Consider the following 49,788-nt stretch of genomic DNA (forward strand, 5'->3'; position numbering starts at 1 on the left):
GATCGCTACAGCAAAAGTGACGATAAAGCCAGCTGTTGGGTACGTGTTGCGCAAGGCTGGGCAGGCAGCCAATACGGCATGATGGCGCTGCCGCGTATTGGCCATGAAGTGATTGTGAGCTTTTTAGAAGGCGATCCAGACCAGCCCATCATCACTGGGCGAACGTTTAACGCGCTGAACGTACCGCCGTATAAATTGCCGGATAATAAAACCCGGACGGTATTTAGAACAGACACCCACCAAGGTGAAGGTTTTAATGAACTCCGTTTTGAAGACCAAAATGACAAGCAAGAGGTATTTTTGCGTGCGCAGAAAAACCTTGCAATCAATGTGCTTAACTCGAAAAATGAACGCGTAGAGTATAACAGCTCAAGAAGCATTGGTAATGATGACCAGCACGCTATTGCGAGGAACCAGCAGGTTACCATTCAGGGGCAGCAGGACATCTACATAAAAGGTAACCAGTTAATTAAAACTGATGCTGATCAGAATGAGAACGTTGCTGGGGACTGGCTTAAGAAAATAAATGGGACCATAGGAGTGAACGCTGATGGTTCGATTTCCATTAAAAGTGGGAAAAAAATTACTTTTCAAGTCGGAGAGAGTATTGTCGCCCTGCATAAGGGTGGAGTAGATATTAGGGGCAAAAGTATCAACCTTAATTCAGGTGGCTCCGCTAATGATATACCTCTTCCTCAGTCGCCCACTATGCTAAAAACGGCCGCAGGTAAGGGGTCGCTTTTTGTTGCGAACTGTAAGTTAGAGCAAAGCAATGACAAGTAAAAAATTCGCTGTATTAGATGGCGCGAGAATTGAAGAGTTGATCCAGAAACTTGGGGAACGCGCCGAGACGTTTTCACTCATACCTCCTGAGCCTTTAGAGGATGATATGAAGCCTTATCTACCTTGTTTGGTTGAGTGCTCAGACGAGGTAGAAGCATGGATTAGTAAAGAGCAAGTTGATTCCGTGATCTACTTTATTGGAAACATCAGTTTTGTTAACGCTCGTCAACACCTTAGAGACATGTTGAGTATTAACCTCGATGGTGAACTAAGTTATTTTCGATACTACGATCCGCGTTGTTTTTCAATGATATGGCAAGTTCTCAATGCGTGGCAGAAAAGGACTCTCATAGGACCATTTGAAAAAGTAGTGATACCACCTGAAGCAGTGTTTCAAGCAGGAAAGGAAGAGCAGTATGCACCAATAATCAATTTGTCTGCCGGGGTTATTGACGAATTGAACCAGATGCAAAGAGACTTACTCTACGATGATGTTACAGGTTATCTAAATCAAAAAGCAATTGAAAATTCCTTGGAGTCAACTCAGCAAATCGTGGACTTCTTGTTGGATATCAACGTTGATGACCACGATCTATTAAAAAAAGCAGTTCAGTTTAGCTATGAGCAAAACGTTGTCAGTAATGAAAGATATCAGTCAATTTTTACAGCCAGTGAGAATGAAACAGGCAATTACCTGATTGAGTGTGTATTAATGACATATAGAAATAAGGATGAGTAATGCCGAGTACTGAAACAAAAACATGCTCTTGTGACCACAGTACGAATTGTGTCTATACAGTACAAATCAGTAGTAAGGATTTTTGTGGTCCGTATCAAGACTACTATTTCAAGCAAGATCACTTTGTACCTAGCATTGACGCTGTGGATAAAAATGGTACTGGTGTGAATATGACAGTGACTATAGGACAGAAATCCACTGGCTGTGTTACCAAGAATCCGTATTGCGGTGGGGGCAGAGTTTTATGCGTTGAGGGAGATGGCTACCATAAATCATTGAAGCTAGGCGTCAATAATGTATTCCTAAAGAGCCCCAAGAATAGTTATAAACTAGGGCCTATTAAGTTATTGCAAAGTGCTGTTTTCGGTGAGTTGGACTGCTTTAAACCTCATGATTTCCGAATCTTAATCGGAGAATGTGGTCATGAAGATATTACGCAACAATGGGTCTTTAGTGATTCAGGGAAAGGTTACACTGATTTTTTGCCTTCGACGACGCTAATCGATACAGCTGTCCATGTTTATCCAAAAGTTACTTTTAAATGTGGAGTTAAAATAAACTTTGATGGTGGAATAGAAGAGCGTACTGATAAAGAACGAAGAGATGAACAAATAGAAAACTATAAAGCACAGGATAAGACTAAGGAGCGTTCTACTAAGAAAATGCGTAAAGGATGGAGAAATGGCACAAAAGAGTTGACAACAAACAAAAGTATCAGCTGGAATGCTACGTCCACACTCGAAGTAAGTGGTCAATCTCCTATAGAATTCCAGTCCAGGGATTTTAAGAAGGATTTTATTAGTAAAAAGAATAAAAGTGAACTTACTCTTCTTGATAAACCATTAAAAGTTATTGATAGCATTAAAAGTCTTTTGAAAACTGGTGATGATCCAAGAGATAAATTTCCATTGCTTGAAATAAAAACTCTACTTCCATCAATTTCTATCGATGGAAAGAGGGAGTTACAACCATATAAAGATAGTTATTATCTAAATAAGCAATTTAGTTTGGGGTTTTCTCCTCTGATAGGAGCAAGTATTACTCTAGACTTGTTGAGCGCGTTGGCTGACTATTTGCACGCAGGTGATTTGGTTAGCGCTGCGCGTGAAAGTATTAGTTGCGAAACGAACGCAACAAATTGCGCGGATATAAAATGCATTCTATTGGCGAGCTTCGTGTTGAACTTTAAAATAGATATTGATAACAAAAACAATCCAAGTGAAAATGCATTTAACTACAACCTTAATCCTGATTTGAAAATAAATCTAGCACTAGAGTCTAACTTATCAGCGAAGTATAAATATTGGATTGCCTCTGGCGTTTTTACCGCCAATGCGAATGTTGAAGCATGCGGTCACTTTAATATAGAAAAGAATCATGATCATTTAACTCTTGTCTTATCCCGCGATGCTGTAACAGCAAAAATTAGCGAAAAGTACAAACAATACGTGGGTAAGAGCAACACTGATAAAAAAGAGAGAACGCATGCGGAAAAAACTGAAAAGTATTTATACTCACAATCGAAAAGTTATAACTGGACGTTGCTAGATGCTCTTCCTGAAGAACAATCTGATTATAGAGTAAATTTTTACATTTGATGTCATTTAACTAAGTCACATAAAGTGACTAAATAGAGTGAAAAGTGAAATACACGCATTACTATTTTGAACTAAGAACAAAAAAAGTATACTGTTATTTATATATTAATGGAATTCCTATAGCGGATAGCCTTGCACCAATGGGGACTGTATCTGTTGGTTATGATATAACGACGTGTTTACAGAATGGTATAAATAATATTGAAATTCTTTTTTCTGGTATTGATAAAAGTGACTTTTTAAAGGTAGATAATGGGGGATTTTGCACTATTTTAGTTAAGGCAATAACCCCAGATAAAACATTTAATGTTGCTTCTCTTGTTGGTGATTCACTAGAAGGGAGTCCGACTGGTAGAAACTCCCCGCATTACGAAGGGCTTGGCCAAGCCGGGAGAGTAGTGGAAGGCATGTCAGATGATCCTAATTTATATAGAATACAACGGACATTGACGGTCTCAAACCTCCCTGTATGGCACTGGACGAAAGCAACAGAGTTTGAAAACTCAATAACAAATAATAAGAAATTATTAAACATTTATCATAACATTAATATGGCCATCAGAAAAAAAGACTACGATAAGCTGAAAACGATTTATCAAATATCATTGTTAGAAAACTCAATTAATGATGAGTCAACTATTGATGATGAATGGGGTTCACTTGATATAGAGCGATATTTAAATGAAGGATATAATATAAAGGATACCTTAATGGATTCCTTTAAAATAGATTTCTATGCCAATGGAAAACTATTTAGATTAATAGATGATTATGGGAATTCACCAATAATGTTGAATAATGAGAAAGGTGAGATTTTTACGTATACTCCTTACTTTTCTTATGTAAATAATGATATTTTATTGGTTAAATAGCTGTTTGGTTATTATTGGACACTAAATGTGAAATTAATTATATGGTAAGGGTAATATGGGATTGTTGACTAAGCGTTGGGGTTTTCTGATTGTTATAATAATTTTCATGGTTATTGGTATCTATATTTCGAAAAGGGAAGGCACCAATTCAACAGTATACTGTGGAAATAAAACTGTTGGGAGTAAGTTTCTTTACAATGGAAAAAAATATATAGTAGTAGATAATAATATGATTTTTGACAAAAATCTTCGCGATAGTTTGTATTCTGGAAAAATTAGATTCTGTACCTCACATGTTACTAACTTAGCCTATATGTTTAACAACCAAAAGAAGTTTAACCAACCTATTGGAGATTGGGATACTTCAAATGTCACGAATATGAATCGAATGTTCTTTGGAGACTATGCCTTTAATCAAGATATAGGTCAATGGAATACATCCAAGGTTACTAATATGGCTAATATGTTTGGCTTTGCATTCTCATTCAATCAAAACATCGAACACTGGGATACTTCCAATGTCACCAACATGGCTAACATGTTTGGTGCTGCAGAAGCGTTTAATAAAAATGTTGATGAGTGGAATACTTCTCGCGTTACCAATATGGCGGGTATGTTTTGGGATGCTAAAGCATTTAATCAAAATTTAAACCACTGGGATACACATGATGTGAAAGATATGCATGCTATGTTTAAGCAAACTGCTAACTTCGACCAAGATTTAAGCAGTTGGGATGTTAACAGTGTTTTGAATCATGATGAATTTGCACAAAGTAGTGCTTTATCTATTAAACATTATCCGCATTTTTCTCATTAGGCGGTCATTTTTCTTCAAAATTAACTGTTTATTGGAACGAAAGTGTAATGTCAAAACTAGAAAAATTAGGTAGCTGAAAAGCTGTGATAGGAAGGCTCTCAGTAATGATTAGCTAATATCTAACCCCCTTGTTACCCCTTTTCAAGGGGGACTTCTCTATTTGCTTTTAGTCAGCTATGTTTATAAGCCGTGTACAAGGATTTTTATGTCCAAAGTTAACAAATTACCATTGATATCGATAATTGTGATTATATTCTTTATAGTCTCATGGTTTGCGATAGGTCACTGGCAAAAACCTCCCTCGCTTTCCCACATGAAAGAGAAAGTGGTTAACAAGCACTATACACACTATTTATTTAACTTCACAACTCATTCAACATTTTGTTATGCCAGTGTGAATGGAGTCCCTATCATCGACAGTATGATGGAAGGTGGAAGTGTTTCAGGTGGTTATGATATAACTCCGCTGTTAGAGAAGGGGGGAAATAATATTGAAATTCAGTATTCTGGAATAGATACTAAGAATCTACTGAAATTGAACCAAGGCGATTACTGTTCGCTCAAAGTATTTAAAATAGTAAATAATAAATCTATCTCTGTTGCATCCATCAAAGGTGGAGAAGTGAATGGTCGAGCATCTGCAAAACAGTCTCTGAATTATAATGGTGGTGACAACCTCGGGAAAATAGACGAGGGAATCACACAAGATCCCAATTTATACGGTGTAAAGAGAACCTTTGTAATATCCCATATCCCGGCCTGGGAATGGTCTAAAGCAACAAAACTTCAAGATACCAAAGCAAGCCAGACATTGGTGATGAAGGCTTATAGAAACATTTATCAGGTACTTAAAGATCGAGATATCAATGAGCTCAAAAAATACTATCAAATCTCTTTAGCAGAGAACGCACTTAATGATGGTAGCACTATCCTTGAAGAGTGGTATTCACTCGGTATAAAAGATCGAATAGGTCAAGGGTTCAAGCCCGAAGACAACTTTGGAGATCATTACGAATTGAAATACTATGGCAATGGTAAAATGTTTCGGTTAGTTAATAAATATGGTAATTCACCGATTGTACTGCGTGGTCCTGGTGGGCACCGTTTTTCCTATACTCCTTATTTTTCTTACATTGATGGCAAAGTAGTTATTGTGCGTTAATAAAATAGAGCTTCGCTTTAGAGTTTTACTCCATAGGTTTATTGTTCAAACAAAGTAGCTAGGTACAATAATTAATGTCTAAGAAAAAAGAAGGGCTCTTCCCAGAAATTGAGCCATAAGAAAAGCTCAGTTAAGTGTGTAAGTTCAACACTAAAATATTAGGTCTAATTAGGAAAAAATATGCCAAAAGCAGCAAAACTAGGCGACATAGGAACCGGACACGGTGCATGCTCAATGACGCCAATTATTTTAGGTTCCGACAGTGTCAATATTGATGGCCAACCTGCGGCAAGAATGGGCGATCCGCTCTTTCCTCATGCTGCACCAGATAGCCCGCCGCATCCCCGTTTTATTGTCACTGGCTCCACGTCGGTAAAAATCAATGGCCAACCCGCCGCACGCTTAGGGGACTTGATTAGCTGCGGCGGAGTCGTGATTGGTACAGGGTCGGTGAATATCGGATAAGTTCGCCTGTTAGCCTTTAGGCAGTGCTTAAATCGAAAAGTCAGTTTCCACAACAATAAAAAACCTTGGCTATACAAATCAATATAGCCAAGGGCAAGGTGAACAAAGTCCAAAAATCACTTCATTATTTCAATAGGAGAAGTTGGTTAGCCTTTATACAACCAACGAGGGAATTATGACATTGTTAGTTTTAGATTGGCATGGGGGTTTTTGCTTATAAGAGACTTTTACCGAACACCATAGTCTTTACCTATTGAATCTATAGATAACTCCCATTCAACAAGTTTTAGTGAAATCGATATAGTTTTATCAACTTAAAGGAAACGTTGATGGCCTTACTTTCAACTTGGCAAGTGAGGCATACATAGGGAGATAAAACATGAAATTGGCAAAAACGCTATTCGCCTTATCAATCGGAATCACCGGCTCGTCGGTTCAAGCTGAAGTTCTCACTCGTGACAATGGTGCCCCGGTCGGGGATAACCAAAATTCTATAACCGCGGGCGAAAATGGTAGTGTACTTCTGCAAGATGTGCATTTAATTCAGAAGTTACAGCGGTTTGCTCGCGAGCGCATTCCCGAACGTGTAGTTCACGCTAGAGGTACTGGAGCCCATGGAGAGTTTATCGCGGCGGGCGACTTTAGCAATTTAACTATCGCCGCGCCATTTGCTGAAAAAGGCAAGGTTACACCAGTATTTGTTCGATTCTCTACCGTTGTGCATTCAAAAGGATCACCAGAAACACTTCGTGACCCACGCGGCTTTGCGACCAAGTTTTATACTGAACAAGGGAATTGGGATCTGGTCGGAAACAACCTCCCGGTATTCTTCATCCGTGATTCCATCAAATTTCCAGATATGGTTCATTCTTTAAAGCCTTCGCCTGTTACGAATACCCAAGATCCTAATCGTTTTTTTGACTTCTTTAGCCATGAGCCGAGTGCGACGCATATGCTGACCTGGGTGTATACCAACCTTGGTACGCCAGCCAGCTATCGAACTATGGACGGCTTTGGAGTCCATGCGTATAAATGGATCAATGATCAAGGTGAAGTCAATTACGTTAAGTTTCATTGGCAGAGCAAGCAAGGCGTTAAAAGTCTTCGGCCGAGTGAGGTGAAGAAGGTCCAGAGTGAAGATTTTAATCACTTAACAAACGACTTGTACTCGCAGATTAACAAGGGCAACCATCCGCAATGGGATCTGTACGTGAAAGTACTGTCACCGAAAGCATTAGCCGCGCTTGATTACAATGGGCTTGATGCGACAAAAGTATGGTTAGACGTACCAGAAACCAAAGTTGGGACGATGACGCTAAACCGTGTTCCGGACAATTTCTTTTTGGAAAGCGAGCAATCAGCGTTTGCGCCTTCCAATTTAATCCCCGGGGTGGAACCTTCTGAGGACAGACTACTGCAAGGACGTTTGTTTGCCTACGCAGATACTCAGCTGTATCGCTTGGGGGCCAATCTATTCCAGTTACCCGTTAATCGACCACTCGCTACGGTGAACAACTACAATCAAAATGGTTTCAGCAACAACACAAAAGCAGCAGGCAAAGCTCTGGATGTTAATTACGAGCCAAGTCGACAGGTTGTGGTGACTGAAGATCGTAGTTCTAGAGCGGTGAATACTGCTTTAAGTGGCACGGTCCAGCAGCAAGCTATCACTAACCCTAGGGATTTTTATCAGGCGGGAGAGTTGTATCGCAATTTAACTGAGCAAGACAAACAAGATCTAATTAGCAACTTAGCTGGGGATCTGAATCAAGTCTCAAACCCAGATGTTAAGGCTATCATGGTGAGTTACTTCTATCGCGCAGATAAAGACTATGGTACGCGTTTAGCCAACGCAACCCAAGTAGAGTTATCGCAAGTAAAAAGCAAAGCAATGATGTAAATCGAAGTAGGCGGCTTATCAAAGGCGATAGGCCGCAAACAACAAGGAAATTAAGGAGCTCAGATGAAAACATTGGCTTTTGTTTGCTTATCTGTGATGTCGCTATTCACTTCATTCTTATCATCTGCGGCGTCAAAGAGTCACGAGGCTGAATATCAATCTCTGGTATCGTTATTTTTTGATGCTGTGAGAACGGGCAATAGCGAGGTAATGACAACCTTTTTGCAAGCGGGCTTTCCTGTGGATCAACGAAATACAAAGAGTTATACGCCACTCATGGTAGCTGCGTATCAAGGGCAAGCCTCTGCGGTAGCGCTTCTACTAGAGCATGGTGCGAATGCTTGTATACGAGACAAGCGGGGAAATACAGCCTTGATGGGAGCATTGATTAAAGGTGAAGTTCGCATCGCAAAGCGTTTATACCAGGCGAACTGTTCACCAGAAGCGCGTAATAAAGCCGGTTTAAATCTGCAAGAGTTTGCGCGTTTATACGGACAAGCGCGCGTTTTGCAATCGTTCGAAGACAACTCTGGCAGTGCACCTTAAGCCATGCCAGTTGGTCATTAATCTTGGCCGTATCATTAGAACATTAACAAAAATTGAAGGTTTTAATGCCCATTTAATCCGCATATCTTCTCAGATCAGTTACAGAATATCGCAAAGTATCAATGCTTATCTACTCGCCCTTTGGGAGCGGTGTGAGTGGCCCACTTTCGCGTCAAAGGCTTTTGAAATGGATGGCCATTCCTGCAAACCTTTTCCTTAAATTGGGTCACTCACATCGCTCTGAATCCTGCATCTTGAGGTAACTTGGGTATAAACAAAAGCAGCAACTATAGCTTTGAAATCTAGGTACCGATACTTTGTACATATATCCAACAAAATAAATGTTAATTTTCATACAATTAACTATTTACATAATATAAACAATCGAGCAAGTTTTTGCTCGCTGGGCAATTTATTGCTCGGTATGGGCAACTTCTTGCTCGATTAATTCATTCAACCTTGTATCCAAACTTAAAAATCACACTAATAAACAATTAGTTATAGTTATTCTTATCCAGGGTAGTATTGGCACATCACTTGCACATAAATTTGAGTAATTTGGTGAATTTTAACATTTACCTTAATTTGTTTTAGTCAAGGAAAATTATTAAACACAGAAGAAAACTTAAGAACCGGTCGATATTGCATAAAAAATGCTTAATCAATCCTATTTGAGTTAGCTTGACTAAAAATGAATGGATCACATTCAACACGGGTGGGGTTCAATCTGATTCAGTTGTACACGTGAGAAACATGATTAAGACATTTAGAAATGAAAATGTAGAGCAATCGGACAGGTCCGCCCATGAAACAGGCAACAACACTGTGAAGCGGCGTGCAGTAAAAGTGTTTGATCATATGTCGTCTTCACAAAAGCCGAACCGTCAAACAGGCAAAGTGATTTCACCTATAGAGGAGAGCAGTGTTAAGCATGGCCCCTCTGTGTTGTTTCGCAACAAAATAAAATCAATTAAAAGCGATGTACTAACAATAGATGCTGACCTAAAAAAGGCGATTGATGATATTTGCAATCGAGAGTACCAAGAGCTTCAGCTGAGCAATGGCGATTACTTATTAATCAGCAATATTCACTCTGCTATTGAGTTTTATGAGCCAACCTGTCAGATAGAATTTGGTAGTCAGCTTTCAAAGCAATTTCAAGATATTCAAGGTTATTTATCGGACTACGCTAAGGTCGGTAAGGTGGATCGCATCCTAGACCTTGGTAGAGTGATTATTGAGCTTGCTAAGGGTATTAACATCAATATCTTCAATCCAAACAAACTAGGCACCAAAATATCCAAGTTGTTAGGAAATCGGCAGCAAAAAATTCGCAAGATTAAATATGACTTTGACAATATCAGTGATCGAATTGATGCAAAAATAAACCGGGTTTTCGATAACTTAAAAGAGACTCATGCAACACTGGATGAATTTGGTGACTGGATACAAAAACTAACAGACTTGCACCATGAGCTACAAATGAGTTTAGTGGCGCTTAAGCTTCGAATTGAACGTGAAAAGCAAGCGCACAATGATGGTGTTAGTCAGTCCGGTTCTTCCAATGCTTTTGCCCAAACTAATCAGGATTTGTTCGAGCGCTGGGAGCGGAAGGTCCATATCTTGTCTGCACTTAATCAATCGATCAGCTTAACGTTTCCTCAGGTGAATCTGTACCGCTCTAATCTACTCACCAGCTTTGAGCGGCTTGAAGAAATTAAAGTCAACATTATTCAAGTTTGGAAGCAACAATTTCTCACTGTTATTGCTGTCGACGAGTCTAGCGATGCCACTATGTACTACGAGCTGAATGATGTCCAAGAGCAACTTATCCGAAATATAGAGGAACTGAAATAAATGGTCTTCCAACCGAAAACGTTTAAGCCTAAAAGTGTTCAACCAACGGCATCTACTGGCTTTACTCCTGTTGCGGTAAATCCAGTAGCCTCAACTCCAGCAGTCACTGACTGTATCAGTGTAGAAAGCCAAGTGCGCGCTGCAATAGAGACTTACCAACTTGAAATTAGGGAGTCAGGTCTAGAACCTGAAGTAGTTTGTAAAGAGGCCACTGCGCAACTACAACAAGGTGACGTGTATTCGTCGCACGGAATTTCAAACCTGGGGCAAGATTCGGCGGAGAAAATTGGTGAATACTCGGACTCCATGCTGAAACATGTTCGAACGAGTGATCTTGATGAGATGGGCAAAAACCTCAATCAAGTGATTGGTGTTGCTAAACAGGTCGATATCACTGGATTAGTGGGTAAGGGGAGTATGTTTGGCAAGCTTGTTTCCAAATTCAGAAATACAAAAGAAGCCATTTTGTCCCAATTTAATTCAGTGAGCGTGCAATTGGATCGAGTTGTGAAGGAAATCGATTCGCAAAGATCGCGCTTGCAGGAGCGAGCTAACCAGTTAGATACGGTATTCGCGCACAATCTTGAACATTACAAATCTTTGTCTTTAGTACTTGTATACAGTGAAGCGCGCAAGCGATTAATCCAAGACAAAATCGCGCTATTGTCTTCAGCGACTGAATCGCAAAACTCCGCCCTTGTCGCACAGGAGATCAGTGATCTGCAGACCAATGCGGAAAGGATTGAAAAACGAATTCACGACCTTAAAACCCTGCAAATGCTCGCGTTGCAAACTGCGCCTATGATCCGCATGGTACAGACTAACAACATCACTTTGATTGAGAAATTCGACAATATCAAAATGCTGACGATCCCATCGTGGAAAAAGCAGTTCACTTTGGCGATCTCGCTGCTAGAGCAGAAGAAATCGGTCGAGCTTGCCAACAAAATTGATGATGCGACCAATAACTTAATCAAAAGCAATGCGGACTTATTAAGACAAAACTCATTGCAAACCGCGCAAGCAAACCAACGCTCAGTCGTGGATATCGAAACGCTGGAGCACGTGCAAAGCACGCTGATTACGACCTTACAAGATGTGGTTAACATCGAACGTGAGGGTGCGAACAACCGTCGCAGCGCCGACGAAAAAATGGTTCATATGAAAAATGAACTATCTAACTTCTTAAACAACAAGAGAGGAAACCATTAATGGCGATCAATCTAGAAAAAGGAAACACCATTAATCTAAATAAAACAGAACCGTCGCTAGTTAAGCTTCGTTTAGGACTAGGCTGGGATCTGTTGTCTACAGAGCCTCCAATTGATATCGACTGTAGCTTATTCATTTGTAAGCATGATGCCCAGCAGCAACCAAAACTGATCACCGATCAGCATTTTGTGTTCTATAACAATTTGCAGTGTCCGCAAGGGGCTGTGGTACACCAAGGTGATAACCGCACGGGTGCTGGAGATGGTGATGACGAAGTCATTAATATTGACCTGAATCAAGTCGATCCAAATGCATCAGAGCTTTCAATTTTCGTAACGATACACAATGATTCTCGTGGCTTCAGCTGTGTCAATACCAGCTATATTCGCCTATACAATGAGGTCAATGACAAGATGATTGCAGAGTATAAGCTTGGTAAAGAATTTGCTAATGAAAGCTCGGTTCAAGTCGGTTCTTTGGTTAAAGAAGGAAGCGATTGGACATTCCATGCTGTGGGTGCTGGTTACCAACTTGGTCTAGGTGACATCGTTGCTGGTTACCAATAAGGAAGCACAATATGGCAATCAACTTATCTAAAAATTCAACCATTTGCTTGACGAAAGAAGTACCAAAACTGTCACAAATTACTGTCGGTTTGGGCTGGGATGTCGCTAAGTCAAAAGGGTTTCTTGCCTCTATATTCCAGTCACGATCTGACAGCATCGATTTGGATGCATCGTGCATCTTGATGGACCACAGACGCAACGTGATTGATAGGGTATGGTACAGCAAGCTTACTTCTTCATGTGACTCCGTACACCATCAAGGTGATAACCTGACAGGTAAAGGCGATGGAGATGACGAGCAGATTAATATTTCCCTGCCTAACCTGGAAAAAAACGTTAAATATATCGCGGTGACAGTGAACAGCTTCACGGGGCAAACTTTTGAAAATATTGACAATGCATTTTGTCGTATTGTCGATCAAGGCTCGAAAGAAATCTGTCGTTATACGCTAACGGAACAAGGTAGCCATACAGGGTTATTTATTGGTCTACTGACTTGCGATAACAATGAATGGCATTTTACTTCTAAGGGCATCCCGATTAATGGCCGAACAGTAAAAGACATCAGCAAGAAGTTGCTTAAGCATATCTAAGCTGGTATTACTGTGACAATAGAGCCCTAGCTATGCTAGAGCTCTATTATTAACGTAGGCTTAAGCCGTTAGGCCGACTTACTTTTTAAGCTGCTGTTTTGCTGCTTCTACTTTTGAAAAGTCCAATCCAAGCTCTTCCACCGCTTCTTTTATCAGTGCCGGGTTTTGCATGACCTGTCCCATCAACGCTTGAAGCTTATCTTGTGGCAAACCAAGTTGACTGATCGTTGCCATGGCTGCTAACGGGTTTTCCGTCAGTGCTTGAAACAGTTCGGCGATTTGCTCATCACCAATATTATTTTCTTTTAACAATGCAAGGATGGGGTTCATCACACTACCTTTGAGTCCAAAATAAAATAGGTAGCTAGTCTAACATTTGCGTTGCTTTGGTTGAACTAGAATGCGCGTTTTCTCATTGACGCTGCAACATGACGTTTTATTGGAGTCGAGCAAACAACTATATGGAATGGTAGTTGTGACCAAAAATATTCTGTGAGCATTGTCGGATAGATGAAGCTTATTTCTAATAAATTTATCGATAGAGTTAGACGCTGGCGGCATTAACTGCTGGCTTAAGTTCTAATTATCTATTTCCAGTGTTTCGGTATAATGACATTTCACTAAAATGATAGTAAATCTGTAGTTTTATCCAATTAATTCAACATGTTGAGAATTTTATTTCCAGAAATATAATCGGAAAAAATTTATTTCAGTCAAGTTGTTATGGATATTATCAGACGTATTAAGCCATGGATAGGCTCCCTGTTATTGGCCATTTTAGTGGTGTCTTGTGGTGGTGGGGACAGCGGAGATTCATCTCCACAAACGCGAGCAACAGGCACGATTAGCGGCAATGTATATGATGCTCCCATCGCAGGTTCTACGGTGTATATTTGGGAGTTTCAAAACGGCAAGTTAGGTCGATTGCTTGCCACCACAAAAACCGATGCCTTTGGCAATTACTCTACTTCTATCGAATCTGCCTCGATGCCGCTATTTATCAGTGCACAAGGTGGTGCTTATATTGATCCTGTTTCTCAATCGACAGTATCAGACAATAATGGCAAAACGATTCGTATGGATAGTGTGATCAACTATTCGGAAGGGGTGAATCAGAACTTAATGGTTACACCGCTCACCAATATGGTTGCGGGCTTAACTGAGTTTAAAATTGCCAATCAAGGTGCGAACGCAGAATCGGCGATCAGTGAGTCATTATCGACCATCGATGAAATGTATGGATTTGATGTCAACTCCGTTTTACCTGTGGATATCACTAAAGGTGGCCAAAGTAGCTACGCAACTGACGGGCATAAGTACGGTGCGTTATTAACCGCGTATTCATCTATTGCTGACGATTTTAAATCGGACTGCTCTGCTTCCGATTGTGAGCAGTTATATACCTCCATTAACCTTGCTGACATCCAGTATCGGGATATTTCCTCTACCGGGCAGTTAGATGGTTATGAGGCAGACTTAGCTCGTGGGGGAACCAAACGTCTGTCTTATGGGACACAGGAAGTCACCAGCGATTTGTATACCAATACCATGTCTCAGCATGTGTTGATTGTGGTCAATGATCCTTCTTTGAATCTCTCTGGAACAAAAGCGGCCGATTACGATGATTTTAGCACCAAGATTAACCAGCAAGGAACTCCAGGACATGAGGGGGGAGGGGCTATCCCTCCAAGAGATGAAAAACCCATGTCTACGGAAGCGCCAAAAGTCAAAAGACTTGATAGCGATGTTCTGGCGGGGGCCTACGACCAGTTGGAACTAGAGCTCGACGATGATATTGGCGTTGAATCTGTGACGGTAGATTTACAGTTTACAAGAGATGGGTTTGCGCAAACAGTGCCTTGCTCAACGAATGGAATTGGTGATGGTTATTGTGAACTCAGTTTGGAGAAATTTGAAAAAGGTAAGCGCATCACAAAAGCCGATGTTTATATAAACACCTTAAAGCTTGACGGCTCAGAAGGACAGAGCCGAGCAACGAACACCAAACTCGTGGTGTACACGAGTGATGTGGTGGGAAACCAGCGCACTGCCAATCAAGGCAATGGAATGAGCATTGAATTTGAGTGGGACAATGACGCCCCCGTTATTGAATTCTCCTCTCCGACGACCATCAGCAGCGCAACTTCTAGCTATCTTTTAAGTGGATTGGTAAAAGATAGCACGCAAGGCATCAAGTCGGTGTCTATCCAATTCGAGAATCAAGCTGCAGATGATTACGAATGTATTGATGTAACTGGCCCTAAAGATGTTGGCTATCATTGTCAGTTTAGTGAGATTCCCCGCGATATAAGTCAATTTGTCAGTGAGGCGATGCACTTTTACGTGACTGCTATAGATGCCCATGGGAATAAGACAACTGAGACACGTACTGTCACACGAGACAACACCCCCCCAACGCAACAATTCTCTTACCCTACCCAAGAAGTCACATTTGTCGACGCGCAAGGTAATGAAAGTCCGGGCTATTTCAACGATAGCACCTTTACCGAGCAAGACGTACAAAGCGCGGATCGGTATTTGAAAATCAACTATGCATACGCCAAATATAACCTGATAGAGAGCTTTCCAGAGGTTGATTTTGAACACTTTACATCATCTGTATTGGAAGAAAATCACATCCCTTATATTAAAGTTGTGGTCAGCGATCCAGATGGCGGGACGTTATCGGGTTCTTCTGCTAACAGTATCAACCTAAAGGTCAACTACTTTGTCAAAGGCAGTGAAAGCAGCAGTTACAGCGAGAAAAATCGTTTAGAGAGTATGCCGCTGGGGAGAACGACTATTGGCGACGAGATTCCACATGAAACCATCGTTTTAGAAAACGACCGTGCCGATCAGCTTGTGTACTATATTCCCCTTACGCGAGATATTTTGGGTAGCAGCTTTTCCAACGTTAGCCGAAACGCCATTCAAAAGCTGGCCATTCAAACCGTAGATGAATCTGGTAACAAGAGTGAAGTAAAGGAAATCTTTTTTAAAACCAGCTTTGATCTGCCAACGATTAAAGTTGTGACCCCGTTTATCGGCGTTACTGCTCAGTTAGAGGGTCTTGCAGATAACAACCAATTTGTTCATGTTAAAAGTTGTACTACCACCCAGCAACAAGAGCTGAGCACGAACAACCCTGCCCGAGATGTTGCTTCATGTGATCTCTTTGTTGATAACACCAACTACACCTTCATTAGGGTAAGGCTAGCCACTAATGATCAGAGTAATGCTTACTATTATCAGTGGAAAGACGATGAAAGTAGCCGAGTTAACGTAAACTTAAGCTCAGCGTCAATGGACTTGGGTGCCTATTTTGAATTGTCTGGATCAACGCCCCTCTACATCACCGAACTGTCGAGTTATCAAACTGGTTTATTTGATTATTATTGGAATAATACGTCAAACAAGAGTCTTAGCACCGCAAAAGTGATATTAGGTAAAGTGAATGATGCGTTGGCGTCAGGCTCTAGCTCGTTTTTTGGCTTTAATCCGATTGAAACCAAGTATGCGACCAATGAAATGCTCAGGTTAGATAGCGATCATACGGCTATGATCTCTGATCCTGTCTATCGACATCGCTATCTCGTAGAGGGACTGTCTGATCTTGCCACAGATAAAACACTCTCTAGTGCTTCAGTTGATTTTGCACAGGCCTTCTACAATGATTTTTCTGCTGACGGCAAGCCAGATGGCGTGGGAAGTGGAGGCGAAAGTGTTTCTTCCTCAATGCTGGGATACACCATTACCCCTGAGACATATAGAAAAGATTTGGCGAGCTATTTTTACGATTTAGTGACCAAGGAATACAATGTTCAAGCGCCGATTGCAATGAGCTATGCGGACAGGTACGCCGAAGCGGCTCCTACCATCGATGGGAAAAAAGTGTTTGACCAAGATGCGGTCAGTATTGATAACTCACCTCCTACGTTTACGCCCATCATACTAGATGGAAAATACTACTATAAAGGTAACGCGCTATATGTTGCTGGTGCCATCAGCTCTCAGGTGACCATTGATGACCCATCGGGTCTTGCGGAGCAGCCAAGTCTAACGCCTTACTATTTCACCAAAGAAGCCCCCAATACTAAGAACGACATCGATTTAGGGTTGGAGTTAATTAGCGAAAATGGCTATGAATACCGCTACCAATTTACCCTCGACACTCAAAGCGAAAGTTACTCAAATATGATGGAGTTAGCATTAGATGTGCTTGCTCAAGACGACAGCAAAAATAAAAACTCCCTCAATGCAATATTCAGCTATAACGTGGACAACGACTACCCCGTTATCGAATATCAACAACCTAAAGGAGTCAGTGACCCAGAAACGGATTATTTGAACGGTAATATCGAGAACGAACTGACCTTTAATGTAAAAGACTCCGTTGGTGATGACGCCGATAAACGTAAGCTCATATTTACTAACTCAGATCAAGAAAGTGAAACGTTCTCGTTAGAGACATTTGCAACCAGTTCCCCTGACTCATTTAGCGTTAAGCTATGTAAAGACTGCTCTGGTATTTACCCTAAAGGAGGCGATGGCAACTGGACGGTGCGTGTTGAAGCTGAGGATCACCTTGGTAACAAAGTCACTGCTTCCACTCCTGATGCACCTGTGTTTATGGTCAACCTAGATTCCCAAGCTCCTGAATTTAATATGCCTGAAACCGTGACTTGGTTAGGGGGTAACAGTGAATGGAAACTCAGTAATATCCTTGACTGGGGCAGACTCAGCCCTGCTGGCAGTGTTGCTATCGATCTTAGAAAGTTTGATGGCACAAACTTGTCGTTGGCAGCTTGTGATGTCAATTCGCAACATACGTGTATTCAAGGTGAGGTACCGAACATACGCGTTCAGCTGTTTGAAGGGGATTTTGAGTACAGTAAGGAAAATCTATTTACGATCACTGCTAAAGACAGTGCTTTACCGAATCCAAACCAAAGTGTGGGTAAGTTTAGCTTCAAAATTGACAACGTGGGGCCAAGCATCAAGCTAGCCGATCCTCAAGTGACGGATTCTAAAACCCAAGAGAGTTACGTGTTAGGTAATCAATTCACCATCAATATTGCGTCTTTAACGGATGACATGGGCGTTGATACGCTTTCGCTGTATCAAGCCGACAATGAGCAGCCAATCAAAAGCCAGTCTATTGATCTCGATATGGCTGAAGGTGATAAAAGTTATGCTTTCAAACTCAACGCTGACGATGTAGAGAAATTAGATCTTTCGGAGTCAAATAAAGTCGTTTTGCAGTTACGAGCGGTGGATATTAATGGTTTTGAATCAAAAATAGTGCCGATGTCGGAGGTGTTAATTGATCGAGAAGGCCCAGGTATTTTGCTGATTGATTATGACAAGGTCGCTTTTTACTCGGCAAACTATCCATTTACCACTGATATCTATGATTATGGCTCAGATGGGTTATTTTCAGCTGACGGTGTTGATGTCGACAAAACTCGTTATTGGCTATTGTATAACGGCGAAGAAAAACCCGATACGTCATATGGAGGCACACCTCTGAGTGAAGGAAAGGTGGTGCTAGCCAACCGAGCAAATGGCAATACTATCGTGCTACTTAAGGCCGTAGACGTTCGAGGTAATGAGAGCACTAAGGAGTTCACGGTGCAAGTGCATGATAGTGCACCGGAAGCTGAATTCGTCGTGCAATATGAGGATGGCAGCGATATACAAAATAGTGTAGTGACGAAAGCGAACGCCGGATTAAAACTCACCCTGACTGCGTCGGATGTGAGTGGTGTTAAAACACCAACGGTCAACTTCTACTATCAAGGAGAGCAAGAAATCAGTCGCTCTGCGGACTTCAAGCTTGTTTCTGGAACCGTAGAAGACGGAGTGTGGGAAGCAAGCGTTCCGGCTAGTGAATTTGGCAAAGACGGTGATTTTATTCTGTCAATTACGGCTGGGAACAACACTCGTTATACTCAGATGTCGGATAACAAAGAGTGGAAAGAAACGCACAAACTCACTATTCAACGTCAAGGTGTAAAATTGCTGGTGCCTGAAGGGTTTAGTGCTACCGTAGCGAATAAAAAGCTAACGGTTGGGTTTTCTTTAGAAAACAACGATATCACGGTTGAGTCATTACAATGTTGGATTCGAAATAATTACCAAGGCGAAGGTGTACCAACCGATCAGGGGCCGACATCTGGGGTGATCAATAACCCCAACCCGGTATCTTGTACTGTCGAGTCTGCTGAAAGTTTCGATTCGCCAGTTTTAATTACTAGAGCCATTGGCTCGAATGGAGCAGAGTCTATTCAAAAGTTCAGCTTTGCTATGATGGATGTTGAACCTCCAAGTTTGGCCACCCAGGCCAATATCACCATGCAAGCGGATAACGTTTCGCGTGACTCAGGCAACGGCAAGAAAATGTATACGCTGGTGCTGTCTTATAGGGATGATTTATCCGGTGTAGAGTTGGCTTCTGAGCAGCACTCTCAGCCATATTTAGAGAAAAACAGCGCAACAAAAATAGTCCCAACGGAATGCCATACTTCCGGAGGCGGCACGGCAACATGCTCTTATACCAGCGAATACACTAACTTCATCGGCCAAGGGGAGAGCTCATCTGTACTAAAAATTCGCTCATTGTATGATGTCGCTGGCAACAGTGCGCAAGAGGAACCGACCATTACTTTAACAGAGCCACAAGGCAGTCTAGAGGCATCGATTGTGAGCCCGCAAGCGGGAGATTATATCGATGAAAATCCGCGAACCATTGAATTTCGCTACAAGCTTTATGACAACACGAAACTAGAAGGTATTGAGTCTATTGAAGCGGATGTGGGCGGGATAAAGAGTTATCCCACAGGCAAGATAAAGCAATGCGAAGATGACCCAAGTTATCTTTGTGTTCAATTTGAGTCGAAGATACCAGAGGTTGCGGATGGATCGAGTTTGAACGTGACGGTTCGAATGGAAGATATTTGGGGCGAAACGGCGAGTGATACATTGGCGGTTAAAGTTGATAACCAAGCGCCTGTTATTGGTGACACCGTGAATGTCATACTGGCGGAAGATCCAACGAAAGCACGATTTAAGTTTGATATTTCGGATTTCAGTAGTGGATTGCAAAAGGTATCGTATCGCGTCACGCCAGAGCATCAGGCCAGTTTCGATTTGCCAGTAAAAGAGGTTGGCAATGGTGTTGAAGAAGGGGAGCTGAGCTATTTTGATCTTGATACCGACTCCTTGCTCGACGTGGCCTCCATCAAAGTCTCTATCATTGCGACCGACAAACTTGGCCATGAACAAATCGCAACGAAAACGCTGGACGTATCTTCTCCTTCGATTGTCTTGGAGTTAACCAACGTCGGATCTTCGGGAAATGTTCTTGTGTTTGAGCGGCCGACTCAACAGTATTCGTTGAGCGCCGAAAACATGGGGCTGATAAAACCGAAGAGTTACAAAGTTGAGCTTTTGTCTGATAGCAAAGATGATATTTTGCAGTCAGGTGGATTCACCTCTGACTCAGTATTTGGTGAGTGGGATTTTACGGCGTCTCAGCAAGGGAAATATAAGTTAAAAGTGACCACGACAGATCAAATTGGCCGAGAGACCACAGGGTTTATGTTTGGCCAAAAATCCTATGCGGACAGAGAGCTATACGTAGACTTTGATAAACCTGAGATTGGCTCGGTATATGGAGAACAGAAGACGTTCACACCACAAAATGGATACTATGAGGTTGATGTTCATGCCAATATTTCTGACGCTAACTTAAGTCAAGTCTCTGCTCAGCTTCATTCCAATGCCACGGGGCAGACTTATTATTCCGAAGTGGAGGTGGTGCCGAACCAAGCCGAGTATGTCTTTGCGTTTAATGTTCCTGCTAGCGATTACCAAGCCACGGTGAAAGCTGTCGACAAAGTGGGTAATGAAAACACATTAAGTGGGGTACCTGTGATGGTTGAAGCTGCGGGAGTAGAGTAACACTATCGTATAGATAACCAACTCGATATTGGGCTGGTTATCGCTTAATACGCGAAATTTGCTATGCATATTTACAGTGTAAAAAAAGCGTTTTCCGCGCCAATAATCAGCGACTGAGGGAGCTTGGCTTATCTCACAGTTATCGTTTTTCATTCGTGAAAAACTCAATAACGGGTCTAAAATCTAACAAAAACACAGGCTTAAATTGTGTGTATGAGCGTTGTGAGGAAATAGGTTTTAGATGATGTTGTCACTTAAGTATCGGCGGTGTTTGAGTTGGGGACTTAGCTGTTTCGCTTTTTCTATCCCAAGTATTTCAATGGCAGATGAATCTTCAGACTGCGCTGAAGAGCAAAATCCACGCGGTTGTGAGTCTTCCCGCCTTTCTTCTCCATTTCGAACGTATCCTGCCTCTCCACTTCAAGCCATGACCTTGACTACGCAGCTTAGATCTGGGGAGCTTGTTGACGATGCCGAACTATTTTTTATGGCGAGCGCTGCAAGTGTGTGGATTCAAAATAGGGATTTCCAGTTTGACTACTATCAAAATCAGGCGGTCTCTGGGATAGCGTGGCGCGTTAATGATGACTGGAGTGCGGAAGTAAAGTATCAGTTGGCCTGGTCTGCCAATAACCATTTAGATACATTGACGATAGATTTTCATGATTGGGTTGGCATTTCACAAAATGGGCGATTGGATAAAGATAAGCATCAGAACAACATTGATAGCCCGCTTTATAACGTTCATATCAATAACTTTGAAAGTGAAATCATGGTCAGTGCGATACATGGCTATGTGCAATGGCAAGCGTTTCGCACGGCTTCGCAAGCTCTAACTATTGGAGCCACACTGTATTACAACAAGGTCAATGATTCTGCTTTCGCAAACTCAAGTTTTGAGCAAGGATTACAAGCCAATTATTCGTTTTTTCATGGTCCGCATTCTTTATTTACTACTGTGGGAGGCACGTTACATTCGGCAGATGAACACATTTTCCAAGACTTGCCCGTTAAGCGGTTTACTGGTGCATGGGCATTTGGCTATGGCTACCGATTTGCTGCAAACCATGAGCTCATGCTCGAATATCATGGTTATGAGGGGCTACTAGAAGACGACAGTGAGTTCTCAAAATCTTCTCAGGAAGTACTATTGGGTTATCGGTATTACTTAAAAGATCTCGCTCAGATTGAAGCCGCTGCTACGGAGAATATTTACAATATGGGCAATTCGACGGATATTTTGTTTAGTCTTGGGCTACGCTTCTTTTTAGGTTCAATTTCTAACTAACTTCCGCTTATTTGAAACTGGGAATAACCAGGCTAGATCAGACATTTTCTGGAAGGTATGGATGTCGCAGTTCATCGTAACGGCATCTTCAAATTATGCAAAAATCTGCACATCTAGTGATCAAGCTCAGGTTTTTACTTGCCCTCGGTTCATTACCTGCCTTTTTTCTCTTATATCTCAATATGTAACGTAAGACAGCTTCACAACTAAAACGAATGGAAGGGCAGTCTCATTCAGTTATCAAAAGGCGTGGATTTGATATTAGAGTACAGGGCGTTTGTTGGCGAAGGTGACTTTACTGCAAATGGAAATGTCTGCACCATTTGTTTGTGTGACGAAAAAAGCCTGCACATCAACGAGCAGGATTTTACTTTGTGCACCGTCTGGCGTCCTTCCTGCCAGTCACCACTCTACGAAGTGAGTTGCTCTCAAAATGGCTACTGCATTGAATGTTGCGGTCATGGCTTACTTTGCGCTGCTGCTTCGATATTGAGTACTCAAACCAATCGAGCCAGTCTACGCATTAATGGAAATATTATCCCAGCCAAATTAAACGAAGGAAAAATTTGGCTGCGTTTCACTAAATTATCGGGCAATCTGATAACCCTTCCAAGCTGGATTAATCAAGCGTTTCATTTCATCAACCCCATTTCCAATCAATGTATACAAGCCACTGAGTATGGTGGAGAGCAGGGGTATCTCTTGCTGGAATGGCCGCCAATGACCGATTTAACCCAAATGAATATTTCCAGCGCCGTCATTACCCAATTCACCCAAAGGGCTGTCATATGTGTTGCTAAAGGAGAATGGCAAGCGCTGGTGAAATTTCGTTATTTCGCTCCACAATACGGCGTGGCTGAAGATATGGCGACGGGGTCGGCAGCAAGGGTGGTAGCAGCCCACTTTGGTGGAAAATTAACCTTACATCAAGTCTCATCAAGTGGTGGGTTGATGTATTCGAATGAAGATGCAGAACACGTCGAGATCGGCGGGTTATGTCAACCAATTTGAGAGCGTATCGTGTCTGAATATAATACCGACCAACTGATGACATCCTATCAAAGGACCAGAGATTATTCTTTACAGCTTTTTACGCATCTTGCTGCGGAAGATGTGAACTTACAAGCGGCAGAGTTTGTTAGTCCGCCAAAATGGCATTTAGCACACACCACTTGGTTTTTTGAAACATTCATACTGAAAGCGTTTGTGAGTGGTTATAAGGCACTCCGTTCTGAGTATGAATACCTGTTTAATTCCTATTACAACGCGGTGGGAGATCTGTATTCTCGTCCTCATCGCGGATTATTGACTCGTCCGCTGACTGAAGAGGTCATAAGATACAGAGAATATGTTGATAGCCATATCCGCGATCTTTTGTCTGTTACTGGTAACGCTATTCATAGCGAAGTGATTAAGCGGATTCAGCTTGGTATCCAGCATGAACAGCAACATCAAGAGCTATTTCTCACCGACATCAAATACTCGTTTTTTCAAAATCCAACATTTCCTGTTTTCTCCAATAAAAGTGACGTTCATAGCGAAGAGCTGACTCCATTAAATTGGCACAAATTTGAAGGTGGGCTCGCCAAGATAGGGGTATCTGAAAGTGACGAGACCTTTTCTTTCGATAATGAATCACCGTCACATCAAGTCTTCCTGTCACCTTTTCTACTGGCCAATCGATTGGTGACGAACGGTGAATTTATGGAATTTGTGCTGGATGATGGGTACAAAAGACCCGAGTTCTGGCTTTCTGATGGCTGGAAAGTTGTGCAGGACAACCAATGGCAGCAACCACTCTATTGGGTTCGACGTGCTGGAGAGTTACAAGAATATACCCTGTATGGAATGCAGCCGTGGCATCCTAATAATCCTGTCAGTCATTTGAGTGCCTTTGAAGCTGATGCCTTTGCCTGCTGGGCGAAAGCAAGGCTACCTACTGAATTTGAATGGGAGTTTGCGGTTAAGCAAAATAAGATATCTGATCAGATGGTGTCGAGCTTCCACCCACAGCCTGCTAACGGTGACGAGAAAAATCTTGGTCTATCACAAATTTACGATACTTGTTGGCAATGGACATCCAGCGCTTATCGCCCTTACCCCGGCTTTCGTGCCTGTGAAGGGGCAATTGGTGAATACAATGGAAAGTTTATGTGTAACCAATGGGTATTAAGGGGAGGATCGTGCGCAACTTCAGCCGGGCATGCCCGCGCGACTTATCGAAACTTCTTTTATCCGCAAGACCGTTGGCAATTCACCGGGCTGAGGCTTGCGAGAGATCTAATCGAGCAATAAGTGAGAAAGATAAGGGATATACTCAATGAATAATGTTGGCACCAACTTGGCAACTCAAAGCACTAACGTTTCATTTATCAATCGATATCATGCGCATCATGATGATCGGGAAAATATTCTAGTAGGCCTACAACAACCACAAAAAACAATCGATCCCAAATATTTCTACGATCACTATGGCTCAGAGCTATTTGAGAAAATTACCCACTTGCCAGAGTATTACATCACTCGGACAGAAAAAATGTTGTTGCAACGTTATGCCAATGATATTGCAGACAGCTGTGGCCGAGGGTGCATCTTGATAGAGCCCGGAAGTGGCAATAGTGAAAAAGTTCGAATGCTACTTGAGCACATCCAGCCTTTGTCTTATGTACCGATTGATGTATCTGGCCAGTTTCTAGAAATGGCGGCGCAAAAACTAGGAGACGAATTTCCCACCATCGATATCAGCGCGATCTGTGCAGACTTTTCCCATTCTTTAATCTACAACGATGACATTCCTCATGGGCGTCGAGTGTTCTTCTATCCAGGTTCCACGATTGGCAATATGTGTCCTGAAGAAGCGGTGGAGTTCTTGAAATCACTGAAGCAAATTATTCAGCACGGAGAAAGTCACGGTGGCGTTATCATTGGGATTGATTTGGTTAAGCCTCAATCCGTTTTACATGCTGCATACAATGATGCGCAGGGCGTGACAGCGGAATTTAATTTGAATGTACTTAGTCATGTTAATACCAAGGCTAACGCAAACTTTAAGCTTGAAAACTTTAGACATTCTGCCCATTTTAATCACTATAAAAGCCGCATTGAAATGCATTTGGTGAGCCGATGCCGCCATACCGTTAAGGTCGGTGACCACGTTATTTCTTTTGATGAGGGCGAATCCATCCATACTGAAAACTCCTACAAATACACGTTAGAAACTATTCGAGATTTGGCAGAAGAAGCTGGGTTTAGCGTTCAGAAATCTTGGGTTGATGATGATTCTTTGTTTAGCTTGCACTATATGGATTAGCAAGCAAAGGCTTCTTGGCAAAAGAAACGCTCGCGATATGCTTTTATTGGTATGCGAGCGTTTCTTTTTGGGGAGCGGTTAAGTTACGCTGGTACAGTTTCCATCACGACTTTTTTCGCTTTGTATTGTTTACTTTGGTGGCCCTCGTCAAGATGACATGGCTCATATGTACATTCACCTATTTGGTGTCTAGGACAGGTATATTGTTTACTTCGTTCAACTAGCTCAGTTTTGCAATTTGGGCAGTATAGTTCCATCACTTTTTCCTTTTCGGATAGTTTGAAGTATTTTTTCTACAACTGTCAGCCAACCTGACCAAAATCTTTTATCACAGTCACACATATGCTTCAAGTTTCTCATTATAAAATAACAGAAAATTTACAGGTTTAGGTTGCAAGTTCCCTTCTCTTGGACCTTCCAGTAACTAGGAAAAATACGCAAAAATAGCTGAAAAAAATTTTTTCGGGATTTGTGTAATAAATCATATGACATACATTGTGTTAGCCATTTCTGCTTACGCTAACTGAAAACGACATTGTACATGTATCAAAAGTGAGATTGATAGCGTGGCATGGTCTGCTAATTTAATATGGATTCACAAAAATTATACGGAGCTGTGCTTTTTCGTATATTTCAAAGTAAGCCACTTGGACAGAGTAAGCATTTAATTGCTCGCTAAATATTAATGCTTAAATATTAACTTCATAGATGGTGGGAAGCCAAAAAGGTTTCTAGGAAAGGTATTGCATAAATGAATATAGGAATGCTGACAATTTATTTTTGTGAAAGGAAAAAATAACTAGTTCTATATATTAGATATTTAACACTTATGCCCAATTTATTTCATGTTTTTTGCTATGAGATGTTGGGGAAATATGGATATAAATATAGGTGACATATGAAAAAGTTCACTCCTGTAGCTGCTTTTATAGGAAGCATGCTTCTGTCGAGCTCGTTGATAGCCAATGAACTACAGCCTGCTACTGAGGGCACTCCAGAGTTAGCGCCAGTTTACTCAGAAGATATCACATCGAGTCAAATTTCATTGGGCAAAAAGGCCTTGATCCTCCACTCTGATCACGTTGCTAATGCGAACAATTTAAAGAATGCCTTGGTTGCAACAGGGCAATTTGGTGGGGCAGATATCGATGTATTGAGAATGACAGGGATAGCGCCTGATCTTGCCTCTTTGCAAGCTTACGACTGCGTATACAATTACACTAACTTCCCACCACCATCGGCAGTCGCTCATGGTAATAGGTTGAAAGAGTATGTCGATGCTGGGGGTGGGGTAGTTCTACTCACTTATGCCTATTCCAACACGATAAATGCTTGGGAAATGCAAGGTGGAATCATGTCTGCTGGTTATAGCCCATTTGTTAATCCCGCCAATGTACGCTTATTTAGCTTTCCTCGTAGCTTAGATTTTACGACGGCCGATATTTCACACCCCATGCTAGATAGTGTAACGGACTTCACTTACGGTGGGAATGCCAATTATGCCGCTGTGTCACTCGATGCTGGAGCCACACTGGTTGCAAGTGATACTGCTGGTGTCCCTTTACTAGCGATGAACTCGGCGGGGAATGTCGCGGGTATTAACGTGTTCCCGACCCCTAATGTTTTCCCGAAGACAGACGGTGTGTTTACCACTATTGCGAATACGTGCGCAGCAGTTGGCAACCTTGTTGTCGATATCGATATTAAACCTGGCAGCGATCCGAACAGTATCAACTTGTGTTCCAATGGTTCAGTGCCTGTTGCAATCCTCGGCTCAGATTCATTTGATGTGTATGAAATAGATACAAACACACTATCTTTAGCTGACGCTGGGGTAAAAATGGTCGGTAAAAAGGATAAACAGCTTTGTAGCACAGAAGATGTCAATGGTGATGGGTACAATGACTTAGTCTGCCACTATGTGACGATCGACTTGGCCAGTTTAGATGGCACCTCAACGTCTGCTGAGGTAAATGGTAAGTTACTCGATATGACACCTTTTTCAGGTACAGATACAGTCAATATTGTTAAGCATGAATGCCAGTAATTAGGCTATTATTAATGGAGCGCTAAATTATATTAGTGCTCCAATTTTTATCTAACGGAATAGGTCGGGTGTCGTTATGAAAATAGCCTGTTTATTTCTTAATGGAATTAAGAATTTTAACATTTACAACTTATTAACACTATTATTAATAGCGTTTTTTTCTCTATCGTTAAATGCGGAGAAAAAAGAAAAGCCACCTTTTCCCAATGTGAACTTGCCTGAGCAATCTCGTGGGCAAAGTGCTATAGAGAGACTGGGTGACAAGCTGCCTGAAGTCGCTGCTTGGTATGGTAAATCATCTGAAGAGTTTTCAACGTTACTGCGTAAAGATGACACCATGTGGATAGATAAAAAAGGTCGCGTGCTATTTATTGATAAAAAGCCGCATCACTCACATAGCCAGAGTACTGGCCCGGAAGTGTCTACGGCTCCTTATCCGTACGACCAGACCTTTCTCCTACACAGCAAACCAAACTCGACCAAAGTCATTTACCTAGATTTTAATGGTTACTTTACGACTGGGCGAGCATGGAACGAGAGCTACGGTGAACCCATTGATGCGTTACCATTCGATACAGATGGAGATAACACGTCATTTAGCACAGCAGAGCAAGACGTCATTCAACAAATTTGGCAGCAGGTCGCTGAAGATTTTGCCCCATTTGATGTTGATGTCACCACTCAGGACCCAGGGCAGAGCGCAATTACTCGTAGTAGCTACGCCGATGAAGAATATGGTACTCGAGTCGTGGTGACGGCTGATTTTACGGTTCCATCTTGTCAGTGTGGTGGGTTTGCTTATGTAGGGGTATTTGATAGCGTCAACGATTTTGGGCAACCTTCCGACTATTACAAACCTGCGTTTGTTTTCTACAATCGGTTGGGCTCTAGCGGCAAGTTGATTGCGGAAGCTGCCACCCATGAAGCCGGACACAACCTAGGTTTATACCATGATGGTGTTTTGGGTGGGTCTAGCTATTACACGGGCCACGGTGGAGACACCAGTGTTCCGACGAGTTGGGCTCCGATTATGGGTGTTGGTTACTACACATCGGTGAGTCAATGGAGCAAAGGGGAATACCGAAACGCCGACAACACTGAAGATGACATTCAGATTATTCAAAATAATGGGGCATTACTGGAAGCCGATGATCATGGTAGTAGCTATCTGACGGCAACCACACTTACAGGCAGCACCACGAACAATCTGATTAGTATTGATGAAGCAAGTGGGATTATAGAAACAGACACCGATTTTGATTATTTCGAACTCACCGTGGGTAATGGCGATCTCAATCTCGATATTTCGCCTGCGTCCGTTGCTCCAAATCTGGACATAGAAGTGAGACTATACAATGGCGCTGGTTCATTAATTGATACGTTTAACCCCTCAGGTGAGCTGTGGGCACAAATCCAGAACTATCCTGTTCTAGCGGGCACGTATTATCTCTCAGTGTCGGGAGCGGGCTTAGGAGATCCTTATGGTCTTCCACCTACAGGTTATACAGAGTATGGCAGTATCGGCCAATATTCTATAAACGGTACCATGCCAGCTCCGGGGGGGCTATTGCCACCTGTGGCCAGTGCATCAGCGAATCCGGAGACAGGATATCGGCCACTCACGGTTCAATTCAATGGTGATTTGTCTAGCGATCCGGATGGTGAAGATTCATCGCTCACTTATTTCTGGGACTTTTCAGATGATGGTGCTAGTTCGACTGCAACTAACCCACAACATACATTTGAAAATCTAGGAAGTTATAGCGTTTCGCTATTGGTGACAGATGCAGATGGATTAACGGATACTGATACGGTCATCGTTACTGTCAATAATAACCCACCAGTTGCCGATGCGACCGCTTCGACTTACGATGGTCCTGCTCCTTTGGAAGTGGAATTTTCTAGTGTCAATTCGAGTGATGTAGACGGCACTATCTCGAGCTACCAATGGCAATTTGGTGATGGCTCTAGTTCAAATCAAGCGAATCCTACTCACACCTATGCGACCGAGGGCAGTTATGAAGTCACCTTAATGGTAACGGATGATAATGGAGACACAGACTCTGCAAGCCTAACCATCAATGTCGACCCTGACCCGAGTCAAAATACATTACATCTAGACCGATTTGATATCGTACTCGTTAGCAATATCTCCCAAGCTAAGGGAGGTAATGGCAACGGTAAAGGCGGCGGTAACGGTGGTAATGATGGAGGCTCAAGTGGCACTCAGGCGAAAGTGACGATCGTTGTGGTTGATGAAAATGGCCAGATAATGAAAAGCGCAACCGTATCTGGCGTATGGGGAGGAAGCGTTTCTGGAAATGTCAGCAAACGTACGAATCGCCGTGGTCAAGTAGAGTTTACTTCACCTTCAGTCACCAGTGAAAGTGGCACGTTTATATTTACGGTCTCAAATATAACCAAATCTGGTTATAGCTATGGGTCAGATCCAGGCAGTGAATCTGTATCTGCTAGCTTCTGATAGGATGCGCAAATAGCGTTGCCCCTGAATATCTGGCGGGGGCAATATTCCCATGTTATTGGGTATTCACCAGCTCCTTCGACGTTCGGGATAAGGCTAATATCCTTAGGCACTTATCTCGAACTTTTTCATTTTGTGGCTCAGTGTACTGATCGGTAAAGACAGGCGCTCTGCTGCCCGCTTTACCTGCCAGTTACAGACTTTTAGGCACTCTAGAATGATCTGCTTTTCGTAATCGTTGACGGATGCTTTTAAGCTTTTACTGCCTGGAAGCTGAGGTGACGGGTTGTCTAGTGAGTGCTGTGCCTGATCTTGAATGTTTGTTGTTTCAGGATGTGTCATCGTTAGGTTAACAGGCAGATCGGCTGTATTTTCTTCGATTTCTATGTCATGAATTACTTTGAAGTCTGACAGCAAAACTGACCGCTCGATGATGTGCTTAAGTTCTCTTACGTTACCAGGGTAAGAGTAAGACAACAGTTGCTGCTTGACTGAATCAGACAGAGAAGGAGCGCCAGTTAAATTGAGAGAGTTCGCGTATTTTTGGATGAATTGATTGGCCAAGGGCAGGATGTCCTCTAGACGCTTTCTAAGTGGTGGTAACGATACCGGAAAGACATTGAGTCGATAGTAGAGATCCGCACGAAATTCCCCAGATACAATTTTCTTGTTGAGATCACAATGCGTCGCCGCAATCACCCGAACATCAATATCTATTTCAGAATGCGCACCAATGGGTTTAATTTTTTTCTCTTGTAACACACGCAATAGTTTGGCTTGCAAAAGTAACGGCATATCACCGATTTCATCGAGAAACAGTGTCCCGCCGTTCGCGGCTTCAAATAATCCCACTCTATCTTTATCGGCGCCGGTAAAAGCGCCTTTTTTGTGGCCAAACAATTCAGACTCCAGCAGCTGCTCGGGAATGGCTGCGCAATTTTGCACAATACAAGGAGAGTGGCGTCGATTCGACATCGTGTGGATATACTGTGCTATGACTTCTTTACCAGTTCCTGTTTCACCCAATAATAGGACATCGATAGGAAGGGCCAGCACTTTCTTAATTCGTTCAAGTGTACTTGTCATGGCATCACTGTGAGCAATTGGCAGGGCAGATTGACCATGAGTGAGGGCTTTTAACTGGCTGTTTTCTTCTAAGAGCTTATTGTTTTCTTTGTTTAGGTTATGAATAGCGCCGCTGTACTTTTCCAACCAAATTGCTTGGTTAATGCACTTTGCCGCAAGTTGGCAAAAGGCACTTAACGAGGACTCGTGCTTCATATTTGAGTAATCTAATGCGACAAGAAGACCAGAGGTGCCTTGATTATCGTCGACCAATGGCCAAGCGATGAGGTTTCGGCTTTGTCGACCTTGCTGTTGCTCTGTTTGGTAGATGTTTTCACAATCGTAACCATTGTATTGGTACAAATCAGTAATGAGTACGACTTCACCTGTTTTTACGGCGTAGCCGAATGGGTCACCCTCGCTCAAATTGTCGATAATCAGTGCCTGCCAGTGGTGTTTAGATACAATATCTTCTTTGTCTTGGACTATGTTTGGTATCAGTGATTGTCTGGTTTCGTCTAAAACGTAAATAATGCCATGTGGTGCGCTTAATAATTTTTTGGCAGCGCTCAGAATCGCATCCAAGGTTTTTACTAGCTGGCTGCGGTCAACGATAGATTGACTGACGGCGAGCAGTGCGCCATTTAATTCTCCATTATTGATAATTTCCATGAGGGTGTTATCCGTGTGAATCTTGCATCTTTAGGTATCTTGGGTATGAAAATATAAAGCAATATCTACTATATATCTCCGATACACAGTGCGTTCAAAGCGAATTGTGTTATTTGAAAGTCTTATTAGTAAATATGACCTAGTGAAGGTCCGTTTTATTAGATTAAGGAAGTTAACACTAGTAAAAAGGAATTATTGGCTATGGATAATAACTTATCGGTTGATTTTTATATGCTTTCCAATAAATTAGACAAGATTCCAAATAATTAAAAAATATCTTGATAATTTATTGGTTGTTCGTTTTTATTATGTGCCTTGTGTTTCTAACTTATTGTATTTTATCGTTTTTTAGTTTTGGCATGACTATTGAAGGAGTGAAATAGTAATAAGGCGCTGCCTTAAGTTAGAAAGCATATTTTTATATAAAGAGGATACTATTATGCCAACTCCCGCTTACATGTCGGTTTCAGGTGAAACACAAGGTGATATAACAAAAGATGCGTATTCTGCCGATTCGGTAGGTAATTCTTGGCAAGAAGCGCACGTGGATGAATTTATGGTACAAGAGCTTGATCACTTACTGACGATCCCGCGAGATCCTCAAAGTGGCCAACCCACTGGCCAACGAGTTCATAAACCTGTCATTGTGACAAAACAGCAAGATTGTTGTTCGCCTTTATTGTTTAACGCGCTGGTGTCAGGAGAAAAACTCTCTGAGTGCCAGATTCGTTTCTATCGCACATCAACCACAGGCAAGCAGGAGCATTATTACACCATCAAATTGATTGATGCATTGCTAGTGGACATGCAAACACGCATGGCTCATTGCCAAGATGCAGCGACGTCAGATCGAGTAACTGAAGAAGTGTTGAAGTTTACTTATCGCGCGATTGAAGTGACTCATGAGGTATGTGGAAAAGCAGGCAATGATGATTGGCGTGCTCCACGTGAAGCGTGATTGTTTTTAGTTAGTTAGTTAGTTAGTTAGTTTGGGCCGTCATTGGCCCTTTTTACCTAAGGTTTATGGATTGAGCGATGGATAATGCTTTACAGTTTAAATTTGAGCTAATTGGATCTGAACATCAGCTTCGAGTAGAGCGATTCCGGGTAACGGAAAGGCTTTCTGCACCATTTGAGGTGGACTTGTCACTGATTAGTTTGGATTCAGATCTCTGCTATGAAGCGTTTATTCGCAAGCCAGCGCTGTTAAAACTTTTTGGCCAAGGAGTAGGGGTATCGCGGTTATTTCATGGCATAGTGAGTGAGTTTCGCTATACCGGTCAAGACCGTCGGTTTAGTTGCTATCAGCTAAAACTGGTATCAAACGTGTGGTTTTTGAGCCAAAGGCAAGATTGTCGAATTTTCCAGCATAAATCTATTATTGATATCGTTAAAGACGTCTTCGAAGATGCACAACTTACCGACTATAGACTAGAAATTTCTCAAACCTATCCAAGCAAGGACTATGTAGTACAATACCGAGAGTCGGATTTAACGTTTGTCGATCGCCTCTTGGCTGAACATGGCCTATGGTACTATTTTGAACACTTAGAATCTGGCCATTTTATGGTCATTGTTGACAGTAATGAAGCCATCCAAGCATTATCGAGTACGCCACTGAATGCGACAAGTTATGGCCCTCTCACTTATCACCCTAAAGGCGGTGGAATTCCCGATTCCGAGCACATATTTAAGCTAGAAGAAATCAGTCGAGTCAGGACAGGATGTGTCACTTTTACAGACTATGATTACGAGCAACCAAATATCCCTCAAGAGCAAACTAGCTCAGCAGAAACCTATCAAGATCTAGCCCACTTCGACTACCCTGGACGATACTCCGGTGTCTCATCTGGCAAACGTCGGACATCAGAAAAAAGCTCCGAATACATCAATGATATGAGTGAAGTAGAATGCCACAGTGACATATTAAGGCTGGGTACAGGGATCAGCTTTTCGATGAGTGAACATCCTAGACAAGCACTAAATGATGACTACTTATTGCTTTGTGTTGAGCATTTTGGTCGCGATCCACAGGTGTACGAAGAGCAAGCGACGGGGGAGCCGACAACCTACTATAACCAATTCTTCTGTCGACCGACTAAGGTGGAATTTAAGCCACAAAAATTTCCTGCGCCAATAGTTGATGGCCCTCAAACGGCCGTGGTGGTTGGCCCTGAAGGGGAAGAAATCTATACCGATCAGTTAGGAAGAATCAAGGTTCAGTTTCACTGGGATAGATACGCCAAACATAATGAAGCGTCCAGTTGTTGGGTACGTGTAAGCCAATCCATGGCGGCCACGTCGTGGGGCGCGGTTTACTTGCCGAGGATTGGGCATGAGGTTGTGGTGACTTTTTTGGAAGGTGATCCTGATAAGCCTCTGATTACGGGTGTGGTATATAACGGGGTCAACCTTCCTCCTTATGCACTACCAGAGAATAAAACACGTACCACGTTTAGAACCCAAACTCACAAAGGTGTTGGATACAACGAGCTCAGTTTCGAAGATGAAGCGAATAAAGAAGAAATTTACTTTCACGCGCAAAAAGATATGTCGACCAAGGTGTTAAATTGTCGCTATCGGGATATTGGCCAAGACGAATTTCTTGTTGTCGGAAAAAATCAAACCAACGAAGTCCATGGGGATCAAAAAGAAACCGTCGATGGCAACAAAACCACTTTAGTGAAAACCACCTTTTCTGAAACCGTTGAACAAGATGTCAACGTTAAATATCAAACGAATGAAAGCCACATGGTGACCAGCAATCAAGACATTAGTGTTGGAGAGAGTCGAACCTGCTCTATCACCAAAAACGACACGCTATCGGTTGGAGAAAAACGTCAAATCAAAGTTGGCGCTAGCCAGCTTATCGACATTCAATCTAGCAATACTATGAATGTGGGTGGTGCTTACACGTTGACGGTTGATGAAAATACGGCGTTAAAAACGGAGGGCGTCACCCAAATAACGAGTGGTGAAAGCATCGTATTGAGTACCGGCAGTGCCTCTCTTGTGATGAAAAGTGATGGCAGCATTCGTTTGTCAGGCTCTTCAATCAATATTGAAGGTACAGGGGACATTGTTATACAAGGAGCAAATGTTGCAGTTAATTAAAGTTGATGAAGAACCACAGGTTTCGTCAAATGACGAGACACTTGGCTCAGCGGATCCAGTGGTTCAGCTCTCTAGGTTCGGCACGATAAAAAAGATATTAGACGATCAAGAATACGTTGCCGTGGATTTTGAAGGGAATCCATATCCTTCTGCGTTGAAAGCTCGAATTGGGCGGTACTTCCACCTCTCTGAGTTGAAGATGGCGATTGAAAATAAACTCGATTGCCGAATCGAGTTTATTGATGGCGATATCCGTTTGCCTGTTGTGACGAATATCTTTTTCGCGCTAACTGATACCGATGTTCCCCTCATAATTAAAGCAAGGAAACTCGTTCTTGAAGCTGATCAGGAGTTGATAATCAAAACACAAAATTGCTCGACGGTGTATAGCAGTCAATATGGGCAGGTGATGACAAAAGCTCGCTATGTGTATTCTCAAGCAGAAAAGTGCCAAAAAATTGTTGGCGCGACGATATCGTTTAATTGAGCTCGAGCCTTATGCAACAGACTCTATTCCCTCGCATCTTCTCCAGAGACATTAATGATGCTATCTCGGAACAAACATTGGTTGAGGTGGAAAGCCGTAGCCAAAGCGTTGTTGAATCTTTTGGGGAGCTACCAGATAAGCAAAAATGTTTTATTTTGGAGAAAATCACTCTAGCTTGCGACTCCATTCAGTTTTTGTTCAATCAAAAACTTCGGCTCTATCTCGCTGGCTATCCGTCAAATGATAGTGCTTACCTTAACCAAGTAGAGCGACAACTCAGTGACTTGCAACAAGTACTCATCGCATTTTATGCCTATCATCCGGGGAGCATTTTGCATTTATTGGATAGCAAACCTGATGTCGTGGCTTGTCTTGCATTGAGTACTGGACTCGACACAGATTTATTTAACCCCGCTTTACTCGGTCTTGTTGCTCTTAGCAAGGTGAAAGAGACTAAGCTGGCAAAGATGCTCGCTGTACAAACGAAAACGAAAACATTTGATGGACTTCTTGCCAGTTTAATCTCGTGTAGCTGCAAAAATGCCCAAGAATTCTTCGATTATATGATGGTAAGAAATACCGTTAGTAGCGAGTTATTGAAACATTGGCTGAGAAAGGGAATCCTTGACAGTCATGTTGCTATGCCAATCTTGGCTTTAAGGAGTGACGATAGTAGCCAGCAGTGGCTGTTAGAACATTATGCTGAAAATGATTTGTATTTTGAACGGTCATTAATTGCGGATAACCCAAGGGTTTGCTTTGCAAATATATTAGCCAGCTCTGACATGAAGAGTGTGAAGCAGTGTGATATTTACGCTTGCTTTTGGCCATCACACTTACCCCCTGTTTGGGAGCCTTCTCATCCAACCGCACCCATTCAATTGATGCTTTCCGGCAATCCCGAATGGGTACCTGAGGCCATTGAGCAAATGTCGTTAAGTGAAAGTTATCGTGATTGGTTACAAGCTCTATCCATCGTATATGGCCCGACCTTGCCGATCGATAGTAACCAAAACGAGCTGGAATTAAATAGAGATCAAACGATAGACCAGCTGCTTGAGTGGGTTGATTCCGGTCTATATAAGAGCGCGACTGCGCTGCGTTTAGGCAGCACCTTGAGCTTAGAGACAAGTATAAAAGCGCTACAATCTTCACGTATTGATGATCAATGCCGCTTTTGGATATGGAGGCAAATTTGTGTGTGTTCGCGAGTTTACTTTCACTGGGACGCGCTTCAACTTGAGGCTCAGCAAGCATCGGTCTTTGCCCACCTATTACAGCCTTCGGCGACGGGCAAAGTGTGTAATTGGGAGAGTCTTTGATGCAATTGTGGACAGTAGATACTTCGAACTACAAAAATGTTCAGGGTCGATTTCAGCGTGATAGTGAAGGAAACGAAGTGTGGGTGCTGACTTTTAAACGCGCATGGAACTATGTTGAAGAACAATGGAAAGAAGATTGTGAAGTGTCTATTCGCGATGCACCTGAGTATATTGATGAGCCGGGATTATCACCTGTCAAAGCTGAGCATGATTTTGCCATTCTCAAGTTTAATACGGATGTCATTGTGTTTGGTAAAGCGAGAACTAAGTCGAAGCAACCCCAAGTAAAACATACCTGCCAGCTTTTTATCGAAAATCACATAAATAAAGCACTTAATGTCGTTGGCGAGCGTCAATGGATGAAAAATGGAGCAGTAGTAGTCACATCAAGTCCAGCCCCATTTATTGTCAAAGATATTGATTATAGACACGCAATCGGAGGCGATGAAAAGAACCGATATGGTAGTGGGTTGATTAAAAAGACATCTGAATTGCTTGTCACCCAAGTTCCCTCGATATTTTATCCTTCACAAGATTGGAGCTCGAAACCCTCAACGTTAAAAGTCGCTGGATTTGGCATTGAAGCCCCTCATTTTGATCGGCGAAGGCGATACGCTGGGACTTTCGACCAAATCTGGCAAGATGAAAGAAAGCCTCTGTTACCTACGGATTTTGATCCACGATTTTATCAAATTGCACCTGAAGACCAGCAATGTAACGGCTTCTTAAGCGGTGGTGAGAAAATAAGGTTAAGTGGCTTTCACCATAATGACGATTTGTCCTTTAAAGTTCCGGTAGACAAATATGTAGCGTTCGCGGAATTTGAACAATCAAAGCAAAAAAACATGGACATTTACACTATTTATATTGATACCGAATTGAATCGCGTGGAAATAACCTACAGCGCTTCTTTTCACTGCCAAGGTATTGAGGAAACATTGCGCCAATCAACAATACGGAAAGTTTAAAATGCGTGTTGATTATAGTATTTTGGCTAGTGAAGTCGCCGTACCAACTGGTATGAACCTCTCTATAGCCCATGCTGTGTCTCATTCCGATCTTGCCAGGTTTAGCTTGTATGACTTTGATCAACAGGCCTATACCATAGCTCCGATTGAATATTTAGAAGCGGGTGAGATTGAATCAAGGGTCAAACAGCTTATCTTGCTTATTATTGATCCCCTTTTGTCTAAATTGCCTCAAGCCTTAAAGCCACTGCCCTTATTGATATCCATACCTCACACCCTCAATCAATCCAAAATGTTAGATTGGTTAGAACAGCAAGCGTTCTCACAATATATTTCCAAAATAACAATTTGTTATAGCGCTGGAATTGAAGTACTACAACAATGTACAGGCTCTTTAGATAGTTGCGACGTCACGATGTGTGTTTGTGTGGATAGTGTACTAGAGAATGTGGAAAGTTTGGCCGAACAAGGAGAAGTACTGGGTAAAGAAACGCCATGGGGTGTGATACCGGGAGAAGGGGCTGCTGGGATAGTGATGGGTAAAGGAGGCACAATTCGCCAGCTCAAAATTGGTTGCGAGTCAACCATGTCGTATGTTGACTATGACTGGAAGTCGGATGACCGAAGAGGTTGTTTGAGATTGGCTCGCAAGGCCAAAGAATGGGTAAAAAATATTGATGCGATCCATAGCGATATGGTTAATCTTAGAAGTCACACGGAGGATTTAGGTTTCGCTTTATCTGTGTTACCAAACCCGTCGAGTGTGACATCGACCAATGAATGGTGGGGCACTATTGGCAGTGCATCTGTTTTGGCAACCCTCTCATCCTTTCAGTGCCTACCCAACCATATCCAAAGTGGCCTAGTGTATTTATTTGACCAGCATCACGCTCGCGCGCTCATTAAATTAGAACGGCCTGAGTGACTATCGTTATTACCAAGGTGGCTTAGGCCATTATTTTTGTTATTTCACTGGTGGTTATCACTAAAATAATAATCACTATGACGGATTTGTTTTACGCAATTGAATAAGCATATAGGAGAAATTTAATATTGAACGCTGAAAGTGTTTGAATTAATAAAAGAGTTCATCGTGTCAGCAGTTTATAGTATAGAAAATCGCTTTATCAATAGCTTGGTCTCAAGAGCCATTGATAAAAAGAAGGCACATGAGAATCTTCTGGCGAGAAAAAAGCAACCCAAGCTAGAGAAAATACTCCTATCCCAGTTTGAAGTGTTAGAAACGATCAGGCCAAAAAGCGGTAGAACCACCATTTATCATCTAGTTAAAAGTAAAGGCTCTAATAAGCATTTTTGTTGCAAGGTGCTTAATGAAGACCAAGCCGAAGTGTTTGACCCATTATTTGCAAATGAGGCCAGCAGATTAGAGCTATCCCAGCACCCTGGTGTGGTTGAATTCGTTAAACTGGGGACGGAATTAGACAAGCCATATTTAATGTATGAATGGGCTTTAGGAGAATCGCTTGGCCAAAAGCTTGAACGTTATTTAGGTAAGGGGTTTAGAGCTGACCACGTTGCTTGGCTAATATATCAACTTGCCGGTACCCTAGAATACATGCATTCAAAAGGGATATGTCATTTAGACATTAAGCCTGCCAATATAATTATTGATGAAAACGACAATGTAAAGCTCATCGACTTTGGTGCGGCACGATATGCTCATGAGGTATCAACGCATATAGAAGTGAGCACGTTATATTCTTCTCCGATGTACGCCGAAACGGCTCAGGCTTCGCCTCAAGATGATGTGTATTCCTTGGCGATGCTAGCGGGGCATTTACTCCTAGGAGAGACCGGCAAAAATGATTGGCATAGCGCGTTAAAATCGAGAAAAAACAAGCTTAATATCCCAAGACATACTTGGAATCTAATAAAACGTGTTATCAATAATCCAAGGCAGCACGGATTGACACCCATTCGTTTCGCTCAGCAGTTCGCTAAGCTCGATATAGAGGCTTTTGTTGTAGCAAAAAATACAGCGCCCTTGTTTGTTAACATGAAAAACGCTGATTTAGTATTAACTCAAAAATCATCAAGCAATTTAGCGGCATTGCTCACAGGAAATAGCCATGCCAGTTTGGGCCTTGCTGGTGTGTTGCTTTTCGCAATTCTTTTTGTGTTTACAATCACTCTACGCCATTCCAGCCCAGACATGACCTCGAAATCTAGGGTGTTATTGCCTATTCAACCTGCGGTCTCGCCTTCAGAGATAGCCGATTTTTTAGCGTTGCCACCATGGCAACAAAGTGTGATGTTAACGAGTACGAGTCAGAACCGTGAAAAAGACCAAGCATATTGGCTCGCGTTCAATTCACAAAAAGATAAGCAAAATCGCCGATATATCGATAATAAAAGCGATCTGAGTGACTTACAGGACCTTGATGCACAAGCGCTTGCAAGTTGGCTTACCTCTGGCGATGTGCAAGGCGTACAAAACTATTTGAAAAGTACATGGCGTAAACATCAAGCAAAAGCCTATTTTTATTCTGACGTTATACCTGAAAAAATTCTCGTGAAGGTGATTGAATCGGCTCAGTCTTTGGCGCAAAAGAGTTTCTATTCAAAAGCCATTGAAGAAATTGATACCGCGATATCTTTTTTTGGAGAGACCAGCCAGCTTAATGACTTAAAGCGAGATTATATTCTTAAACGAAGCAACTATATTCTCACCCACATAGCGTCAGGAAAACAATCATTTAATCCGGAAAAAATAAATTTAGCGCTGACTGATCTACAAAAATATTCGCCTGAGAGGTTTGAGCAAATCAAGCGTGCGGTTGAATCAAAGGCAAACGATGTTCTAAGGCAAACCTTTGAGAAAGGAGCAACGGTTAAAGGCGTTGAATCTATCGCCAACGGAATCAAGCGTTTTAGTGATCAGCATAAGGACATCACAGCATGACAATGCCTAACGTTGAAGATTTCTTACACCCGATAGATTGCAAGCATCCGGTTGGTGAGGATGCCAGGCATGATCACGCTTATGACGCTATGGAAAGTGAGGTTAAAAAGTTTGGTTCTTTGTTCAATGAAGTGGTTGACTGGCACATTGTGAGAGAACACTCTGAGCACATCTTGCGCCACTTGAGCAAAGATCTAAAAGCTGCATGTTATCTAAGCCGCGCTTGGGTTGAACACGCTGGTATTGAGGGGCTTGAAGCGGGCCTAACGCTGATTCATGAACTACTTACAGGCTTTGGTCAGGAGTTGTTTCCTCGAAGACAAAGAGCACGAGAAGGGGCGATAGATTGGTTAGAATCGCAGCTGAAAAATGTGATGGTTACATTGTGCGCGAGTGTTGGAGACAAAGCTCAGCTATCAAACTGTCAGGCGCTATTAGATAGGGTTCAGCTGCAATATCAAACATTATTTCCTAGCTCAGATATAGATTTAATCGCGTTAAAGCCCTTGTTAGACAATGGGGAGTCGAATGATTGCGCTAAGTTAACTCCCGCTCAGCCAGCCCCTCCGAAGGAGAAGGCGGCGGAACAAGAGTTGCCTCAAACCGATGTATCTGGGAGTTCAAAGCTAGCTCAGCCCGATATTAGCCCGACTGTTGAAAGTCATGTATCCACGAATACTCTTCGTATAGAAGATATTAAACAGCCTTTAAAAACAAGCTCTGAGTTTTTGATGCGCTCAGATGTAGGCTCTGGGCTCATTTATAGAATCAACCGATTTCTCTCTTGGATAGACATTTCAGAGCTACCAGGCAGTGATAAAAACGGTGTAACGCAATTAAGCTTGGCGGTGTCGGAAGAGTCACTTTCTCGTTACGCTAACGTTGCCGTTGGCGATGAGAGTTTAGCCCTAGAGCTGATACCTAAACTCGAAGCCACGCTCTTGAACACGCCATTTTGGATTACTGGGCACTACTACTTATACAAGATGTTGAACCAAGGTGACTATCATGATGCGGCAAACGCCGTTCAGCATGAAGCACAAGTTTTTGTTCGTCGTCTCTCAGGCATTGAGACGCTTATGTTTAAAAATGAAGTGCCGTTTGCATGTGATGAAACCAAGAGTTGGTTGAGCCAAGAGAATCAAACGAAAGTTCAACATGATACATGTTATGCACCAGTGCAAGAAATAGACGTTAATCTTGTTAAATCAAAGCATGTTTCAATAGGTTCGCTTGGGTTGCAAGCGTCAGAGTTGTCTCAACAACTTGGCGCCAACTTGTCAGGCCGATCCCAGTTTTTACTTTACCTAAACATGATTCAAGCCTTTCACCAGGTAGAGCTTTTTTCTCTTTGTCTACCGTATTTGGAATCACTTTGGCAAATCAAAGAAGACATGAATCTAACCCAGTGGGAACCGCAATTGTGTTTACTGCTGGATCCACTTACAGATAAAACTTTGTCTGCATTATTTTCAGATGATCGCGCGATCCCGAAAAAATACAAGGCATGGATGTCTGTCTAATCGTAATAGGATACAAGGAACACACATATGTCCCGCGAAGGTTCAGTGGCTCCCAAGGAGCGAATAAATATTAGATATGTCCCTGCAACGGGTGATCAGCAAGAAGATGTTGAGTTGCCGTTGAATATGTTGGTCGTTGGGGATTTCACCGCTCGTAGCAGTGAAACACCCATTGAAGAAAGAACGCCTATCAACATTGATAAGGATAACTTTAACGAAGTGCTAGAAGGCTACTCTCCCAAGGTTCAAACCAATGTTGACAATAAGTTAGTAGAGGAAGAAGGCGCTCAGATAGCCGTCAACTTAGATTTTAAGAACATGAAAGACTTTTCACCGGAATCGATCGTGAAAAATGTCCCAGAGCTAAACAGTTTACTCGAGCTAAGGGAAGCGCTGGTCGCGTTAAAAGGCCCGCTTGGAAACGTGCCAGCATTTAGAAAAAAAATTGCTTCACTTTTACAAGATGAGGAGGCTAGAAACAAGCTTCTTGAGGAGCTAAACCTCGAACAAGGCAAAGAGGAGTAATGGACCATGTCAGTAGAAGCAAATGAGTTAGAGCAGACTTCGGTCGTTGAACCAGGATCATTACTGGAGAGTATCCTGAATGAAACTCGGCTTACTCCATCAGATGAAGGCTTTGATATCGCTAAACGAGGTGTTGAAGCGTTTATTGCTGAATTATTAAGTCATTCAGAGGCAAGCAAAATTGACCAATCCCTCGTTGACTTAATGCTTGCAGATATTGATAACAAGTTATCAAAACAAGTCGATGCGATTCTTCACAACCCCGAGGTGCAAACGGTCGAGTCAACATGGCGTGGTTTGAAATATTTGGTCGATCACACTGACTTTCGCGAAAATATTCAAATCGAGCTAATCTCCGCCAAGAAAGATGAAATTTTTGATGACTTTGAAGATGCACCAGAAGTGGTCAAATCTGGGTTGTATAAACAGATCTATACCCGAGAATATGGTCAGTTTGGCGGCAAGCCTGTTGGTGCTGTCATCTGTGATTACCAGCTCACCGCTTCATCTCTTGATGTTAAGTTGATGGAGTATATGGCCAATGTCGGAGCCATGTCTCACGCCCCATTTATTACATCGGCATCGTCCAAATTCTTTGGCTTGGATAGCTATGGCGAGCTACCGAACCTTAAGGACTTAAAATCAGTGTTCAGCGGGCCTCAATATACCAAATGGAGAGGGCTGCGAGAGACGGAAGATTCGCGTTACTTAGGCTTGTGTACCTCTCGATTTATGCTTCGTACGCCATACTCTGTTGAAGATAACCCGATTAAGTGCTTCGATTACGATGAACATGTTACTGACAGCCATGATAATTATTTGTGGGGAAACTCGGCCTATGCTCTGGCTTCAAAAATCAGTGAGTCGTTTGCAAAGTATCGATGGTGTCCCAACATCATTGGCCCTCAGAGTGGTGGTGCTGTGTACGACCTCCCGGTTTACAACTTTGAATCGATGGGGCAGATAGAGACCAAAATACCCACTGAAATTCTTATATCTGACCGTAGAGAATACGAGCTTGCAGATGAAGGGTTTATCGCGCTTACCATGAGAAAAGGCTCAGATAACGCGGCTTTCTTTTCGGCTAACTCGATTCAAAAACCCAAAGTGTTTGCTAACACACCGGAGGGCAAGCAAGCGGAGATGAACTACCAGCTTGGCACCCAATTGCCTTACATGTTTATCATTAATCGTTTAGCTCATTACATTAAAGTGTTGCAACGCGAACAAATCGGCTCTTGGAAAGAGCGCTCTGATCTTGAAATTGAGCTCAACAAATGGATACGTCAATACATTTCAGATCAAGAGAACCCACCGGCGGAGGTTCGTGGTAGACGTCCACTTCGCGCAGCTAAGATAGAAGTGTCGGATGTTGAGGGTGATCCCGGCTGGTATCGAGTCTCGCTGTCTGTTCGGCCTCATTTTAAGTACATGGGGGCGAGCTTTGATTTGTCTTTGGTAGGAAAGTTAGATCAAAGTTGATTCTTTTATCAAGCTGGGTCTGCTAGCGCTTGATTGGTGATGTCAGTTCAAGGGTTACTGAATTGACATCACTTTACTTTCACTGGCCCAGCAAACCTTCAATGTTAATACGAGCTTAACCATGGATAAGGGATTTCGATTATTTGAGCGAATAGAGTTGGGCGAACCGAAAAGTTGTTATCAAAAAGTGACGACCAGTAAAACCGCCCTTGATTCCATTCGTTTGCACCTTGTAGAGCTGCTGAACACCCATATTGGTAACGCGATGATCGCACACGACTATGGATTGCCCGACTTTAATGATGTGCTATCGACGAACGCAAACTTGATTCATTCCATACAGTCGAGTATTTGCCATGTGATAGAGAAATTTGAGCCAAGATTATCTGCTATCCATGTTCACTACAAAAAAGACACGTTTAATCCATTGCAACTAAGTTTTGGTATTAGTGGAGAGGTCATACATAACGGAAACAAACTACCGACGTCTATCAACGTATATATGGGAGTAGATGGTCAATTTGAGGTTTGACCTAATTATTATGAGTACAACTAACTATTTTCTAGACGAATTGGCTTATCTTCGTGAAGCAGGTAATGAATTTGCTAAGTATAACCCCAAACTCACACAGTTTTTATCACAAGGATCGGGTGATCCTGATGTGGAAAGGTTACTGGAAGGGTTTGCGTTTTTAACCGCGAGAGTTAGGCAAAAAATAGACGATGAGATCCCTGAGATGACTCGATCGTTGATGAACCTGCTTTGGCCTCACTATATGCGCTCCATTCCCTCTATGTGCATGACAGAGCTCGTACCTATTGCTGGGGCCGTAACTGAGAAAACAACGGTTCTGAAAGGGATGGAAATGGCCAGTAATTCAGTTGAAGGTACACAATGTTTGTTTAGAACAGCGTATGATGTTGACTTGTATCCAATTGAAATCAATCAGGTTAGTTCAAAAAGTTCGCGGAGTCGTTCCACTATTCGGATAGATTTCTCTGCTCATACAGGTACAGACTTGTCTCGAATAAACCTAGATACGCTGAGGCTACATATTCACGGAGATCTGTCTAGTACTAGAACGATTTACCTATGGCTATTTAGATATTTGGAAGAAATTATTGTTGATGTTGGTGGCGGCTACACGCACAGACTACCAGCAGACAAGTTACGGGCTGTCGGCTTTGAGGATGAGGACAGTGCACTGCCATATAACAGTAACTCGTTTTCTGGTTATCGATTGCTGCAAGAGTTGTTTTCATTTCCAGATAAGTTCATGTTTGTTGATGTACAAGGGATGCAGTGGTTGCAAGGTATACCGCAACGCTCACAGTTTAATGTAACCTTTTCCTTTAGCCGAGCGCTACCCTCTCAAATCCTGATTGATAAATCCCTTTTTCGTTTGCACTGTTCTCCAGCGATCAATTTATTTCAATTGGACGCTGACCCCATTCGGTTAACTCATAATAAAAATTCATACCGAGTTCGACCGCAAGGAAATGAGCAGGACCACTACGAGGTGTATTCCATTGATGTCGTGGAGAGTTGGAGTAAAAAGGATAGGCGGAAAAAACGCTTGGTGCAATTTGAGTCCTTCGATCATCAGTTAGCTCAATCTAATTCTTCCGAGTTTTATAAATCATCCGTTCACAGTAAAGCCAGTGGTCGTGGCCTTGAACAGTTTATCTCCTTTCACAGCCATAGCGGTGACATTACTAAGCTAGATAGTGAGACGGTACTAGCGAAGCTAAGTTGCAGCAATGGGCAGTTGGCCGAGCGCTTGTCAGTGGGAGATATCACACGTACTACGCATCATTCTTCAACATTGGCAACATTCAGTAATATTACCAAGCCGACTCAGGCCGTCAGCCCACAAATTGATGGTGAATTGCATTGGCAGCTAATCGCTAACATGTCTTTAAACTATGTTTCTCTAGCCGACATTAAAGTGTTAAAAGTGCTATTGGCTACTTACGACTTTCCCGCTAGGGTGAATCGACAAGCGTTTCAGGCCAGTGAGTTTCGGCTAAAGGGATTGAAGCAAACCAGCGTCCGGCCAGTTGACAGGCTCTATCGTGGCGTATCGGTCAGGGGAAACCAAATTCAATTGGTTTGTGATTCTTCATTCTTTGTCAATGAAGGTGACATGTATTTACTTGCCTGTGTTTTTAACGAGTTTATTCGTTTGTATTCCAGTGTTAATTCTTTTACTGAACTGGAGGTGTTAGATCAGCATACTGGGGAAGTCTATCATTGGCACAATTCAATAGGACAACAATCAGTACTATGATTTCCCACTCTAATATCGATATGGAAAGTGCCGACTTTTTTCAACTCGTATTGATGCTGGAAAAATATTATCAGACTGTAAAGCCAGATAGGTTTAGTGAAGTTGGTGACCCTCGGTACTTGCAATCGGATAGTATCCGTTTTTCTGTGTCGTCTTCTTTGGCTTTCCCCACTCATGATATAGACACTATTACCCATGATGAGACAGCAAGATCGAGTGTTATTGAAGTCAACTTTATGGGCTTACATGGTGCGAGTTCTCCTTTGCCGTCTTGTTATACAGAGAAATTGGCTGGAAGAGACAAAGATGATAATCCCGTCAAAGACTTCTTGGATTTTTTTCATAATCGCTACCTTGCGTTGATTTACAAGGCGTGGAAAAAATACAAATACCACGTACAGTTTAGGCCGAGTGCCAACGATGCTTTTTCGCAAAAAATCTTACATTTTGTAGGCCTGACTAAAACGGCTCAGCAGCTTGATTGCTTGGATCTCGATAAGGCGAAGCTGCTGTCGTATATTGCACAGTTGTCGACGCGAACACGCTCGCCCAAGTTGATTGCGGGAGTCGTCGCTCACTATTTCTCTTTAAAGAAAGTGAGGGTTGAAGAGTGGATCTTGCGTAAGATAGAGATGGCCGATGACCAAAAAAATATGCTTAGCCGCAAAAACTGTTATTTAGGGACAAACTATCACTTAGGGCAAACCATTTCCGATGTAAGCGGTAAATTTAACCTGCACATTGAGGAGGTGGAGTTTGCTACCTATATTCAGTTCACGCCGAATAGCCATCAATATCAGACGTTACTTGGGTTGATGGCGTTTATTTTGCGAGATCCCTTGGCCTGGGACTTGGTTATAACCGTGAATTTGGCGAGTGTGCCGAAAAATAGCTTAGGGCATACGATGGGAAACACTCTGGGAAAATCCTGTTGGTTGGGTACACCAAGCGCAGAGAATACAAAAGTGGTGATACCCGGCGGACTATAGAGGCATTATTTTAAGTACTTAACGCCAGCTTCCATTTCTTCACCAATTTGTTTGCGCATATTCATTAATCGAATAGCCGAATCGCGAAGCTCAATATCTTCCTTGGTTTTGGGGATCCACTCAGGAATGGGCGTAGGGTTTCCATTTTCATCGACCGCAACCATGATAACGATACAATGCGTTGTTAAGCTTTTATCCAGCTCTTTTGGATCGCTTGCTTGAACGTCAATGGCGATATGCATAGAAGTTCGGCCGGTATAAATGACCCTGGCCCCCACTTCGACTAGGTTACCCACGAGAATGGGTTTAACAAACCGGATACCACCAGCATAGGCGGTGATGCAATACTTACCACTCCAAGCCGCTGAACATGCATAGGCTGCGAGATCGATCCATTTCATCACCGCGCCACCGTGCACTTTTCCTCCGAAGTTTACGTCACCAGGCTCTGCTAGAAACCTAAGTGTTGTACTGCGTTTATCCTCTGACATAGGGCTCCCCTCGAATGAAATAGCGTCATTTGACTCCGTTTCAACGTTGCGATTCAAGATCGTTGGCTAAAAATGAGTCGACTTTGAAATTATGGTTCGCTTTCAAGGAGTAAGCAAGCTGGAGGGCAAGTGGGCTCTTTGCATGTATACCCAGACGGGTTGAATAATGCAAAAAGCCTGCATAAAACTTGTGCTACGTAGGTCTTTGGTTTGAAGAAAGGAGTTTACTATCGGCGAGATAAGTCTTCATATTCCCCTTCAATCACGCGGCTGTTCTCTTCTTGAGATGGCGCGTGCCCGCGTTGGCTTCTTAGCTGGCTTTGAATCTTTTTGCCAGTGATGAGCGCTGCAATAGCCAATGGTATTGCTAAGAATAAGCTAGTCAACAGGGCAAAAAAGCCAACAAATGCAGCGACAGCAAGAACGAAATACTTTTTCATAACGACCCCTTCTATTACTTAGTGTGACCAGACTAACAAAATTTTGATGAACAAAACATGAATAGTCGTTTAAGGAATGTTAGTAAACGTTTCACATATTCCCGCTTTCAAGGTCACTGAGCTTAAGCCAATCGACTTTCACGCCTGCTTGGAGGAACATATCTTGGCTTATGTTAATTTTGTCTCCCCATCGAGAGAGAAAATCTTCTGATTGTTCAGGGCAGTGTACTTCAGAGATTCCAGTTTGGATAATCTTTGCAGCACAATTTGGGCAAGGAAAATGGGTAACCCAAATCTCGCAACCGTCTAAGTCTCTTTTGGCGAATAAAATGGCGTTTTCTTCGGCGTGCAGTGTTTTGAGGTACTTCATATCTCGATCATCTGTGTCAGCGCTGTCTGAAATACCGTGTGGATAGCCGTTAAACCCGACAGAAACAATGCGATTTTGTTTGGTGATGACGGCGCCAACTTGAGTGGAAGGATCTTTGCTCCATGAGCCGACCAGCTGCGCCATTTGGTAAAATCGTTGTGCCCATTTAGAGATCATTGCTAACCCTTTTTAAATACTCGTTTTCTACTGGCTGATTATATGCAGAATCCAGACTTAAGTCTTGTTTCGTTTGGTGTAGGTCGTTAAATTTTAACGAATTGGCGAGTTGATTGTGAGAGTGGTCGCTAAAACTGCTGTACTACTCAGAGAGGTTAAGGTGTAGAACGTCCATTGCCTTTGTAAGAGATCTCTTACAAGATTGTAAGAATACTAGTTAAGTAATCGTGGGTAAAAGTTTTGGTTTATTTTTAAGTTATTGAAATAAGTGATAAAAATATTTTATTGTTCTTTTGCTGGGCTACGTATGGTCAATTTTTCCATTGCGAATAATAGGGGATGTCGTAATCTTAAGTTGTCGGCAGGACGCAGACATAGATAGCGCTAAGGATAGGTCATCTTCAGGAAGAAGATTCGGTTGTTCAATGTGGATGAATAGTCGGCAAGGAAAGCGTAATTATCAGCAAGGTTTTGACTAGGATGGTTGAGCTGGTTGATAAAAGTTTCAAGGACTGAACGCTAGCTGTCAGGATGACAGATAAAGGACACCGCTTAAGGAATAAGCGAAGTGAGTTAGCGAGGAAGGCTAACGGGCAGGAGCGCCAAGGACACCGCTAGGATGGCGATGAAAAGGAATGAGCTGAAGGATTCAGCATACTATCAAGGATTAGATGCAGGGAGCACTTATTAGTAGCCGGATTGCTGCGAGTAAGAATAAAAACCCACTAGAGTCTTCTAGTGGGTTTTTTC

General features: G+C 42.4%; 38 protein-coding genes. 33 read left to right on the forward strand and 5 right to left on the reverse strand.

Annotated features, from left to right (window positions below):
* The 13 genes from M9194_RS18680 to M9194_RS18740 form a co-directional block, all read left to right on the forward strand.
* A partial coding sequence (locus M9194_RS18680; protein WP_250614217.1) for a type VI secretion system Vgr family protein occupies window positions 1-783 on the forward strand: 783 nt, incomplete at its 5' end.
* Entirely contained in the window at window positions 773-1,522 is a 750-nt protein-coding gene (locus M9194_RS18685) for a DUF4123 domain-containing protein (RefSeq protein WP_250614218.1), read from the forward strand. The genes M9194_RS18680 and M9194_RS18685, both read left to right, overlap by 11 nt.
* Window positions 1,522-3,120 carry a hypothetical protein gene (locus M9194_RS18690; protein WP_250614219.1) on the forward strand — a complete coding sequence of 533 codons (1,599 nt, stop codon included), beginning with the start codon at window positions 1,522-1,524 and terminating at the stop codon, window positions 3,118-3,120. The genes M9194_RS18685 and M9194_RS18690 overlap by 1 nt, the downstream gene beginning before the upstream one ends.
* Window positions 3,121-3,164: 44 nt before the next feature.
* Window positions 3,165-3,992: a hypothetical protein gene (locus M9194_RS18695; RefSeq protein WP_250614220.1), complete on the forward strand. Its 828-nt coding sequence runs from the start codon at window positions 3,165-3,167 to the stop codon at window positions 3,990-3,992.
* A gap of 55 nt (window positions 3,993-4,047) precedes the next feature.
* Window positions 4,048-4,809, forward strand: a complete 762-nt coding sequence (locus tag M9194_RS18700; RefSeq protein ID WP_250614221.1) for a BspA family leucine-rich repeat surface protein — start codon at window positions 4,048-4,050, stop codon at window positions 4,807-4,809.
* Window positions 4,810-5,014: 205 nt separating this feature from the next.
* On the forward strand, window positions 5,015-5,971 hold the full coding sequence (locus tag M9194_RS18705) for a hypothetical protein (RefSeq protein WP_250614222.1): 957 nt from the start codon (window positions 5,015-5,017) through the stop codon (window positions 5,969-5,971).
* Between the two features lie 180 nt (window positions 5,972-6,151).
* Window positions 6,152-6,436 (forward strand): type VI secretion system PAAR protein, encoded by a 285-nt coding sequence (locus M9194_RS18710; RefSeq protein WP_250614223.1) that lies wholly within the window; start codon window positions 6,152-6,154, stop codon window positions 6,434-6,436.
* Between the two features lie 379 nt (window positions 6,437-6,815).
* On the forward strand, window positions 6,816-8,336 hold the full coding sequence (gene katE1 / locus M9194_RS18715) for a catalase KatE1 (RefSeq protein ID WP_250614224.1): 1,521 nt from the start codon (window positions 6,816-6,818) through the stop codon (window positions 8,334-8,336).
* A gap of 63 nt (window positions 8,337-8,399) precedes the next feature.
* Window positions 8,400-8,882 (forward strand): ankyrin repeat domain-containing protein, encoded by a 483-nt coding sequence (locus tag M9194_RS18720; protein ID WP_431769426.1) that lies wholly within the window; start codon window positions 8,400-8,402, stop codon window positions 8,880-8,882.
* A 753-nt stretch (window positions 8,883-9,635) separates the two neighbouring features.
* Window positions 9,636-10,739, forward strand: coding sequence for a toxic anion resistance protein (locus M9194_RS18725; protein WP_250614225.1), 1,104 nt, complete (start codon window positions 9,636-9,638; stop codon window positions 10,737-10,739).
* Window positions 10,740-11,951, forward strand: coding sequence for a toxic anion resistance protein (locus M9194_RS18730; RefSeq protein ID WP_250614226.1), 1,212 nt, complete (start codon window positions 10,740-10,742; stop codon window positions 11,949-11,951).
* Window positions 11,951-12,517 carry a TerD family protein gene (locus tag M9194_RS18735; protein ID WP_250614227.1) on the forward strand — a complete coding sequence of 189 codons (567 nt, stop codon included), beginning with the start codon at window positions 11,951-11,953 and terminating at the stop codon, window positions 12,515-12,517. Before M9194_RS18730 ends, M9194_RS18735 begins: the two co-directional genes overlap by 1 nt.
* Before the next feature lie 11 nt (window positions 12,518-12,528).
* Window positions 12,529-13,110 carry a TerD family protein gene (locus M9194_RS18740; protein ID WP_250614228.1) on the forward strand — a complete coding sequence of 194 codons (582 nt, stop codon included), beginning with the start codon at window positions 12,529-12,531 and terminating at the stop codon, window positions 13,108-13,110.
* A gap of 78 nt (window positions 13,111-13,188) precedes the next feature.
* Here M9194_RS18740 and M9194_RS18745 read toward each other — a convergent pair whose 3' ends face one another.
* Window positions 13,189-13,440, reverse strand: a complete 252-nt coding sequence (locus tag M9194_RS18745; protein WP_250614229.1) for a DUF2999 family protein — start codon at window positions 13,438-13,440, stop codon at window positions 13,189-13,191.
* Between the two features lie 393 nt (window positions 13,441-13,833).
* On the opposite strand from M9194_RS18745, the gene M9194_RS18750 reads away from it, so the two are divergent.
* The 7 genes from M9194_RS18750 to M9194_RS18780 all read left to right on the forward strand — a co-directional run bounded on the left by M9194_RS18750 (window position 13,834) and on the right by M9194_RS18780 (window position 30,199).
* Window positions 13,834-21,072 carry a hypothetical protein gene (locus tag M9194_RS18750; RefSeq protein ID WP_250614230.1) on the forward strand — a complete coding sequence of 2,413 codons (7,239 nt, stop codon included), beginning with the start codon at window positions 13,834-13,836 and terminating at the stop codon, window positions 21,070-21,072.
* A gap of 241 nt (window positions 21,073-21,313) precedes the next feature.
* Entirely contained in the window at window positions 21,314-22,360 is a 1,047-nt protein-coding gene (locus M9194_RS18755; RefSeq protein ID WP_250614231.1) for a DUF3187 family protein, read from the forward strand.
* Window positions 22,361-22,615: 255 nt separating this feature from the next.
* Complete coding sequence (locus tag M9194_RS18760) at window positions 22,616-23,371, forward strand: PhzF family phenazine biosynthesis protein (RefSeq protein WP_250614232.1); 756 nt, start codon at window positions 22,616-22,618, stop codon at window positions 23,369-23,371.
* 9 nt (window positions 23,372-23,380) lie between these two features.
* Window positions 23,381-24,655, forward strand: a complete 1,275-nt coding sequence (gene egtB / locus M9194_RS18765) for an ergothioneine biosynthesis protein EgtB (protein WP_250614233.1) — start codon at window positions 23,381-23,383, stop codon at window positions 24,653-24,655.
* Window positions 24,656-24,680: 25 nt separating this feature from the next.
* Window positions 24,681-25,670, forward strand: coding sequence for an L-histidine N(alpha)-methyltransferase (egtD, locus tag M9194_RS18770; RefSeq protein ID WP_250614234.1), 990 nt, complete (start codon window positions 24,681-24,683; stop codon window positions 25,668-25,670).
* A gap of 898 nt (window positions 25,671-26,568) precedes the next feature.
* Window positions 26,569-27,717, forward strand: a complete 1,149-nt coding sequence (locus tag M9194_RS18775) for a hypothetical protein (RefSeq protein WP_250614235.1) — start codon at window positions 26,569-26,571, stop codon at window positions 27,715-27,717.
* 76 nt (window positions 27,718-27,793) lie between these two features.
* Window positions 27,794-30,199 (forward strand): PKD domain-containing protein, encoded by a 2,406-nt coding sequence (locus M9194_RS18780; protein WP_250614236.1) that lies wholly within the window; start codon window positions 27,794-27,796, stop codon window positions 30,197-30,199.
* Window positions 30,200-30,304: 105 nt separating this feature from the next.
* Here the strand turns inward: M9194_RS18780 and M9194_RS18785 are convergent, their stop codons facing one another.
* Window positions 30,305-31,936, reverse strand: a complete 1,632-nt coding sequence (locus tag M9194_RS18785; RefSeq protein WP_250614237.1) for a sigma-54-dependent Fis family transcriptional regulator — start codon at window positions 31,934-31,936, stop codon at window positions 30,305-30,307.
* 439 nt (window positions 31,937-32,375) lie between these two features.
* Here M9194_RS18785 and M9194_RS18790 point away from each other — a divergent pair, with 439 nt between their 5' ends.
* The 13 genes from M9194_RS18790 (at window position 32,376) to tssG (ending at window position 47,560) form a co-directional block, all read left to right on the forward strand.
* Window positions 32,376-32,894, forward strand: a complete 519-nt coding sequence (locus M9194_RS18790) for an Hcp family type VI secretion system effector (RefSeq protein ID WP_250614238.1) — start codon at window positions 32,376-32,378, stop codon at window positions 32,892-32,894.
* 77 nt (window positions 32,895-32,971) lie between these two features.
* A complete protein-coding gene (locus M9194_RS18795; RefSeq protein ID WP_250614239.1) occupies window positions 32,972-35,050 on the forward strand; it encodes a type VI secretion system Vgr family protein in 2,079 nt (692 codons plus the stop codon).
* Entirely contained in the window at window positions 35,034-35,537 is a 504-nt protein-coding gene (locus tag M9194_RS18800) for a hypothetical protein (RefSeq protein WP_250614240.1), read from the forward strand. Before M9194_RS18795 ends, M9194_RS18800 begins: the two co-directional genes overlap by 17 nt.
* 11 nt (window positions 35,538-35,548) lie before the next feature.
* The gene (locus M9194_RS18805) at window positions 35,549-36,859 is read left to right on the forward strand and encodes a hypothetical protein (RefSeq protein ID WP_250614241.1); all 1,311 of its coding nucleotides are present in this window, start codon (window positions 35,549-35,551) and stop codon (window positions 36,857-36,859) included.
* Window positions 36,859-37,827, forward strand: coding sequence for a DUF2169 family type VI secretion system accessory protein (locus tag M9194_RS18810; protein WP_250614242.1), 969 nt, complete (start codon window positions 36,859-36,861; stop codon window positions 37,825-37,827). Before M9194_RS18805 ends, M9194_RS18810 begins: the two co-directional genes overlap by 1 nt.
* 1 nt (window position 37,828) lies before the next feature.
* Window positions 37,829-38,752 carry a hypothetical protein gene (locus M9194_RS18815; protein WP_250614243.1) on the forward strand — a complete coding sequence of 308 codons (924 nt, stop codon included), beginning with the start codon at window positions 37,829-37,831 and terminating at the stop codon, window positions 38,750-38,752.
* A gap of 168 nt (window positions 38,753-38,920) precedes the next feature.
* The gene (locus M9194_RS18820) at window positions 38,921-40,750 is read left to right on the forward strand and encodes a serine/threonine-protein kinase (protein WP_250614244.1); all 1,830 of its coding nucleotides are present in this window, start codon (window positions 38,921-38,923) and stop codon (window positions 40,748-40,750) included.
* On the forward strand, window positions 40,747-42,273 hold the full coding sequence (tssA, locus tag M9194_RS18825) for a type VI secretion system protein TssA (RefSeq protein WP_250614245.1): 1,527 nt from the start codon (window positions 40,747-40,749) through the stop codon (window positions 42,271-42,273). Before M9194_RS18820 ends, tssA begins: the two co-directional genes overlap by 4 nt.
* A gap of 27 nt (window positions 42,274-42,300) precedes the next feature.
* Window positions 42,301-42,798, forward strand: a complete 498-nt coding sequence (gene tssB, locus M9194_RS18830; RefSeq protein ID WP_250614246.1) for a type VI secretion system contractile sheath small subunit — start codon at window positions 42,301-42,303, stop codon at window positions 42,796-42,798.
* A gap of 6 nt (window positions 42,799-42,804) precedes the next feature.
* Entirely contained in the window at window positions 42,805-44,280 is a 1,476-nt protein-coding gene (gene tssC / locus M9194_RS18835; protein ID WP_250614247.1) for a type VI secretion system contractile sheath large subunit, read from the forward strand.
* 121 nt (window positions 44,281-44,401) lie between these two features.
* The gene (gene tssE, locus M9194_RS18840) at window positions 44,402-44,812 is read left to right on the forward strand and encodes a type VI secretion system baseplate subunit TssE (RefSeq protein ID WP_250614248.1); all 411 of its coding nucleotides are present in this window, start codon (window positions 44,402-44,404) and stop codon (window positions 44,810-44,812) included.
* Window positions 44,813-44,822: 10 nt separating this feature from the next.
* A complete protein-coding gene (gene tssF, locus M9194_RS18845; RefSeq protein ID WP_250614249.1) occupies window positions 44,823-46,571 on the forward strand; it encodes a type VI secretion system baseplate subunit TssF in 1,749 nt (582 codons plus the stop codon).
* Window positions 46,568-47,560: a type VI secretion system baseplate subunit TssG gene (tssG, locus tag M9194_RS18850; RefSeq protein ID WP_250614250.1), complete on the forward strand. Its 993-nt coding sequence runs from the start codon at window positions 46,568-46,570 to the stop codon at window positions 47,558-47,560. The genes tssF and tssG overlap by 4 nt, the downstream gene beginning before the upstream one ends.
* 5 nt (window positions 47,561-47,565) lie before the next feature.
* On the opposite strand, the gene M9194_RS18855 is transcribed toward tssG, so the two are convergent.
* From M9194_RS18855 to M9194_RS18865, 3 genes are all read right to left on the reverse strand, one after another.
* Window positions 47,566-48,051, reverse strand: coding sequence for an acyl-CoA thioesterase (locus tag M9194_RS18855; RefSeq protein ID WP_250614251.1), 486 nt, complete (start codon window positions 48,049-48,051; stop codon window positions 47,566-47,568).
* A 227-nt stretch (window positions 48,052-48,278) separates the two neighbouring features.
* Window positions 48,279-48,491, reverse strand: coding sequence for a hypothetical protein (locus M9194_RS18860; protein ID WP_250614252.1), 213 nt, complete (start codon window positions 48,489-48,491; stop codon window positions 48,279-48,281).
* Between the two features lie 91 nt (window positions 48,492-48,582).
* Window positions 48,583-49,038 carry a dCMP deaminase family protein gene (locus M9194_RS18865; protein WP_250614253.1) on the reverse strand — a complete coding sequence of 152 codons (456 nt, stop codon included), beginning with the start codon at window positions 49,036-49,038 and terminating at the stop codon, window positions 48,583-48,585.
* Between the last annotated feature and the right edge of the window lie 750 nt (window positions 49,039-49,788).

Source organism: Vibrio sinus (assembly GCF_023634645.1).
GTDB lineage: Bacteria > Pseudomonadota > Gammaproteobacteria > Enterobacterales > Vibrionaceae > Vibrio > Vibrio sinus.

What these genes read in the sequence shown, in the direction of transcription:
- M9194_RS18685 (WP_250614218.1), top strand. Translation starts at nt 773, where the DNA reads ATGACAAGTAAAAAATTCGCTGTATTAGATGGCGCGAGAATTGAAGAG.
- M9194_RS18690 (WP_250614219.1), top strand. Translation starts at nt 1,522, where the DNA reads ATGCCGAGTACTGAAACAAAAACATGCTCTTGTGACCACAGTACGAAT.
- M9194_RS18700 (WP_250614221.1), top strand. Translation starts at nt 4,048, where the DNA reads ATGGGATTGTTGACTAAGCGTTGGGGTTTTCTGATTGTTATAATAATT.
- M9194_RS18705 (WP_250614222.1), top strand. Translation starts at nt 5,015, where the DNA reads ATGTCCAAAGTTAACAAATTACCATTGATATCGATAATTGTGATTATA.
- M9194_RS18710 (WP_250614223.1), top strand. Translation starts at nt 6,152, where the DNA reads ATGCCAAAAGCAGCAAAACTAGGCGACATAGGAACCGGACACGGTGCA.
- katE1 (WP_250614224.1), top strand. Translation starts at nt 6,816, where the DNA reads ATGAAATTGGCAAAAACGCTATTCGCCTTATCAATCGGAATCACCGGC.
- M9194_RS18720 (WP_431769426.1), top strand. Translation starts at nt 8,400, where the DNA reads ATGAAAACATTGGCTTTTGTTTGCTTATCTGTGATGTCGCTATTCACT.
- M9194_RS18725 (WP_250614225.1), top strand. Translation starts at nt 9,636, where the DNA reads ATGATTAAGACATTTAGAAATGAAAATGTAGAGCAATCGGACAGGTCC.
- M9194_RS18730 (WP_250614226.1), top strand. Translation starts at nt 10,740, where the DNA reads ATGGTCTTCCAACCGAAAACGTTTAAGCCTAAAAGTGTTCAACCAACG.
- M9194_RS18735 (WP_250614227.1), top strand. Translation starts at nt 11,951, where the DNA reads ATGGCGATCAATCTAGAAAAAGGAAACACCATTAATCTAAATAAAACA.
- M9194_RS18740 (WP_250614228.1), top strand. Translation starts at nt 12,529, where the DNA reads ATGGCAATCAACTTATCTAAAAATTCAACCATTTGCTTGACGAAAGAA.
- M9194_RS18745 (WP_250614229.1), bottom strand. Translation starts at nt 13,440, where the DNA reads ATGAACCCCATCCTTGCATTGTTAAAAGAAAATAATATTGGTGATGAG.
- M9194_RS18750 (WP_250614230.1), top strand. Translation starts at nt 13,834, where the DNA reads ATGGATATTATCAGACGTATTAAGCCATGGATAGGCTCCCTGTTATTG.
- M9194_RS18755 (WP_250614231.1), top strand. Translation starts at nt 21,314, where the DNA reads ATGATGTTGTCACTTAAGTATCGGCGGTGTTTGAGTTGGGGACTTAGC.
- egtD (WP_250614234.1), top strand. Translation starts at nt 24,681, where the DNA reads ATGAATAATGTTGGCACCAACTTGGCAACTCAAAGCACTAACGTTTCA.
- M9194_RS18775 (WP_250614235.1), top strand. Translation starts at nt 26,569, where the DNA reads ATGAAAAAGTTCACTCCTGTAGCTGCTTTTATAGGAAGCATGCTTCTG.
- M9194_RS18780 (WP_250614236.1), top strand. Translation starts at nt 27,794, where the DNA reads ATGAAAATAGCCTGTTTATTTCTTAATGGAATTAAGAATTTTAACATT.
- M9194_RS18785 (WP_250614237.1), bottom strand. Translation starts at nt 31,936, where the DNA reads ATGGAAATTATCAATAATGGAGAATTAAATGGCGCACTGCTCGCCGTC.
- M9194_RS18790 (WP_250614238.1), top strand. Translation starts at nt 32,376, where the DNA reads ATGCCAACTCCCGCTTACATGTCGGTTTCAGGTGAAACACAAGGTGAT.
- M9194_RS18795 (WP_250614239.1), top strand. Translation starts at nt 32,972, where the DNA reads ATGGATAATGCTTTACAGTTTAAATTTGAGCTAATTGGATCTGAACAT.
- M9194_RS18800 (WP_250614240.1), top strand. Translation starts at nt 35,034, where the DNA reads ATGTTGCAGTTAATTAAAGTTGATGAAGAACCACAGGTTTCGTCAAAT.
- M9194_RS18805 (WP_250614241.1), top strand. Translation starts at nt 35,549, where the DNA reads ATGCAACAGACTCTATTCCCTCGCATCTTCTCCAGAGACATTAATGAT.
- M9194_RS18810 (WP_250614242.1), top strand. Translation starts at nt 36,859, where the DNA reads ATGCAATTGTGGACAGTAGATACTTCGAACTACAAAAATGTTCAGGGT.
- M9194_RS18815 (WP_250614243.1), top strand. Translation starts at nt 37,829, where the DNA reads ATGCGTGTTGATTATAGTATTTTGGCTAGTGAAGTCGCCGTACCAACT.
- tssA (WP_250614245.1), top strand. Translation starts at nt 40,747, where the DNA reads ATGACAATGCCTAACGTTGAAGATTTCTTACACCCGATAGATTGCAAG.
- tssB (WP_250614246.1), top strand. Translation starts at nt 42,301, where the DNA reads ATGTCCCGCGAAGGTTCAGTGGCTCCCAAGGAGCGAATAAATATTAGA.
- tssC (WP_250614247.1), top strand. Translation starts at nt 42,805, where the DNA reads ATGTCAGTAGAAGCAAATGAGTTAGAGCAGACTTCGGTCGTTGAACCA.
- tssE (WP_250614248.1), top strand. Translation starts at nt 44,402, where the DNA reads ATGGATAAGGGATTTCGATTATTTGAGCGAATAGAGTTGGGCGAACCG.
- tssF (WP_250614249.1), top strand. Translation starts at nt 44,823, where the DNA reads ATGAGTACAACTAACTATTTTCTAGACGAATTGGCTTATCTTCGTGAA.
- tssG (WP_250614250.1), top strand. Translation starts at nt 46,568, where the DNA reads ATGATTTCCCACTCTAATATCGATATGGAAAGTGCCGACTTTTTTCAA.
- M9194_RS18855 (WP_250614251.1), bottom strand. Translation starts at nt 48,051, where the DNA reads ATGTCAGAGGATAAACGCAGTACAACACTTAGGTTTCTAGCAGAGCCT.
- M9194_RS18860 (WP_250614252.1), bottom strand. Translation starts at nt 48,491, where the DNA reads ATGAAAAAGTATTTCGTTCTTGCTGTCGCTGCATTTGTTGGCTTTTTT.
- M9194_RS18865 (WP_250614253.1), bottom strand. Translation starts at nt 49,038, where the DNA reads ATGATCTCTAAATGGGCACAACGATTTTACCAAATGGCGCAGCTGGTC.